We start from the raw sequence: 57,671 nt of genomic DNA on the forward strand, positions 1-57,671 counted from the left end.
TATGCAAAGCGAATGCATTGGAAACCGAATTTTAATGAAACAGGATGAATTGATTAGCTGCTTGCCCGCACACAACTTACCGCATACCCTTGAACGATAACCGAAAAATAACTAAAATATCTAGTTATTGTAGAAAAACGAAGCAGGAGATTGGCGTCATGGAAGACATATTGCACACGATAGAATTGGAAAAAGCATATAATCCTAAGGATTTTGAAGATAGGATCTATGCGGATTGGGAGAAGCAGGGCTGTTTTAAGCCGGTAAAAAAGACTGACGGTACCGGCAGATATGTCGTCGCCATTCCTCCCCCCAATGTAACCGGAGTTCTCCACATGGGACACGGTTTAAACAACGTGCTGCAGGATGTCGTTGTCCGCTACCACCGCATGAAGGGGGATGAAACGCTCTGGATACCCGGTACCGACCATGCCGGTATCGCAACGCAAAATGTGGTTGAACGCCAGCTAAAGGCAGAAGGCAAAACACGGCACGACCTCGGACGGGAAGCCTTTCTTAAACGCACGTGGGAGGTCAAAGAAAAGCACCACTCGATTATCACCAATCAGCTGCGTAAAATCGGCGCTTCCGTCGATTGGTCACGGGAGCGGTTTACGATGGATGAAGGGCTTTCCCATGCCGTCCGCACCGTATTCGTCACCCTCTATGAACGCGGACTTATCTACCGCGGCAACTATCTGGTTAACTGGTGTCCTTCCTGCGGTACTGCGCTTGCGGACGATGAGGTCGACCATGAGGAGACCAAAGGGGGGATGTACCATATTTTATACCCCCTCGCCGATGAAAACGGGGCTCCCTCTGCGTCGGAATATATCGAAATAGCGACAACCCGTCCCGAAACGCTTTTGGGCGATACCGCGGTTGCCGTACATCCTGACGATCCCCGCTATACTCATTTAATAGGAAAGAAGCTCGTGCTGCCGCTGACCGGTCGCTGTATTCCGATTGTTGCAGACAGCTATGTCGATAAGGAATTCGGGACGGGCGCTGTAAAAATAACTCCTGCCCACGACCCCAACGACTGGGAAGTCGGCAAGCGGCACAATCTCGAAGTTATCAATATATTAAACTCCGACGGTACGCTCAATGCGGCGGTACCCGAAAAATACCGCGGCATGACGGTGAAAGCCGCCCGTGAAGCGGTTATCGCCGATTTGGAGGCGATGGGCTTATTTAAAGAGAAAGAAAACATTAAACATGCCGTAGGGCACTGCTACCGCTGTCACAGCGTCGTAGAGCCGTATCTTTCGGAGCAATGGTTTGTCAAAATGAAGCCGCTTGCAGATAAAGCGCTTGCCGCGTGGAAAAAAGGCGAACTCGTGTTCTATCCGCAAAAATGGGAAAATACCTACAGTCATTGGATGGAAAATATCCGCGATTGGTGTATTTCGCGGCAGCTGTGGTGGGGGCACCGGATACCGGTGTGGTATTGTAAAGACTGCGGTAAGATGACCGTTTCGGTAGAAGATGTAACCGAATGTCCTCACTGTAAGAGCATCGCCCTCAAGCAGGATAGCGATGTGCTCGACACGTGGTTTTCAAGCTGGCTGTGGCCGTTCTCGACGCTCGGCTGGCCTGAAAAAACCGAGGATTTGCAGCGCTATTACCCGACCTCCGCCGTCATCACCGGCCACGATATTATCTTCTTCTGGGTTGCCCGTATGATTATGGCGGCGCTGGAGTTTACCGATGCCGTTCCCTTCCGTGATATTTACCTGCACGGTCTTGTACGTGATAAGCAGGGGCGCAAGATGTCCAAATCGCTCGGTAACGGTATCGATCCGCTGAATATTATCGACGAGTACGGCGCCGACGCCCTTAAATTTACGCTTACCTTTATGTGTACGCAGGGGCAGGACATCCTTATCGACAACGAATCCTTTAAACTCGGCTCCCGCTTTGCAAATAAAATCTGGAATGCTTCGCGTTATATCTTAGGAAATCTCGAAGGGCGGCGCATTGTTCCCGTTTCCGCATCGGAATTAACCGAGCTTGACCGATGGATTTATCATACCCTCAACGAAACGGTCCAAAATGTGCGGGCAGCCTTTGAAGGATACCGCTATAACGAGATAGGGCAGGGCGTGTATGAATTTTTTTGGAATAACTTTTGCGACTGGTATGTCGAAGGGACAAAACTTTCCTATAGGAGCGGAGATGATGCGGAAAAAGACCGCATAACTTCGGTACTGCTTGCCGTTTTGGAAGAATCGCTCCGGCTGCTGCATCCTGTGCTTCCCTTCGTTACCGAAGAAATCTACCGCAAACTCCCCGAACACTGTGCTGCCGGAGCTTCACACCGTGCAGAGGCGCTGATAACCGTCGATTATCCCATCTATTGCGAAGAGCGTATCGATACGGCTGCTGCCGCGCGCTTTACTGCGCTGCAAAATATCGTACGGCTTATCCGTGCGCTCAGAGCAGAATGCGGTATCGATCCTCAGCTCAAGTTGCATATCGCGCTCTATATCGAAGCAGGTTCTCCCGCGGCCGCCGCGTTTGAGAATATCGATTTAATTAAGCTATTGGCGGGACTCGCGGATATCGCGTTTATCGAAACCCCTGCCGCTAAGCCTGCAAATTCCATCGGGACGGTAGGAGCCGGCTTTGAAGCCTTTATCATTACCGGAACCGAGGTAGACCGCAGTCAATTGGCTGCGCGCTTTACCAAAGAACTCGAAAAAGAAAAACAGGCAGTGTCCCGTTTAACGGCAAAGCTTTCGAATGCAAATTTTACGGATCATGCACCGGCTGAGGTTGTCGAAGGGGAAAGAGAAAAGCTGCGCCAAGCGGAACGGCTGATTGAAAAGTTCACGCTCTATTTGCAAGACCTCGTATAACGAAAAAAGGATAAGAAGATGGAACAACACGAAGTAGCACTATTAAAAGGGATGTATCTTGCCCCTTATATTCATTTGGCGACCAGTTTACGGGGAAAAGCACGCCATGCAGGCGGTAATATGTTTCGACATCAAATCGATACAATGGGTACGCTTATCGATTATGGCTATATCGACAGCATTTTGCTGAAAGCCTCAATCGTTCATGATGTATTGGAAGATGTGCCGGATTTTAATGTGAATGAATTGTTATCGATCGATTCGGAATCTTCCGCCGTCTATGAATTGGTTATGGAAGTTACCCGTCGTCCGGGGCAGTCAAAACCTGAATATTTGGAGCATATTATCAGGCATGGATCACAACGGGCAAAGGTTCTCAAGTGTGCCGACCGAATCAGTAATATGATCAGTTTGGGCTTTGTAAACGATCCTGAATTTATTAAACGGTATTGTAATGAAACTGAAGTGTATGTATTTCCGATTGCGCTGGAAGTAAATTTTGATATGTATAATGAATTGCTGTATCTGGTGCAGTCCCGTCTGCAATACCTTGCTGATTTTGAATTTCTGCATCAACACCGCAAAGACTCTGCTTCTGTTTAATAGATAGGAGGCTGCCGTTTTCAGCAGCCCCTTTTTTTATTTCGATCACTTATTCGTCGAAGTCGTCTTCAAAACCGTCATCATCGTCATAGGTATCATCAAAATCGTCATCGTCAAAATCATCATCGAAGTCGTCGTCAAAATCGTCATCGAAATCATCATCAAAGTCGTCGTCGCTAAAATCATCGTCAAAATCATCATTGCCGAAATCATCGTCAAAGTCGTCATCGAAATCATCGTCGTCATCAAAAGGAGCGGCCGATAAAAAACGATTTCCGAAAAAGAAAGAAACTTTGTTACTCATAGTGAACCATCCATTGTATTTTGGAATATCTTATAAAATCGTCTTAGAGGAAAGACGCTACCGTTGGGTAAACGGCAAATGCATAATAATAAGAGTATACTACTCTGTCAACCGGTTTTAGATTCAATGTATATTAGCTTAACCGTGCAAGACATCGCCGGTATTTATCCGGATTAACCCTAAAAGCTACAATAGGATCGCCGCCCTCTTGGGTTGCCTTGCCGATTGCAGCCATGGCTTCTTCGATCATGCGGGGAGCAGGAATAAGCCGCCCTGCCCGTGTCGTAAGCCCGATGCCGAGTGATTTCTTAGCGGAATCATCCAAGAGCGCATTAATTTCGTCATAGAGACTACTTGCAATTTGCATTGCCTGATCCAACGGTGCATAAAAGATAATAATACCGAGAATATCTTTATTAAAAACAAACACCTTATGGATGCGGTCGAGTGTTGAACGCAGCATATGAACAATTTGCTGATTATGAGGTATATCGGTTGCATGAATGAGCAGAAGTGTTAAGTCCTCTTCGGCTACAGCTGTTTCGGTAATTGCCGTTGTCAATTCTTCGATGAGTGTAGCTTGTTCAAGCGAATGACTGCTGCTGCGTGATGCACCTGAAAGCGGTGTGTTCTCGAAGGTAGTAACGGGCGGTTTTTTTGCGGATTCTTGTGTTTCGGTTGAGGTTTTCAATATTTGTGTATGATTTTCAAAGAAACCGTAATTCCTCGCGTCAAAACCCTGTTTACTATCCGCTTGCGGAGTCTCTGCCGTTTGTAAAATGTCCGTTTCAGCGCCATTTGAGGATACCGGACGTTCCGTATCCTTATCTGTGTTGCTTTGCCGATCTGCTGTGCTGTTTTCAAGCTGGGTATGTTGTGAGCCTGCTTGATATTCGGGGGCGCTTTGTTGGGGCTGTTCATCATCGTAGATATGGAGACGGTTGAGCGATTCAAGCTGTTCGTTTAACGGTAAAGACGAGACCGTCGTAGATATTTGCGCCTTATTTTTTTCCGTTGCAGGTTGTTCATGAGTATTCGGCATCTTTGCACGGATACTTAAACCTTCTGTTTGCAAGGAGGCTGAATTGTCCGGTTCGGCACAAGTTTCCGCCTGTGGTATGCTTGGCGGCTCATTAGTTGCTGTAGCAGTGGCATACTCGCCTGACTGAGCGGTATTCGAATCGGTTATATCCGTTTCGGAAGTGCGTATAGCACTTTTAAGCTCCGGTTTTTTTTCTGCTGCGGATTTGATATCCATATATGAAAAGATCAACACCAAGACGGTCATTAATACAATCAGCAGTAATAGAAAGAATACTATTTGACCGCGGTTAAAGACCGTTTCAATCGGAAGCATTTGGAGCGCCGCATGGACGGTCACGGTATTACCCGTTTCTTTAACCGGAATATGCGTTTGAGCAGCAGTAAAAAAGAGCGGCAGGTTTTTTACTTCGACTACATATTGTTCATTATATGAAAAAATATCGGTGTTTTTCGGCCAGGTAAATACGATACCGGCACTATCTCTAATGAGAACCGCTTGTACATATTTGCTGTAGTTACGGCATAACTGTTCAAGCTGTACTTGCAGACGGGCAGGATTACCTTCTTGAGCGGATTCCGACAAGATCTCGCCGGTATGCTGAGCAAATATCTTAAAGTTCTTCAATGCTTCCGTTTTTCCCGCAGCAGAATCGCTGTGAAGGGTAAAAACAAACCATAACAAACTTCCAATAATAACAAGCAATGCGCATGCGGCATAGACTGACATCAATATTTTTTTCATCATAAATCAGTATACTCCGAAATGAATTCCGATACAAGTTCCATATCGGTCAAATTTCCTTTTCTATGAGCTTTACACCATGCAAGTGCAGGGAGCAGCGGCATGACGGCATTCCGGCCGTTTTGTTGTAAGGTTTTACTAAAAGATGCAAGAAATGCCGTGTACGGGAATTGTTGAAAATCAGTGGGTTGCCAGCGGGTGGCACTGTGTTTTTCCGCTTCAAAAGCCGCCCGGTAAGAATCCAAAAGTGCCGTTCGATAGGTGATGCCTTGCGTTGTCTGCTCGTTGTAGGTTTCGGTACGGAACATGAGGCGGATGAACGAGTGTTCTTGAGGGCTGATACGTGCTGCACTGCCGGCATATTGCGCCGAAAGATAGGTACCGCGGCTATATGCCTTGCCGCCGGTATAGGCAAAGTCCATTCCGCTGCATTCGATATGCCGGTAACCGAGTGCCTGTGCCGCATGGTAGGCTGCGACGGCAACAGTGCCGGAACCCGTAGCAAGCGGCGGAAAAGGGGAGAAAAGCGCGGCTGTTTGGACAAGCGGGTGCCCGCCTGCCGTAAAAAAGAAAGCGTTGCCGTTTTTGTAAAAGCGGCGCGCTCCGGCGGGTTGTGCCGAAAGGTCGAAGATGCCTGTCGTTTCTTTAGGTATGACACCGATGGTATGCTGATATGAGATATGCTGCGGGTCAAGTGCGATGAAGAATTCCGGTGTAATACCGCTTGTGCATACGGCGGGAAAGGCTGTATCGGTACAAAAGACCGTGTACTGCTGCCGCTTTTTTTTCAACAATGATAAGCCTGCTTCCAAGCTTGGGCCTGCGCCCAATATGAGCGCTGTCCGGGCGGTATCAGTGTGAGGATATGCCGGTTTGACGGAACCTGCAAGGCGCAAATTGAAAAAGATATTGCGCAGCCAGATTTTTCCAAAATGTGCTTGAACCGAAAAATCCGCCTTGATTTTTTTGAGTGCATGTTCGATCTTTTCCGGTAAATCTTTTACTTGAGCTTTATAGTATTCGCTCCATGTCCTTAGGATGTGATAGCCGAAGGTGCCGTGTACGGCCGGCAAATAGGCTGCTGTAAGTGCGGTCTCAAAAGCGCTGCTTGTGCAGGGCGGCAAGAGAAAGACCCTGCTATCGGCTAACAGCTCCGTATAGTCGATGAGTGAGAGCAGCTGCTTGAAGGATTCGTAATCCGATTCCGTAATTGCGCAAAATGATTGCGGATATGTATCTAAAAACACTTTGATGTGGATACCGTTGCCCAGTCCGCAAAAAAGCATAAAACCGGCTGCTGAAGTAAGGGCGCGTTCTGCCTCACGTACCGGATTATACAGGGACTGCAGCGCCTGTCCCGATGCAAAAAGCGGCACCGGCTCCCCTGTTTTTGCGGGTACGACGCCTTTATAGGCAGCTCCTACTTGAGAGCGTTGGATATTTTCTGCGAGTTCCGGTTGTTTAGGGCGTATTGCAGTGAGGTTCATCTCTAAAACCGTCATGCTTCTATCCTTTTGATGAGCGCATCGAGTATGCGGCTTACCTGTTCCGACAAGTTTGTGTGCGCTTTGGTATCCGCAGGATTTTTTATCACATTACAGTAAGCAGTATAGCTGCATAAGGCGCACATCTGTTTTTCGAGGGTTGCCGTATCTTCCGCGAGCTGCGCCGGTTCCGCTGCAATTAACGCAGGTATTTCGGTACGCAGTGTGTTTAGTAGGGAATGCACTATCCGTGTGCGCTCCTGAGCGGATGGTGCAGGGTAGGATGTTACGGAAATCCGTGCCTTACCCCGTACTCCCGCTGTCAGGTCAACCGGTTTGATATTTGGAAGCGGCGCTCCACCCGTACCCGCGCGGGCCAGTCTCCGTGCAGATTCCGGCGGCAGCTGCAAAAACCATTGCCGATAGGTTTCAAGCGATTGCGCTGCAAAGTTTTGGACGGCGAGTGCATCAGCAAGCGGATGTACTCTGTTCGTTTCGGCAAACAAGCGTGCGATACTTGCATGGGGCTGTGCATGGCTGAAACCTTTTGCAACTGCCAAATCGACGCCGGCAAGTATGATGTTCCGGTTGCTATGCCGTAAAAGTAGTTCGCAGGCTGTGCCTGTTACAGTGCCGTTCTCTCTGGCGGTAAGCGGCTGTAGGTTTGCTGCCGTAAAGAGCGCTGATTCCAGCGGAGAATTGTATGAAAGCGGAACACAGGGATGCGTTTTGAGTATCGATGCGGGAATTGCCGCTTCGAGCGGAAAGGCAATCGGAACACTTGCAGGCAGCCGGTCAAAATGAGGTAATGCCCAATAGCCGGCGTCAGTACTGATGCAGAGGTCTATCGGGATATCCCGCGCCGTCAGCGCTGCACAAGCCGATGATACGGCAAGGATAGAGTAGGGGGCAGCCTGTGCTGCAGTGAGCTGTTCTAAGCTTGGGCCTGCCCCGGCTAAGATAAAATCCTGTGTTCCGAATTGCAGCGCTGCAGGCTGCTCAAGCCCGATAAAGTTATTGATCGTGTTTTGAAGCCACTTATTTCCAAAGAATGAACGGGTATGCATGATGCTCGTCAGCATATCGATTGTATTCCGAATATTTTTCCAGACTGTATCCGCCGCATCGGGAAAAGCTTTATCGGCAGCCTTCCAGCTGATAAAGCGGGTTCCTGCCAATTTTTCATCGGGTATATGTGAAAGTAAGAAAAAAGGCAAATTGCCGCTTCCCGGCCGCCAAACGGCGTCCCAGAGGGTATCGGAATCGGCAAAAGCTGTTTCGTTATACCGCACTGCAATACATTTTGTAGAGGGAAACTTTGCTTTCAGTACCGATGCAAGGTAGGATTCTCCCGGCTCGGTTATGACAATAATCGACGGATTGCCTTCAATAGCGGAAGCAAACTGTTCGGCTTCTTTGTGAGGGTTGTATTTTGAATGGAGACGAAAAGGAGGCATGAAAGCAATTAGCCGCTATGCAGGGGGGCATAGCGGCGCTAGGAAGTTTCTGTTATTAGGAAATGCCTAATTCTTCAAAAAGATGTTTATAAGTTTCAAAATATTCAGATTTGGCAAACTCTTCAATCTTCTTTTCGGGCAAGGCTTCCAACAGTTGATCCATGTAGGAAAGAACCGATTTAATCTCATTTTTCAGTTCCAACGGAATAGAAATGGTTTCCCGCTTTCTGCTCGCAGCTTGCAACAATGTTTCCTGTTTCGGTTCTTCGGGAACGCTTTCGGTTTCCGGTTCCGATTCAAGCTCTGGAATTGCATCTTCAGCGGCGGTGTCCAATGCTTCGAACGTATCTTCATGGGCTCCGGATTGAGCTTCTTCGCCTTCCGATTCAATAGCAGGAACTTCTGCGATAAACGGTTCTTCGATAATTTCTTCTTTTATCGAATCTTCGCCGGCAGCTGAATCATCGTCAAACGGGTTCGGGAAATCTTCGTCATTTTGAAGTTCATGAATTGTGCGTTCTTCTTTCATTTCTTTAGAAGACTGTATTTCATTGTCAACCGCTTCCATGTCTTCAGAGGGAACTTCAATTTCCTGTTCCGTGGGAATATCGAAGGATTCTATATTGATATCTTCAAAATCGGCATCGTCATCCACAGACTCAGCGTCTTCAATATCTTCAAGTTCGGCTATTTCTTGATGATCTTCCGTATCTCCGTCAATAAGCCCCATATCTTCATCCGTAACTTCCGATTGATCGTCAAGGTAACTGAGATCTTCGGGCAGCGATGTAATGGGTGTGGGGTCTACATTAAAGACGGGATCGGATGCAAGGAGTTTTTCCCCTTCCGCCTCAGGTTTGTAATCGTTATTTGTCTCTTCCGAAGCCGGTTCCGCTATACTGTCTTCAAAAGCGTGATCGGCAGAGGCTGTTTCTTGTATTTCCGGATCAATATCTTTTGTAAGTACGGGCGGCACTTCATAGGTTTCGGTTGTTTCTGCCGGAGCTTCCTCATCGGCAGATGCCCGCTCTCCATCCTCGGCGTTCCGCTCTTCAGTGAAATCCGCAGTAATAAGGATATTATTTAGCTCATCCCCGGTGAGGGCAATCGTTTCGTCCGTGTCATCATCGCTGAAAAAGCCCGAACTTTCCGTATCGGCAGCTTTGTTTTCCGTATGTGCAGCAGCGTCTTTTACCGGTGCTTCGGAGGTTACTTTCGCTTGAGCCGTCATACCGGCTTTTAAGCTATTCAGCTCTGCTTTCAGATCGCTGATTTCGTGAGCAATTTGCATCAGTAATTCGGTTGCTTTATCTTGTTCAGCGGCGGTGCGTTGGAAAGGTACGGCTGTTGTATCCATAGTTTCTTTTGAATCCTTTTCCAAAGCAGGTTTCACCGGTTCTGCTTCAGGTTCGGTAACCTGCTGTGTTGAAAGTAAATCTTCTTTAACAGCTTCAACATCGTCAAAGAAAGCCGGCTCTTCCGTATGGGGAGATTTGTCGTCTGTCTCCGTACCGAAAATCGAAATATCGGCATTATCTTCTACAATCTGTGAGGATAGTGCCGAAAGCGGCTGCTCTTTGGCTCCTTCATCATCAGCTGTAACGTCAATGTCTAAAACGGTCTCTTCTTTTTGTTCGCTGTGTCCGGCTTCTTGCGTTTCGGAAGCGTCGTCTGCGAAGATATCGTTAAAATCATCGACTGTCTCAAAACCGTCGTCTGATCCGGAGCTTTCAGCCGGCGCTGCGTCTTCAAAATCTTCAAGAGAAATTTCACTGAAGTTTTCGAGCCCTGCCGGAAGTTCATTGGTGTTAGAATGTTGTTCGGTATCGTCGGTAATTTCGGTAAAATCAAGATCTATCGGTTCTTCTTCAACAAATGCTTCGGAGCTTTCTTTGGGCGCCGTTTCTGCAGAGGAGTCATCCGACAAAAAGTCATCCAAATCCAACGACTCAAAACTGTTTTCATCAAGCGCAATATCGGAAGTATCACTATCGCTATATGAAGGTGCAGGCGTTTCCAGCGGTATTTCGGTTGAAGTATTTATATCACTCAACTCGTCAAGTTCTGGTATTTCAGTATCTGCAGCCATATCCGAAAAAGAGAAATCATCATCAAAATTTATGCTATCTTGATCCGGTTCTATGTCGGAAGTACTTACAAATTGAGAATCGTCTGAATCGAGCGGTTCATTACTATCTTTCTTTTTCTTAAGCCATACACCATACATATCCAATTTTTCCGTGCTTTTACTGTCTATAGAAAAATTAGGATCATATAAATCATCGGTTTTGTTAAAATTATCCATAAACTTTCTCCACAAAGGGCTGTGTCATTATATCATGTATCGGCATACCCTGTATATAACATAAGTAACATAAACGGAAGTCTTGCCGAGAGTTTCTAAAAAATCCGGCATTCACAGGTGCTCCCCTACCGATTCAGTCGGTATCTTCAACTTTCTATTGTACCTTATTTCGAATAAAATTCAAGAAAATATTTATTTTGCCGTTATTAAAATCGAGTATGAAATTTTATTTGAAAGTTATTACGCCGATCTTCGTATTTGCGTTTGTTTATAGCTTTTTGAGTATGTGCTTTGGAGCACGCGGTTTTTTTGCATGTCAGCAGTTGAGAAGGCAGCACGAAGCTCTTGTGCAGCACGTACAGCTTCTATCCGATATTGGGGAAGATCTGAATATTCGTATCGCGAATTTGTCTTCCGATCCTCAGACCATCGCTGTGTATGCGCATGAATTGGGCTATGTTCAAAAAAACGAACGGCTTATCAAATTGATGAACTTTTCCGGGACGGCGGAGCGCACCGAGGATGTCGGTGTCGTGTATCTGATAGAGGCTCCGCGCTATCTGCCTGATGCCGTATGCAAAACGATTGCCGTTTCCATGAGCATTATCATGATTATGTGTCAGATGATTGTGAGCAAAAAGAATGCGTATTCAAAAAAAAGCGTCTAATTCGGCGGATGTCGCCGCTGCGGAACTCAAGCGTGGAAATATCGTGGTTATTCCAACCGATACGATTTACGGATTTTCCGGGTTGATCGGTAAGACTGCCGAGGCAATTGCCCGTATTAAAGGAAGAGCTGAAGATAAACCGTTTATCGCCCTCATCGCCGAACCGGCGGATATTTACCGCTATACCGATCTAAAAATTCCCGAACATATTTTGAACCTGTGGCCTGCACCGCTTACGCTTATCGTGCCGTTAAAAGGGCAGGGGACTCAAGCCTTTCGCTGTCCCGCGGATGATTGGCTGCGCAGTGTCGTTGCTGCAGCGGGAGATGCAGTGTATTCGACGAGTGTTAACCGTTCGGGAACCCCGCCCCTCACCGATATAGAGGCGATTTGCCGCGAATTTGAGGATTCCGTTTCGTTAATTGTCGATGACGGTAATCTTGAGGGGCTTCCTTCTACTCTTGTGGATTTGACTTCCGGCACTCCCCGCGTGCTCCGCCAAGGTTCTGTTGTTATCGATTAAGCAAAGAGAAGATGGGCTATCCGTGCGGATGAGCTTTGTGGTACAGCTCTTGGAGCTGGGCTGCCGTGATGTGGGTGTAGCGTTGGGTGGTTGCGATATTGCTGTGTCCCAGCAGTTCCTGCACAACCCGTATGTCTGCTCCGCGCGTGATGAACATCGAGGCAAAGCTGTGCCGGAAAGCGTGCGGCGTCAGCTTTTTATAGTTCGGGAGAAGGGCTGTGTATCGGTTGATGATGTACCGGATGCCCTGCGTTGTAAGCGCGCCGCCGCGGCAGTTTAAAAAAAGCGCGTCTTCGGCAATCGCGGTTTTTAAGCCGTCCTGTTCTTTTAGGTATGCAATCAGTTCTGCCCGCTCCGTCAAATACCGCTGTACCGCTTCCTGTGCAAAGTCCGCAAAGAACACCTTGCGTTCTTTGCTTCCTTTTCCTTGTACGATTGCCCAGCTGCAATCTCCCTTTAAATCCGTTATTTTGAGTCCTTGCAGCTCCGCCGCGCGGCAGCCGGTAGAGTAGAGCGACGAAAAGATCGCTGCATCACGGGCGTACCATAGAATGCCCGCTTCTTTGGGAAATTCGCAGAAGCGTTCCGCTTCGTCGGGGAAGAGGAAGCGGGGCAGCTTATCCGGCTGTTTGAGGTTGCGGACAACTGCGGCGGGGTTCGTGGTACAGAGCCCTTTCTGTAGGGCATAGCGGTACAATCCTCGTATGCAGGAGAGAGTACGGTTAATGCTTGCCGGTGCAAAATGCCGGTTACCGAGCTCTGCAACAAAAATACGTATCTGTGTTTTCGTAACTTCGGTAAAGGACAGCTCATTGTCCGCAAGCCAATCGGAAAAAATCTTGAGGTCGCTCCGGTATGCCTCAATTGTCTTTTCCGAAAAGTGCCGCACGCCTGCGCTGTAGGCGAGGTAGTCTTCAAAGACCGTATTCATCGGCTAGTCGATATCCCGGTCTTCAATGCCTTCGACAACGCTATGAAGATAATCGCAATCGGGATTTACACAGGCTTTGTAGCTTCCGTTCTTTTTATCGTATTTTTCAACCATGAACCAGCCGCATTTAGGGCACGCTGCGTTGATGGGCTTAAAATGAGAGATAAAATTGCACGTTGGAAAGTTGGTGCAGCCGAAGAATTCTTTGCCCCGCCCTTTTGCCCGCCGGGATACGATGTCGCCGCCGCATCCGGGTCGCGGGCATTTAGCCAATGGAATGGATTTGGTATTGCGGCATTCGGGGAAACCCTCGCACGCTAAGAAAAAACCGAAACGGCCGAGCTTTTTCATCATTCTTTTGCCGCATTTTTCGCATATGAAGTTTGTCGGCTCATCGAGGCTGCCTTTCAAACTGCCTAAATGCGCCATCACCGAATCCACCTGTGTGATGAATGGGGTATAAAAGGAGCCGATAATCTTTGACCAGTCGGCATTGTGTTCTTCTATTTCGTCCAACTTTTGTTCCATACCGGCGGTAAAGTTGACGTCGATTACGTCGTTGAAGTTTGCGACTAACAGATCGTTAATTATTCTGCCGAGCTGAGTGGGAACAAGCTGTTTATTGGAGCGGTTAACGTAATAACGGTCGAGCAGTACCGAAATAATCGGCGCATACGTCGAGGGGCGCCCGATGCCTTTTTGTTCCAGCATTTTAACGATACTTGCGTCGGTATAGCGGGCAGGTCCCTGTGTAAAATGCTGTTCGGGCGTCAGGCTGTCTACCGTCAGGGTGTCGCCGGTTTTTAACGCCGGTAACGTCTTGCTCTTTTCTTCTTTTGAAAGGAGGAGATTCAGCACCGAATAGAAACCTTTTTCAGTTACTTTGGTGGAAGCCGTTCTAAAAACGGCATCTCCTGCAGAAATTTCATAGCTGAGCGTTTCAGTCTTTGCACCGGTCATCTGGCTTGCAGTAAAACGTTCCCAGATAAGAGCGTAGAGACGTAATTGGTCGCGGTTGAGGTAGTCTTTCAGATAATCGGGCGTATAATTAGCGTAAGTCGGGCGGATACCTTCGTGGGCATCCTGCGCTTTTGCTCCGACGCTGTAGAAATTGGGTTTTTCCGGCAAGTAGGCGGGATATTGCTCGCCGATCCATTTGCGTACTTCCGTAAGAGCAACATCGGAGATACGTACCGAGTCGGTACGCATATAGGTGATTAAACCGACGCGGCTTGAGCCGACGGCGATACCTTCGTACAACTGTTGAGCAATCTGCATTGTCTTACGGGAGGTAAAGCCGAGCCTATTTGCTGCCGTTTGCTGCATCGTGGAGGTTGTAAACGGCGGTTTCGGATTGATGGTCTTTTGCGTGCTTTTGACATCGGTAACCGTTGCCTCTTTTCCGCTCAATACATCGATAATCGCCTGTACCTCCCGCTCGTTCTTCAGCGCCGGTTTTTCTCCGTTATATAATGCGAGTTGGGCGTTAAAGGCTGTTTTCCCCTTTTTAAAAGCTCCTTCCAGTGTCCAAAATTCTTCGGGGATAAAACTTTCTACCTCCGCTTCCCGTTCGCAGATGAGGCGCAGCGCGACCGACTGTACCCGCCCCGCGGAAAGCCCGTTCTTTACTTTCTGCCAAAGCAGCGGAGAAAGGTTGTAGCCGACAAGCCGGTCGAGTACGCGGCGGGCTTTTTGCGCATTCACCTTTGCCTCATCGATATCCATAGGATTCTGCACGGCGGTTTTAATCGCCTGCGGCGTGATTTCGTTAAAGACAATACGGTTGATCGGCACATCTTCGCATTTTTCCCGTATCGCATTGCACAGATGATAGGCGATTGCCTCCCCTTCGCGGTCATTATCACTTGCGAGAAAGACGTGTTGAGCATTTTTTGCATCTTGCTGCAGCTCTTTTAAGAGTTTAGCTCTGCCGCGCACGGTGATATATTCGGGCTGAAAGCCGTGTTCGATATCGATTGCGATACGGGACTTCGGCAGATCGATCAGGTGCCCCATCGAAGCCTTAACCGTATAGCCGCTGCCTAAATACTTTTCGATTGTTTTTGCTTTTGCCGGAGACTCTACGATAATTAAGTTTGTTTTTTTCGTTTTTGCTGCGGTTTTCTTCGCCATATTATGGTGCTCCTTTCTCAAACAAAGGTAGTTGTATGTGCTGCTCTCTCTGTAAATACTGCAAGGTCGGATGTGCCCATTCTCGTAAAAGGTCGCCGGCATGTTCTACCGGAATCGCTCCGTCCTCAGCAAGTTTTTTGCAGCCGGTATTCTGTACGGAATCCTGCATTCCGGCGTATATGCATACGTCGCGTCCTTGCTCAAGGGCAAAGTCTGCCGTAATGAGCGCTCCCGATTTTGCCGGTGCTTCGACGACAACGGTTGCGCGGGCTAACCCCGAAATAATCCGGTTACGCTGCGGAAAGCGGTAGGCGAGCGGCAGTTCCCCGGGCGCATATTCGCTGAGGATGCACCCGCCCGTTTCCAGTATCCGGCCTGCGAGCCGTGCATTGCTCTGCGGGTATAGCCGGTCAAGTCCGCAGGCGAGTACAGCCGTCGTGAGGCCGCCGCCTTCCAAGGCTCCCCGGTGCGCAAAGGTGTCGATACCGCGTGCCAGCCCCGAAATAACGGGGATGCCGGCGTGCCCGCATTCGGTGCCCAGCTGCAGTGCCGCCTTAATGCCGTTTCCTGTCGGGCGGCGTGTGCCGACAATCGCCGCTGCGGGCGTATCGGTCTGCGGTAAGACGCCGCGGTAGTACAGCAAAAAAGGCGCATCGGGAATTTCCCGCAGCAGGGGAGGGAAGTCGGCGTCATCGTAAAACGTCATGTTGATTCGGCAATACTTCATCAGCGCTTCAGCTTTTTCCACTGCCTGCGGCAGCTGTTCGGGCTTATAACTGCGTGTGCGGAGTGTCCGCTGTATCAGCCTGCTCAGCGTATCTATTGAACTTACTGTAAGTGCTTGCAAAGTGTCAAGCGTGCGGGCAAGTAAAAGGCGCTCGCTGCCCTTTAGAAAAGAGCAATAAGAGAGCGCAATGTAGAGTTTCCGCTTTTCAGAATCGGTTTTTGTATTCATTATTATAGTTTTTGTAGAATTCTATTGCCGAGCAGTTGTTGACCGTTAGCGCCGTGCATTTTCTACGAAAGCTTTGTTCCGTTCGGCATCGGCGCGTTGTTCGGCGCTTCCGCTCGTTTTGATAATACGGTCGTAGGCGGCTATTGCCTTTTCGTATTGACCGGTCATGTAATAGGCGCGTCCAAGGATGAATAAGGAATCCAGCGGCTTTTTTTCGCGGGCGGCGACCGGTTCCATGATCGTAATGGCATCCTCCGGCCGGTTCAATTCAAAAACATAGAGTACGGACAGTGCGTATACCGCCCGTGTATAGGTTGGATCAAGCTCTACGGCGCGTTTATAGGCTGAGACCGACAGGTCGAAATATGCTTGCCGTTCGCCGAGGCTCATATTGGGGTAATCGAGGGTGCTTTTTGCGATAATAGCGGCACATACGCCGATTTGATAAAACACATGCTGATTTTCGGGGAAGTATTCCAATGCGCTGCGGAAGGATTCAATCGCTTTTTTGTACATCTTTTTATCCATGTACCGGCGGCCGAGTATTTTGTACCAAATGCCGACCCGCTGTTCCATAGTTAGGATTTCGTTGATCTTTCCCTGATACTTTTGTATAGCAGATTCCAATTCTTGTATAGAAGACGGATTTTTGACGCCCATCTCCATATCCTGCATCCGCCGAATAAAGGCATTGTCCTTACAGGCAGTAAAAAGGAAAAGAATTGAACACAACAGCCCCGCATACGGAACTTTTTTTGATTTCATGTACACCTTCTCTTATTCAGCGCCGCCACAGATGGCGGTGGTTATATTTCATGAGTGATGACAAGGGTGTTCATCACTCATGAAGTATTCTTATATATCTTTGTATGATTGTCAATATTACGGCAGCGGACTTTAGGCTGCGGATAAATGAGCCTTTTTTTTGGAATTCCGGGGCATAAAGGAAATTTGTATCTTTTGCTTAACTTTTTCTGTAAAATATTGCGGTTCTTTTTCCTTTTTACTATAATGGATCCTCAAAATAGGGAACCACTGGTTAATCCGAACGCGAATTAATCAACGCGCCCTTAATATACCCTTTCGGGTATAAAGGAGTTGTTTATGTCTGCTAAGGAAATACCGATTGAAGAAATCGCGCTGCAAATTGTCCTTTCCGTCGGAATTATCATTATCGCTGCAAAGTACCTTGGTCTGCTTGCTAAAAAAATCAATATTCCGCAGGTTGCAGGGGAAATTGTTGCAGGACTTTTCTTACGCTATCTGCCTTTTTTCCGTAATTTCGGCGGTGCCGAACCGAATATTATCTACGCCGAAACCAATCAGTTTATCGGGTATATGTCAGAAATCGGCGTTATTCTGATTATGTTCTCCGCCGGTCTGGGGACTAATTTGAAATCACTTGTTAAGTCCGGCGTAAAATCAACCGTGATTGCTGCCTGCGGTGTTGTAGTACCATTGGTGTTAGGCACGGTTATGGCGTTGGGCTTTTGGGGCTTTGACGGTTTCGGGTCTCCCGTATTTTATCAAGCGCTATTCATCGGTACTATTTTAACGGCAACTTCGGTCAGTATTACCGTTGTTGCATTGAAAGAGCTGGGCAAGATAAATTCGGAAGTCGGGCAAACAATTATCAGCGCTGCAATTATCGATGATGTCTTCGGTATTATTGTATTAACGGTTGTGCTCGGCGCAAGCTCCGGTAAGGGAGATTACCTCGGACTTATGATAAAAACGGCAGCATTCTTTGGCGCTTCATTGGTCGTGGGGTACCTGATTTACCGAATTTTTAAATGGTATGATAACCGGCATCCGCATACCCACCGTATTTCGATTTACGGGTTGGGGGTTGCGTTGATTTTTTCCTATTGTACGGAACGCTTCTTCGGTATCGCTGATATCACCGGTGCGTATGTCGCAGGGGTTGTATTTTGCAATTTACATGATGCCTCTTATATGGAGAAAAAAATAGATATCAATTCATATATGTTTTTTAGTCCTCTCTTTTTTACTGCTATCGGACTTAAAACGGATTTAAGCGGACTGAATATGAGCTTAATATGGTTTTCGATCGCCTTTGTGCTTGTCGGTTGTATTGCAAAAATAATCGGCTGCGGCGGTTCGGCTTTGGCTTTGGGCTTTAAGCGACAGGAATCGCTCCAGATAGGGCTGGGAATGATGGTGCGCGGTGAGGTAGCCCTTATCGTAGCTCAAAAGGGACTTGCCGTCGGCATGGTTCAGGCTGAATATTTTGCACCGGTCATTTTGCTGATTATTGTTTCTTCCATGATTGTGCCTATTTTGCTTGGAAAAGCATTTTCGGAAAAGAATCTGCCTCCGGCAGGAACAGCCGCCGTATAGCCGGAGCTCCGAATAGTATATGGATACGGCATTTTTCGATTCAAAAGCAGAGCAATGGGATGCACACCGCACGCGGGTGTTGAGGGCGGAAGAGATATATAGAAAAATTATCGCTGAGATATGCCCTCAGCCTTACAGCAAGGTGCTTGATTTCGGTTGCGGGACAGGCTTGCTCGGATTTCATTTTGTTGATTGTGCAGTTGAAGTAACGTTTGCCGACATCTCCGCCGGTATGCTCGAACAGGTGTGCAAAAAAGCTGCAACGCTTGGGAGCGGCAGTGTAAAGACCATCGATTTAACGGAGCATACCGTTACGGAAGCATACGATATTATTGTTTCACTGTTGGCGCTCCATCATGTTGACGATATAGAAAAAACGGTTTGCGGCTTGGCTTCACATGTTGCCGAGGGCGGATATCTCTGCCTTTCAGATCTCGATCTTGAAGACGGGAGTTTCCATTACCCCAATACGGCGCCTCATAACGGAATAGACCGTGGTGCGGTTATGAATGCGGCTCGTAAGAGCGGTATGCACGTTATTTGTAACAAAACCGTATATACTGAGCAAAAGATTATCGACGGCGCCGTAAAAACATATCCTATTTTTTTAATCATTGGGATGCGGGACATTAACCGAAGATAGGCTATAGGGCGCGGCTGCTTATCGGCTTTCGTTCACAAAGACACGGGGAACACGCTTGTGGATACCGCAGGTGATTTCGTAGGGAATAGTGCCTGCAATATCTGCGAGCGTTTGTGCGCTGTTGTCCTGCGGGTTGGGGCCGAATATGCACACCTCATCCCACCGTTGTACCCACGGGTGCGCGCCGAGGTCAACCATGCATTGATCCATACATATTCTGCCGATAATCGGGAAAAATTCGTTGCCGATGCGTACTTTTAGTCCGGGCGAAAGCGCGCGGCGTAAACCGTCCGCATATCCGATCGGGAGGGTTGCAATATAGGTATCCTGAGGAGCTGTCCAGTTGCGCCCGTAGGAAACGCAGGTGCCCGCGCGTATCTGTTTTATCAGCACTACCTGCGTTACCAGTTCCATAACGGGTTTTACGTCGATAGCTGTTGCCGTATCCTGTATGGGCAGGTAGCCGTAGGCGAGGAGCCCCGGGCGCACCATATCGAACCGGGCTTCGGGCATCATCTGCACCGCGCCTGAGTTGGCGGCATGAACGAGCGGGATGTGTATGCCCGTCTGTCTGATTGCTTCGACGGCATTGCTAAAACGTTCCAGCTGGTCTTTTGTAAAAGCGCGGTCGGATTCCGAATCGGAATCCGCAACGGCAAAGTGGGTTGCAACGCCTTGCAACCGTAAATTTTTTGCCCGCACAATTTGGGTCGCCAGTTTTACCGCTTCCGACGGTTTGCAGCCTATCCTGCTCATACCGGTATCTATTTTAAGATGTACCGCAACGGTTTTCTTTTGCGCATCGGCCGCGCGATTGAGTTCATTGATGAATTCCTCATCGATAACAAGCGGTTCCAGTTTATAGTCTATAATAGAATCTATTTCTTCCAAAATCGGCAGACTGAGCGAAATGATGGGGGCGACAATGCCAGCCTCTCGAAGCTCTATACCTTCCTGTACGGAAGCGACGGCAAGGTATGAAACTCCTGCTCTGATGGCTGCAATCGCTGTCCGTATGGCTCCGTGTCCGTAGGCATCAGCTTTAACCGGTAAACATATCTTTGTTTCCGGGGCAAGGGTTTGTTTGATTTGGGTAATGTTATGTTTCAGATTATCCAGATGGATAATCGCTTTTGTTGCACGCATGGGCGGCATTGTACTGCAAACGGCAAAGAATTGCAATTTATATTTTTGTCAACTGTGCTTAACCCTTGACATTATTTTTATGAGTGATATACTAACGGCATATTTGTAAGTTTTAGCTAATTAGTTGAGGGCTTTATGTATATTACACAGAATAAAAAACATGCCTTTGCCGCGATTTTGTTCGCTTTATCGTTCATATTTATTCCGGTTAGCGGACTGTATGCCGCAAACGACGAAGAGGTGCTGGATTCGTGGACAGGAATTGTAAAAAAGATGGAAGTGCACCTCAATAATGCCTACGATCTTTATACTCAAGGGAAATCCAAAGAGGCGTATGACGAAGTGAACGTCGCGTACTTTAGATTTTATGAATCTAAAGGGATGGAAAAGATAACGATGGGGTACCTTTCCGGTGCGCGTAAGACAACGGTAGAAAATGCGTTTTATGAATATCGTCGAAATGTCTACAGCGATAAAGACAACGAGATGGTAAAAGCGCATAAAGATAAGCTTATTGCAATGCTTTACCATGATGCAGCCGAGCTTGACGGCACGTTGGACGAAAGCGGCAGCGAGACTGCAAATACCGCTCAATCGGCAGTTGTTGCAACGTTTATTTCCTGTTTTGTATTGGTACTCCGCGAAGGCTTGGAAGCAATCCTTGTTATCGCCGCTATTATCGCCTATCTTGTAAAAACGGGAAAAAAGAAATATATCATGTCGGTATATGTCGGTGCGTTGGGCGGTATCTTGGTTAGTATTCTGCTGGCCTTTTTGTTCGGCGCTGTTGCCGGTGCTCAGAGCGGCATCGCTCAGGAAGTTTTTGAAGGCATCGGTATGTTTGTCGCAGTTATCGTGTTGTTCTATGTCAGTAACTGGATGCTTTCAAAGTCCGAAACCGAAGCATGGGAGCGGTACATTCATAAGAAGGTTGAAGCATCGGTTTCTACCGGAAATAAATGGGTCTTAATTTTCGCGGCCTTTATTGCAGTTGCGCGTGAAGGCGCCGAGCTTATTCTCTTTTTCCAGGGCGTTCCCGTTCATGGAACGAGCGGCCGGAATGCAATGATCTTGGCGATTGTGCTGTCAGCGGTTGTTTTGATTGCGGTGTTCCTAGTATTTAGGTTCTTAACCGTGCGGTTGCCGTTAAAGCCTTTCTTCTTGGTTACCAGTATATTGATGTATGCGATGTGCTTTTCGTTTACCGGAAAAGGTGTGTCGGAACTGCAAGCTGCCGGTGTTGTCAATAAGACCGTTATTCCGTGGATGAGTTTTGAAATGGACTTTCTCGGTATTTATGCAACGTATGAAAGTCTCATCCCGCAGATTATCGTGCTTGCGGTGATTATCACAATGTCTGTTGTGTATGCAAAAAAGAATAAACAACAGCGTGCTCAAATTGAAGCTGAAAAGGCGAGGATTGGGCAAAAGTAAAAAAATATAGGGCGATCTCAAAAGCAAAGTTTTTGAGATCGCCGATGGCAACTGCTTTTGGGCTGCCGGATTGTGGAAAATAACCGGTGTCCTACAAGGCTGTAATGAATGTGAAACAAAAAGAAAATAAAGATATATTATTTAGGAGGATAGTTTCAAAATGAAGAAAACAGTATCTTTTCTTTTTGCACTGATTGCAATCGCTTTTGTGCTTGCATCATGTGACAAACCTGCGCAAAAGCAGGAAATGGCAAAACCTGCCGCAGAGCAAAAAGCTGCGGCTCCCGCACCGACTGCAGAAGAGGCAGCAGGTTTCGATGAGTTCCCAATCGGGGACGAACAGGATGTTGGTCCGCTCCACATCGGTGGCGTTTACTTCCAGCCGGTTGACATGGAACCTGCCGGAAACAGCCTTTCCAAGAACGAAGCTGACTGCCACATCGAAGCGGATATCCACGCAAATGATGAGGGTAAAGCGCTCGGTTACGGCGTAGGCGACTTTGTTCCGTATCTTCATGTTAAGGCTTATGTTCAAAAGCAAGGCTCGAGCAAAGTGCAGGAAGTTGCATTTATGCCGATGAATGCCGATGACGGCCCCCACTACGGTGCAAACATGAAGTTCGAAGAAGGTCTCGGCAAATACAATGTCAAATTCGAAATCAAAGCTCCGGGTAACGATTACCTGTTGCACGTTGACAAAGAAACCGGTGTTACCGGCCGTTTCTGGACGGAACCGCTCGTTGTCGAATGGAAAGATTTTGAATGGAAAGGACCTCAGTGGTAAACAGTATGCAGTTTTAAGGCGGTGCCGGTTCATTTAAACAGTTAATCGGTATGCCTTACAATCAACCTGTTTGGAAACTTCCGTTTCGGAACAGGTTGCTTTGGAAACTGCTTTGCCGCACTAAGCGGTAACCGTTATTCTTTCTCTTTGCAAGATACTCCTATTAAGAGGTATATTTTGGGAAGGAGTGGCGGTTACCGCCGGTTTTTTCTTGGAGGTGTATCATCTTAAAATTTTATATAAGAGTTTTTGAAGCAGGTATCGCCTTTGCATTGGTGTTAGCCGTTGTATTTGCTTCATTTAAAACTCAAGAGTCCGAGAGAACGGAAGAATCCGAAAAAAAAAACGGCTTGTCGTTTTAGCAAGTATCCTGCTGGGGTTTGCCGGCAGTATTGTCTCAGCAATTCTTAGATCAATTCCCAACTATATAAATAGAACACGTTTCGCTTTTTGGTGCATGGTTCCTGTTACCATCGCACTTCTCTTTTTACTCATCCTGCTTTTTATTTCACCCAATCTTAAACGAAAGATAGCGCATATATATGAAAATCTTTTTAGTGCGGCAATTTTCTTGTATGCAGCCTCGATGCTGTTTTACTATCTTCCCGTTATCATCATGCTGGCAACCACATTGGTTAATTACGGCGAGAGCGCAGTAAGTACGATTGTCTTATTCAGACTGATAGGCTATGTACTCGGTATTGTGTGTATGCTGTGCGCCGGTTTAGCGATCTATAAAACGTTGATTAAATTATCGGCCATAGAACTCAAGGTATCGGTTGCCGGAGCGCTTTGCATTTTCGGTGTTACGCAAGTAGTTGTTATTTTACAGCGCCTCTATTCGTTGGGGATTATTCCTCGCAACGACTTTATCTTTGCATTCATTGCCGCGGTCGTAAACCATGGAAATTTCTTTACCTTTGCAATTATCCTATTCATTATGATTCCGCCGATTATCCTCTGGCGGAAGAACCGGACAATTACGGAAACATATCACAACAATGCAGAACTGCGGAAACTGAAAGCGCAAAAGCGCAACGCACGCCGGTGGGCGAAATTTTCGCTGGTCTTGCTGATCGGTTCGGTTTTATCTCTGTCTGTGTTGCGGCACTATGTCGACCGAGAAGTTCCGCTTTCGCCGCCGGAAAATTATACGATTGCCGACGGTATGGCGATGATTCCTATTTCGGAATTGGAAGATGATAAGCTGCACCGGTATGCGTATACTTCGGAGCAGGGGATTGAAGTCCGGTTTATTGCCATTAAAAAGAGCGAAGGCTCTTATGGCGTAGGACTTGATGCGTGCGATATCTGCGGTCCTACCGGATATTTTGAACGGAACGGGGAGGTTATCTGTAAACTCTGCGATGTCGTGATGAACAAGGGAACTATCGGCTTCCCGGGCGGATGTAACCCTGTGCCGGTTGCGTATATCATCCACGATGAAAAGATCAAGATAAAGATAGCCGATCTTGAAGCGGAAGCGCACCGCTTTAAATAGGAATATCCAGATGGAGGTTCGATAGCAATTATGTTTTGGAGAATGATAGCCGGTTCCCTCTTCCGTCAGAAAGGGAAGATGGCGATGATTGCGTTTACCATTGCGCTAGGTGCGAGTCTTTCAAGCGCAATGCTCAATACGATGCTCGGAGTAGGGGATAAGGTAAATCAGGAGCTGAAAACCTACGGAGCGAATATCAATGTCGTGCATAAAGAGGCCTCGCTTCTCGATGATATTTACGGAGTAGAGTCGGGGAGTACCAAAAAGTATTTACGCGAGGATGAGCTGTATAAAATTAAGACTATATTTTGGGCGTACAATGTTGTTGACTATGCTCCGTTTTTAAACGTGTCCGTTGAATATAAGGGCCAAAATAAGCCCGTCCGTCTGACCGGTACATGGTTCGATTATAAAATAGACTTGCACACCGGACAGGAAGTTATTACCGGTATCCGGCGGATGCGAACGTGGTGGGAAGTAACCGGTGCATGGGCTTCCGATACCGATGATTCCAGCTGTATGATCGGCAGCCTTTTTGCGGGGCGTAATGCCATTCATGTCGGTGATGTAATCGAAGTAACAGGCCCTGCCGGAACCGCATCGTTGACTGTTTCCGGTATATTCAATTCGGGCAGCAACGAGGATGAGTACATCTTTACGACTATTCATACGGCGCAGCGCCTGTTAGGAAAAACCGATGTATGTGAAAGTATCGAGGTAAGCGCCCTTACGACGCCCGATAACGACCTCGCACGAAAGGCCGCGCGGAACCCTTTGAGTTTAACCATCAAAGAGATGGAGGTATGGTACTGCACCGCGTATGTCAGCAGTATCTGCTATCAGATTCAGGAAGTGATTACCGATGCCGTTGCAAAACCGGTGCGGCAGGTTGCCGAATCCGAAGGGGCGATTTTAAATAAGACCACGCTGCTGATGCTCTTAATCACAATTTTGAGCTTGCTCGCTTCCGCATTGGGGATTTCCAACCTTGTAACGGCAAGCGTGATGGACAGACGCGCGGAAATCGGTTTAAAGAAAGCGATCGGTGCGAGTAATACAGCGGTTACCGTATCGGTACTGACGGAGATTATGATTATCGGATTAATCGGCGGAACAATCGGCTACTTTGCAGGTTTGGGTCTGACGCAGATTATCGGACGGAGTGTATTCGGTTCGGCTATTCCTCCCGCACCGATGGTGATTCCGATTGTCGTGCTTATCATCTTCCTTATTACCCTGCTCGGCAGTCTGCCTTCGGTACGGTATTTGCTTAAACTCAACCCTACGGAGGTGCTGCATGGAAAATAAAATGCACGCCGAAAGCGGAAAGAGCGGATACGGGAGTGAACTATTATGACAAGAAATAGAATGTATTTAAAGATGATTACAAGTTCGCTGATACGTCGCCGGTCGCGGATGCTTGTCGCGTTGTTGGCAATCGCAATCGGTTCTACGGTGCTGTCGGGCTTACTGACTATTTACTATGATATTCCGCGTCAGATGGGGACGGTATTCCGCTCATACGGCGCAAATGTGATATTCCTTCCGGCGGAAAGCGAATCCAAGATTACGCAGGAGCAAATCGACGCTATTAAGCAGGTAATCGATTCTGAGAAGCTGGTCGGGTTTGCGCCGTATATTTATCAGTCGGCGAAGGTGAACGAACAGCCGTACATGATTGCCGCGACAGATTTGGAAAATGCGAAAAGCAATAGCCCCTATTGGCTTATCCGCGGGGACTGGCCGCATAATAAAAAGGAAGTGCTGATAGGGCACGAAATAAGTCGCAATATCGAATTGTCGGTCGGCGATACCTTTATTGTCAATACGCCGAAACCGAACGGCGATGTTACCGTCAACGAATGTACGGTGTCGGGCATCGTTACCACCGGCGGTGTGGAAGAAGAATTTATCTTTATGAGTCTTGAAGATATCAAAGGTATTATCGGCTACGATGATCAGTTTGATGTTATCGAATGCAGCATCGACGGCAATCAGGAATACCTTAAATCGATAGCCGACACGGTGTCCAAGCAGGTGAACGGTATTACGCCGCGGCTTGTGAAGCGTGTAACGGAATCTCAGGATGTGGTTTTGAGCAAGCTGCAGGCACTCGTGTGGATTGTTACCATCATTGTGTTGTTCTTAACGATGATCTGCGTAACGACGACGATGATGGCGGTTGTCGCAGAACGCAGAAAAGAAATCGGACTTAAAAAAGCGCTCGGCGCTTCGAACAGCAGCGTTGTGAAAGACTTTATGGGTGAAGCGGTGATGCTCGGTTTGATCGGCGGTATCTTGGGCGTGGTATTAGGCTATGTGTTTGCGGATAACGTGAGTATCAGTGTATTCGCCCGCGAGGTTTCGTTTCCGGTGCAGCTTGCGCCGTTTACGGTAATCGCCTCGATTATCATCACGATTGTTTCCTGTTTATTCCCGGTACGCGCCACGGTAGACATCGACCCCGCTTTGGTTTTACGCGGGGAGTAGAAAAGGAGGATTATATGGATATTTTAACATTGAGCGGAATTTCAAAGATTTACGGCGATTTGAAAGCCTTAGACAACATAAACTTAAACGTAGAAGAAGGCGAGTGGCTGTCGATTATGGGGCCGTCCGGTTCCGGTAAAACGACGCTGATGAACATCATCGGCTGTATGGATAAGCCGTCGCTCGGCAAGATTGAGCTTGCGGGGCAGGATATTTCAAAATTATCCTCGAAGGAATTAACGGTCGTACGGCGGGATACCATCGGCTTGGTCTTTCAGCAATTCCACCTCGTCAACTATCTTACCGCGCTTGAAAACGTGATGATGGCGCAGTATTACCACAGTATGCCCGATGAAGAAGAGGCGATGGAAGCGCTTGCGAGCGTCGGCTTAAAGGAGCGGGCAAAGCACTTACCCAATCAGCTTTCGGGCGGAGAGCAGCAGCGTGTGTGTATTGCCCGCGCGCTCATCAATCACCCTAAGCTCCTGCTTGCGGACGAACCGACCGGCAACCTCGATGAAAAAAACGAGCGGTTGGTTATGGAAATTTTTGAAAAGCTGCACAATACCGGCAGTACCATTATCGTCGTTACCCATGACCCGGAGGTTGCCGATCAGGCGGAACGGATGGTTGTACTTGAACACGGAAAAATCGCGCGCATCGAAAAGATGAGCAGAACGCGGCCGATGCTGCAAAAATAAGATATGCAGGGAAAAACACATCAGAGGTTTTTTAACAACAAGAGCCTGATGTGTTTTTCCTTTTTTCTAACATAAATTAGACGAAGGTTTAAAGAAAATTTCATACAAGAAGGAGTAAAGAATGAAAAAAATATCTTTGTGTATCTTCACAATTACATTGGCACTTGCGGCGTTTTGCTTCGCAGGGTGTAGTAAAAATGAAGGGACTGCGCAGCAGGCCGGACAATCGGCACAAGCTGTACAACCTACGGTACGGTATAAGGATGGCGTTTACAAAGCGGTTTCCGGTATTACGGACGATTGGGGCGGAAATGCCGAGGTAACGATAACCGTTAAAGACGGTAAAATTACCGACTGTGAATTCCTATCCTACGAGAAGGACGGAACGCTGAAAGGCGAGGACTACGGCAAAACCGACGGAGTGATTAAGAATGCCGGTTTATACAAAATTGCGCAGAACGCAATTAAGAATGCCGAAAAGTATGGTCCGAAACTGGTTGAAACGCAGCAGCTTGATAAAGTGGATGCGATTGCCGGTGCGACTGTATCTTATGAACTGTTTGAGAACGTAGTCGGTATTGCGCTTAAACAGGCAAGGGCAGAGTAGTAACGATGGCAGCTTCCGAACCGGTCAAAAAATTAACGGTTATCGAACTTGCGAAACAGAACCTTAAACGCAAGCCGTTTAGGACGGTGAGTTTGATTGTGCTGACCGCGGTGCTGGCGTTCAGTCTTTTTGCAGGCAGCTTTTTGGTCAAGAGTCTGAACGGCGGAATGCAGTCTCTGTCGAACCGGCTGGGTGCAGACATCATTGTAGTGCCGCAGGGGTATGATTCAAAAATCGAAAGCGCACTGCTGCGGGGTGAGCCGAACAGCTTTTACTTTAAGTCCGAGGTCGTAGACCGCCTTAAAAAAATTGAAGGGGTTGACCTTGCTTCTCCGCAGCTTTTTATCGCAACCCTTTCCGCCGGATGCTGTTCGTTTCCGTTGCAGGTAATCGGCATTGACTTTGATTCCGATTTTAATATCAAGCCGTGGCTCGAAAGACAAATTCGGTTACCGCTTACCGATAACCAGATTGTTGTGGGCAGTAACATCGTCGGGGATACGCATTCCGAGGTTAAGTTCTTTAATCAGCCTTTTGTGATTACGGGGCGGCTCGCGAAAACCGGTATGGGCTTCGACAATTCCGTATTTATGACGATTGAAAATGCAAAGCGGCTTGCAAAAGAATATGAGCGAATTATGGAACATCCGGTTGCGCACGACGAGGATCTTATTTCCAGCGTTATGGTACGGCTAAAGCCGAACGCCGATGTAAAAGCCGTTTCGCAGCGCATACTCAAAGAGTTTGAAGGCGAACAGATATATCCTCTTATTTCCAAACGGATGATGACCAATATTTCCGCAAGTATCGCAAACCTCAATGTGTATATTTATGTGCTGCTTGCGCTGCTCTGGCTGTTGTCATTCATTGTACTTGCGGTATCGTTTTCTTCGATATTCCATGAGCGGAAAGAAGAATTCGGAATGCTGCGGATTATCGGCGGTACAAAGAAAAAACTTGCGCAGCTTGCTTCTGCCGAAGCGTTTATCATCAGTGCATCAGGTGCGGGAATTGGAACGGTACTGTCCTGCTTAATTGTGCTCTTGTTTAATCAAGCAATTATCGCCGGTCTTAAAATGCCCTTTCTTACGCCGCCGGTTTTGTGGATACTGTTGTGCGCCCTTTTGACCTTATCGGTTATTTCGGTTATCGGCCCGCTTGCCGCACTCAAAACAATTCACGGATTTACCAAGCAAGAGCCTGCGTTACAGCTGCAAGGATAGGGATTATCTATCCGTTCCAACATTCCGCAACTGCCGGTTTTGATAATCTGCCACAATTCCGTGCAGTTGCAATTTTGCAGGAAAACACTGTCATGGCTGATGATAATGAGTGCGCATGATATTTTTGCAAGGGCAGTTTCGAGAAGTCTGGCGGAAAGAATATCCAAGTGATTGGTCGGTTCGTCCAAAATAAGAACTTTGAGCGGTTTTGACATTGCAAGTGCAATCATGAGCTTGCGAAGTTCGCCGGGACTGATCCGCTTGCTGTCAGTAAAGGTAAGCAGCGTTTTGGGATTCGATCCCATGCGGTACACCGTAGAAAGAATTTCACTTCGCAGTTCTTTATCGAGCGAGAAGAAATGTGCTAACACTGCTTGTTCTTCTGCTTTCGGAATTTCCTGCGGCAGATAAAATGAAAGACTTTCTCCATCGCTTTTCTTTTGCAGATCAGCTTCCCGTATCCGGTTTAATATTGTATGTGCAAGCAATGTCTTTCCTGTTCCGTTGGCTCCCGTCAGTGCAATGCGGGACTGCTTTTGCACCGTCAATTCGGGAATCTGCAAGGTATAACTGCCATCTTCTCCTGCACTGATGATTTGCGGCGGCAGGTGTATGAGTACCTTTGGAATGAACACTGATGTGTCTGCTTGCGCCGGTGAAAACCCTTCCTTACGGTTCAGCGGTTTTGCTTGAGTATCGCGGCGTTTTTCGGCTTGTTCACGGCGGCTGTCAAAACATTTTTTTACGATGCCCGGCGTACGGTCTTTACCGGTAACAATGGCAAGGCGGATTTTTTGTGCTGCATCGTGGTCTTTGCTGCCGTACACATTCCTCAGGCGGTTCTTAGAATGTTCTGCCTCGCGCTGCCACATATCGGAAAGCGCTTTTGCTTTTGAAACCCCTGCATCAGCTTTATGCCATTCCGAAAGGCAGGAAGCTCGCTCTGTGTCCCAAAGTTCAAGTGCTGTACTTACATTCGCAGCATAGAGCTTACCTCTGATTGAATCGGCTCCGTCTGCGAACGCTGCCGATTCCCGATATAAGTAGAAGGTAGCGGTACACAATGAATCGGCAAAGGCGCGGTCATGACTGACAATGAGTCCTGTGCCGGTAAACAGTTTTAAGGCATTTATAATGAGCTCTTTTGAAACGGCATCCAAGTGATTGGTCGGTTCGTCAAGCAGCAGAACCGAAGGACGCTCCGCTAAAGCACAGGCAATTTGCAGCCGCTTCTTTTCTCCGCCCGAAAGTGTTTCCCAGCGTTCGAGCTGTTTTGCCGTAATATTAAGCAGCGAGAAAAAGCGACGCACTTCGTTATCCGCATCCCAGAACAATGTATACGCAGTATCGGGCAGTTCCGTACTGTTTTGCGCACAGTATACTGCCGATTCGCATTTAATTATCCCTGAAAGCGGCGGAAGCATCCCTGCGATTAATTTGAGTAATGTCGTTTTTCCGCAGCCGTTTGCACCGGTAATACATGTCCAATGGGATGCTCCTCCAAGCGTTGCGGAGAATCCGTCGAATAATATCTCCGCAGAATCCGGATATGAAAAAGAAATATCTTGTAGTGTTATCATGTATGCTGTATTCCTTCATTCAATGAGTAATTATCGTATTATAAATTATTTCTCGCCCTTCTCCGATACGGCTTTTGCCACATCGTCTATCAATTTTGAAAAATCAATTGCATTTTTCGGGCTGATGACCGGCTTACCGGTTTCTGTTTCGATTTCTTTTCGTGTACGTCCTGCAATGTTGCCGCCCCGTTGTGCTATTTTTTTGTTTCATTTTCGGCGCCGGTAATTCATCATACATTGCATTAAACAAGCCCGTTATAAATGCTTTGTCATCGACTTCGTCTACTAAAAGCATTTCTTTTGCGCCTTGATACGGCAATTCGTAGGAAGCGTTCGGCATATACGCAATTGCCGACGGAACCGCTTTTACCAGTAAGCGGTCATCGTAGATACCGCCCACAATTTTATCTCGATAGTAAATGATAAATTCGCCCATCATTGCGCGATAGCGTATGTCTTGCAATTCCGATAACTGTTCCAAAATAAAATCTAAATATGTTTTACTCGATGCCATAATTACTAAAGTCTACTGTTTTTAGCTGTTATTTGTCTATACGGTTGTTAGATAAAGGCTTTCAGAATACAATAATGGAAGATATCATTACGGAAATAGGAAAAGAATGAGCCATTAGGTATGTATTTTTCTCCCAAGCCGTTTCTCCAATCTCCACTGAGGTGGGACTCCATCGTCTCCCCAATATTCATCCATCGCAATGATTTTATCATCTTTTAATTTTATAAACGATACCACATGAAAAGAACTTGTTCTATCGACACTGTATACGTTGACAGCGGTGATAATTAAATCATCGGTTTGTTCTATCCTTTCGATTGTTCCATCCCATGTTCCCGGATACTCGCAATTTGCTTGTATGTATTCTTCAACCGTGAAATGCTCATTGGTACAATGCCAGTTGATATATGCGGAATCGGAAAAGTAAGTACGTAATTGTTCGGTATCTTGTTTTAATACTGCGTTCAAAAAATCTTGTATGTTCATAACCAGCCTCAAAGTTAGATATTCAATTCCATTTCAATACATTCCCATGCGCAATCCGGCATCATATAGGTTATAACTTTTTCTGTTGGTTGAAAACCGGTGGCTTCATAACAATGCCGTGCACGCTCATTATTCGTAAACACTCCCAATGTTATTTTTGAAGCATACAAAACGGTCTTTGCATATTCTATTGCAAGCTCTACCATTTTCTTTCCGCTTCCCTTTCCCCTGCTTTCAGGCGAAAGTATAATAAACCCGAATCGCACGAGCGTTTTATCGTCTTTATTTGGATATCGGATAAACAAATGACCGATTACGCTGCATCCGTCAATGGCACAAAGAGGAATGATAGGCTGTGTACCGTTCATCGAACCATAGTATTCATTTAACTCATTGCCATTCAGTGGAAATCGCCCTATTCTGTCGGCAGACCATTGATAAAGTTGCTTTGTATCTTTAATCCAGCTGCAAATCATTTTGGAATCTTGCGCTTCATATTTTCTTAATACCATGATCACCTCAATAATATTTTTGTATAAACGACACAACGGATTCTTCAAGCTGTGTAATACCCGGCTGTTCAATCGGAAAATGCCCCGCGTTTTTAAGCGTGCATAGTTGTTTTTGACTCCGTATGCGATCAAAAAAGAGGTGGCTTATCCATTCGGGTGTCCAGCGATCTTTTTCAGGATGACAAAGCAAAAGCGGAATTTCAAATGCTTCAGGCTCTACGGCAGGAATGCTTTCCATCATCGAACATAACAAACCAAGATGCACGGAAGATCCTGAGCCTCGTTTATCATGCAGCAACAAAGAAAGCACCCTGTCGTTGTTGACAATTGCATTCATATTCGTTACCGCCTTTACCGGAATTTTTAAGCGCCTCATCTGATTCGGTATAAAACGTAAAAGCGGCAAAGCGATACGCGCCTGCAATTTATTTTTTGCCGAATAGTTACGCACCGGCTTTAAGCGATTATCTAACAGGGTGGTAACGATGATGCCGGAAACATCATGAGCTAAGCAAGCGATGTTGTATGCGAGCATGCCTCCTGCACTCAAACCCAGCACAAAAAGCTTTTTGGAGTGCAGCAATTCCTGTTGTACAATGTGCACACCGGTGTCGATCCATGTTTTATAAGACGGTATGCCCTCGTATTCGGTATAGCCGTACCCCGGCAAATCCGGACAGACAACCTTATAGCCGCGCTTTGCCAAAGGAGCTGCAATAAACGACAGGAGCCGACCGTTCCCGCCGACACCGTGGAACAGCACGAGCGTAACACCGTTGTTGCTATGTTCGTTGTATACATCGAGATGGATGTTCGTCCTGTCGAATGTACTGAACATTTCGGAAGGAGCGCATGAAATGCTTATCCTGTTGCGTTCGGGCAAAAACGCTTGAAGTTTTTGCCATGTTTCATCGTTTGTATACACACCATTCTCCTTGATTCCACAGCTCCGTATTTCAAGCTTTTTTATTTTCAAAAAAGTCCAATCAATGCCCGTCGAGGTTTTCGATTTTTCACTTGTTTTCTCTCGAATTCTTTAGTGATTGCATAAGTTCAAAAAAATATTTAGTCTCTTTTGTTGTGTAGAGTTTATACCAATTTATCAAAGTATCTTCGCTGAATACATTCAACAATTTTAAAACTTCAAATGTAAATTCAAGCGGAGCAATTCCTGTTGCCGTAATTAAATTACCGTCCGTTACTGCCGGTGTATTTTCATATAAATGTTCACCCTTGTAATTTTTGCACACTTGTTTTAAGAATGCCTTATCGTTACTCGTATGTCTTTTATTATCAAGGGCGCCGACATTTGCCAAACCGAAAGTTGCACCGCATATTGCGGCAACCTTTATACCCTGCTCAATATACGTTTTCGCTTTTAAGAGAATCGGTTCATGTTCTTTTTTAAACCAATTATCGGAACCCGGTAAAATCAATATATCGCTGCCTGAAATCTCCATATCATCTACACGGCAATCAGGTATAATCGATAGCCCGCCCATAGTTTGCCGCGGTTCCAGAATATTCGCTGTTTTGACAATTTCAATCGGTTGATTTTTATTTTTAAAATAACGCTTGCTGTTCAATTCCGCTAATAAGAAACTCAGTTCCCAATCTGCCAATTCGTCGATAATGTAAACAAAAACTTTCATTCAAATATCTCCTTAATAGTATATGTTAATTCTTACTACTTCTTACTTCACCGCGTGTGTTGCAATGTATGACGGGATATGCAATTCGTGCAAACGTCCTTCTCCGTTCGTGTCTTCGTATATATCGGTGAGCGTGAAACCTGCGCGCAGCTGTCCGCCGATTTGTTCGCTTATTGTATGAGAAAATTGCCAACCGCCGTCTGTTTCTTCAAGCTGTTTGCGGTGCGCTTCGTACACGAGCGGATTAAACGGAAGTGCGTTGATAATTTTCTCTTCTTTTTGATCAACAATATAATTGATCCCTGTATCAAGTCCGCATAGTAACACGCCGCCTTTTTTGAGTATACGGAAACATTCCAAAAACACCGGTTCAACTTTTTCGATATAGCAGTTGCTTACCGGATGGAAAATAATATCGAAGGATGCATCGGCAAAGGGCAGCGGTTTTGACATATCTGCACGTATAATGTTAATTCGGTAACCTTCTCGTTCGGCAACAATTCGCTCAGATTCAAGCTGTTTTTCAGAGTAGTCAAGTACCGTGCATTCCGCTCCGGCTGCGGTAAAAATCGGCATTTGCTGACCGCCTCCCGACGCAAGTCCTAACAGCTTTTTCCCTTTTAAATCACCGAACCATTCACGCGGTACCGCTTTTGTCGGCGTCAATACTACAGACCATTGTCCGTTTTGTGCATTGATATAGGTTTCGTGATCAACGGGCTTACCCCATTCCCAGCCTTCAGTAATCCAACGGTCGATCACCGCCGCATTTGCGTCCTGATAATTTTGCTGTGTGTTCATAATATACTCCCTTCATGTTCTCCAATCTCCACTGAGGCGGAACTCCGTCATTGCTTCTCATAAACAAAACATTTCACTATGTCTAAATTTTTTATGTGCATCGGTTTTTGAACGGGATAACGCTGTGCAAGTATGCTCGGCATTGTCCTCATCTGAAATCCGTGACTTACAATCACCGCATTTTTGTTTTCCATTAAAGACATCAATGCTTCGATTTCATGCTCGACCATCTGCTTTGTTCTTTCCTGCCGCGGATTGTTGTAAAACCACTGCACCCGTCCCCAGAATAGCCATCGCCATAGCGAAAGCGGCTTATCAGAATCTCGATACGGATAAATCGGTATTTCCGAAAGCTCCGGCAACCGTATCGGTGTTTTATCAGGAAAGAGCAGTGCCGCCGTGTCAATGCTTCTTTTTAACGTACTCGTATAAAGTTCAAAATGCTCCGGTAATTCATCTCTGATAGACCGAAGCTGTGAAGCGTTGATCTGTTCTATCGGTGCTTCATCATACTCAGCTTGCGCCTGAGCAAAGCCCTCTGCCGTATATTTCTGTTCCCAATTAAAAAGCACGTGTGCATGCCGTATCAAAATAAGCATTATGGTGTGTACCTCATGTGTTTCCGCTACAGTGTGCTTTGTGTGTAGTGAGGATCAATCTTTGTGCAGCACTACCGGAGATAGTCAGTGTAACAGAATAAGCTCTGTTATAATCTATTAGAACGAGATAATGATAGTATGAAAAAGAGAGTAAAGAGTCAATAATGGATAATAGGACATCTCTAAAAACGATTCGCCGTATTTTATATGGGAAAAAGGAACAAATCGCCCAACCGGTACCGCATGCCGTTTAATCAGTATGCTTGAAAATAAAACATTTGAAACACTACCTTTTGTAAAAAGGATAGCAACTGCGTAATCAACACTTCGGTGCATCTTGCGATAGGTTGTACAATACGCAGTAAACTATCGCAAAAAAGCTTAAGGAAAACCTCGAAAAAACTAAGCAATTTTTTAGAGACTGCTAGTAAAACCAGCTTTTTCATTGATAGTAAAAAAACGGTGAGTTTTACCTGACAAAGAAAAGCGATCTTTTAATGGGTTGCGTACTCATTATTTCGGTTTTTTCTGTTCTCGGTATTTATCTTTCTTAAGTTCTCTTTTTTCTTCACGAATACCTATTTTTTTCTTTGCAAGATATTCTTTTTGTGCTTCTTTATATTGCTCCAATGATTTTGGTTTAGTATTTTTTTTCAGAACATCTTTAATACGGATTTTCTCATATGCAACTGTTTTATACAATGGAACATACGCAAAATCATTTAACATCCATTGTATAAGCTGCGGACTTGACGGTTCAGCACCAAACACATATCGACCGGAATAAAATACCCCGTGCTCCTGTTTCTGAATAAATGCACACCAGAATTGTCCGTCAAAATACACTGTTGTAATTGTAAAGTCGTCCATATTTACCTCTGGGCATAGAAACCCTGTGGTAAAACTGGACATCAAAAAATTGATGGTTACTGAATATGATTCCTCATATCAACCGGACTACCATTACCGGTTCGTGTTTTTGTTTTATGTTCTTTGAATAATATTGTTTATTACATTAATTGTCAAGAATCCTTTTGGTTAGATTTTTGCGTGAGTAAATACGGAATACGTGTGCGGCAACGAAGTAGATGCGTCCCTTCCTGCTCAGTCTTTTGAAAAGAGACGATGCAGATACCTTGTCAGCATACTATGTTCATCCTTGTACATTCTTCAACCGTGAAATGCTCATTGGTACAATGCCAATTGATATATGCGGAATCGGAAAAGTAAGTGCGTAAGCGTTCCTTAAAATGCAACAGTTGAGAGAATGTCAATTCTCGAAGACTGTTGCATTGGTGCGCGAAAAGCGCACACGTCAATAAGCGATGTTTGCCGGTAGGCAAACTCGGCAGTGTTTTTCAGCCGCGATATCTTAGCGGCTGAAAATAAACATTCGGCATCCTGTTTTAATACTGCATTCAAAAAATCTTGTATGTTCATAGTTTTACCTTTCCTGTAGTGTTTTGTTTATAAAGGAAATAATTAAAGAAAAACAAAAAAGATAATTTCTACAACGAACATACAGCAGAGATTATTTTATTTGAAAGTGCGAAGAAATATTTGAAAGAACATTTAGGAGAAAGCAAGTCCTTAAATATATCCAAATGGAAATCGGAAGTAATAGCATTGAAGAAAGAAAAAGATACCCTATATTCTCAAATTATAGATATACGAAAAGAGGTTGAACAAGCTGAAAGTGTAAGAAGCTGTATAGAGAAATTACAACAAGAAAACAGAGAAATAACACAGGCAAAGAAACAAGAATTAGACCTTTAAAACTAATTGAAAATATGGTATAATACTACAAACAGCGAGTAAAACAAATTAGAATTTATAGAGGTGTATATAAATGAAAATATGTATTTTAGGCTTAGGTGTGATAGGTACAACTTATGGATATGTATTTCAAAAAGCAGGACATCAGATTGAGCATTTAGTTAGGGAGAATAAAAAACAAAATGTTCCAACAAAGCTGAATATAACTATATTAGACGGACGTTATGATAATAAGGGAGAAGAAAAAACAGATACATACACTGTAAATCTTGCAAAACCGGATACAAGTTATGACTTTATTCTTTTGAGTGTTTCACGCGGAAAAATAAAAGATGCTATAGCAACACTTTCGCAAAACAACATTACGGGAAGTTTGATATTATTCTGTAACTTTTGGAACAGTCGCAAAGAGATTGAAGAAATAGTAGGTAATTTTAAATACATTATAGGATTTCCTACTGCTGGTGGAAGTATGATACAGCAAGAGTTGAACTGTGTTCTATTTGGCCATATAATGCCTGAAAGCAAGGAAAAGGCAAGCATTCCAAACTATAGAGATTTGATAGAACTTCTTAAATCTACAGACCTAAAAACAGAAGTTCCTTATGATATGGTGGAATGGATATGGATTCACATGGCAATAAATGCAGGTGTTACTTCTACTGCTGCACGAGCAGGAAAAATTGATGACCCAAAACAGCTTGCGATTAATCTTATGAGAGATTCCCACGCATTATCTATAGCAGTGAAATCGATAAGAGAAACTGTTAAAGTAGTAAAAGCTAGAGGGGTCAATTTGAAATTATATAAAAATGAACTTCTTCCTTACAAAATACCTTCTGCTGTCGCAGGTATGATAATGAAACGAATGTTTGCAGGAAATGAGCTCACAAGCAGAATTATGACGTTACATAATGATGTAAAAGACATTATGTATGGATGTAAAAGTATTTATGAGGCTGGGAAGCAAGAAAATCTGGATTTACCCTTATTTTATTCAAATATGGATAAAATCTTTAATAGATAAATTCGTAGATAAATTCAGCTTCATAAATTCCAGTTTGTTTAATTGAATACAACAATTTGAGAAACAGTAAATCAAAATAGGTTTACTGTTTTTTGTTGCTCAATTTTCAAAAAATCGTCCATAAACATAAAAAGGTACTTGACAAAGCGCTCTCTGCCGTAATGTTCATTGTGTTGATGTCTTTATGGACACTCTGACAGCCTATCGTTTTGTCCATGTCTTTTACGCGAAATAAAAGCACATAAAAATAGTTGCCGTCCGAATCAGCCGTTGCCGTTTTTCCGATTCCCGCGTCCCCAAAAGCAGGGGCGGTGTCAACTTTTAAATTTAAGCTAAATTTCCTACGAAACACCCTGCGGTCAGTGATGAAGGTAATTTCAGGACTAATGTTACCGATACCCCACTCGTGCGTTTGTAAAAAAGCCGATTTGTATTTAAGTTCCAGTTTATCGTTTGTGATTTGCGTTAAAGTGTAGTCTTTCAACTCGCCATACTCAGGCTGCGGCGAAAGCCCGGGGAATGTGATAACCTTTCCTGCATCGGGAGAAGGGGAGTTAGGCATAACGAGCTGAAAATTTTTCGGATTACGCAGGTTAATCGTAACCGTTACATCGCTTGTTGATGGTATACACAGAACACCGTCTTTATTTGTTGGGTACGGCTTTTGAAGTTGATCAATGCTATAGCTCACCGGAGCAATCTCTGCCGCCCAATACCTCAAATATGTATCTATATCCGAGGTAAACTGCTCACAAGAGGTACATAAAAAAGTGAAAAATATTCCGGTTAAAATAGCAAAAACTTTACGCATACGTTCCTCCGTTTTGAGGATAGGGGATTATTAAAACCGATAATAAAAAACAGCTGTATTATGGGCTTGAGTATCTGCTATTTTTATAGAAATAACAAGGGCATCGCTAAAAGCTCAAGCTGCCCCGGCATTCCCTAATATCCAATTGTGTAAATCAATTAAAATGAGTATAGTCCTTTCATGCTTGAATTTTTAGCGCTTTGCGCAGTCGGCGCGGAGCCGATCCTTTCAAATGAATTAAAACTGTTAGACTTTAAGCCGGTTAACCGATTGCCGGGACGTGTTTTTTTTACCTCTACACTGAAGGAGCCTGAAGTTGTAAGCATCATGCGTGCAAACTTTTACCTCCGCACTGCGGACAGGCTCTATCTCGTCCTGAAAGAATTTGCCGCTGATAACTTCGATACGTTGTATGACACCGTTGCCGCAGTAGATTGGCAGCGTTTTTTTTCCAAAGATTCCAAGATAACGGTAGACAAAGTCAGAACCTTTAAGAGTAAACTCGCTTCCGAACATGCAGTGCAGCGGGCTGTTCATAAGGCGGTATGCACCGCGCTCTGTTCCGCATGGAAGATGGATGTATTACCGGAAACGGGGAGGGAGTACAGTATACGCATATATATAGAACATAACCGCGTGTATCTGCTGCTTGACCTTTCGGGAGAGCCGCTGCACCGGCGGGGATACCGCTTAAGCGGAGGCGCTGCGCCGATGAGGGAAACGCTGGCGGCTGTTCTGTTGCAGTGTATGCAATGGAAGCGGAAGCTGCCGCTGCACGATGCTTTTTGCGGTTCGGGTACCATCCCGATTGAAGCGGCGTGGTATGCCTATAATATCCCGCCCGGAATCGGCCGCAGCTTTGCCTTTGAAACCTTTACCTGTTATTCGTCTAAAAAAGACCGGCAGCTTATTGAAGAAGAGCGTCGGCGCGGTGCGCTCAATATCCGCACGGATTGCTTGGTGCGGGTGAGCGGTTCCGACAACGATCCTGAGGCGGTGCGGCTTGCGCAAACCAATGCGGAGCGTGCCTGTATGCTTGCAGGTAAAGCGCTGCAGCGGATTGGAAAAGATAACCGTATCCCGCGCCCCGAATTTATCCAAGCTGATTTTAGCGAACTTGCCGCGCCGTATCCCGAAGGAGTGCTTCTTTCCAATCCGCCTTACGGAGACCGCCTCGGCGATGAACAGGAAGCAACCGCGCTCTACGAAAAAATAACGTCCATTGCTTCTTCAAGCTGTGCGATACCCGGCTGTTCAATCGGAAAATGCCCCGCGTTTTTAAGTGTGCACAGTTTTTTTGGACTCCGTATGCGATCAAAAAAGAGGCGGCTTATCCATTCGGGTGTCCAGCAATCTTTTTCAGGATGACAAAGTAAAAGCGGAATTTCAAATGCTTCAGGCTCTACGGCAGGAATGCTTTCCATCATCGAACATAACAAACCAAGATGCACGGAAGATCCTGCTCCCCTTTTATCCTGCAGCAACAAAGAAAGTACCCGGTCGTTGTTGACGATTGCTTTCATATTCGTTATCGCCTTTACCGGAATTTTTAAGTGTCTTATCTGCTTCGGTATAAAACGTAAAAGAGGCAAAGTGATACGCCCCTGCAATTTGTTTTTTGCCGAATAGTTATGCACCGGCTTTAAGCGATTATCTAACAGGGTGGTAACGATGATGCCGGAAACACCATGAGCTAAGCAAGCGATGTTGTATGCGAGCATGCCGCCTGCACTCAACCCCAGCACAAAAAGCTTTTTCGAGTGTAGCAATTCCTGTCGTACGATGTGAACGCCTGTCTCGATCCATGTTTTATAAGACGGTATGCCCTCGTATTCGGTATAGCCGTACCCCGGCAAATCCGGACAAACAATCTTATAGCCGCGCTTTGCCAAAGGAGCTGCAATAAACGACAGGAGTCGGCCGTTCCCGCCGACACCGTGGAACAGCACGAGCGTAACACCGTTGTTGCTATGTTCGTTGTACATGTCGAGATGGATGTTCGTTCTGTCGAATGTGCTGAACATTTCGGAAGGAGCGCATGAAATGCTTATCCTGTTGCGTTCAGACAAAAACATTTGAGGTTTTTGCCATGTTTCATCGTTTGTATACATGCAGCGCTCCTTCATTCGTGTGGAGACTTTACTACCTACAATCTTTTTTATGCAGATAGACAAATAGAACAATTATAAACGACACGGATTGGGCAATTGCAATTCTTAAAAATATCAATTCATCACACCCCGTAGAAGAAACAATATGAAAAATATTAATGATTGTATTATTTACAAAGTGATCACCCATTGCCATATAAATAGAGCCGGTCAATTTTGTTAATAAAGCAAATTTAAATCCGATAAATCCGGAAGCAGTAACCAACAGAATAATATTTACATACATACCTTCAATACTGCTGCTGCCGTCAAAATAGTTTCTTACAGGTCCGATAAAATGCCATAATCCAAACAAAACAGAAGTAATAAGCACAGATATAAAAAATGTATGATTTTTCTCAAGCATTTTTGTAAACAGGCCTCTGAATATCCCTTCTTCCATAATCACATTAATGATATTCCCGATAATACAAATTACAAAAAAGAGTAGTGAAGTTTGATTTCCTATATTTTTATCTACAGAATAAGAACTGACATATAATTGTAATGATTGAAAATTTTTATTTGAAACAGCTATAACAATCTCTATACTATAAGCTAATACATATATACAAATTCCAAACAGCAATCCCATCAATGTATATTTTACAGCTCTATTTTTATTAAATCCGATATCTTGCGTTTTAAAGTTATATAATCTAGCTGCTATGAATAAAACAACTATCCCCAAAAGTTTGTGTAAAAATGCCTCTCCCCAAAATGTTTGATCCGTACGAATAATAAAATACTCTATAAATCGGAATATAAAGCACAATATATAAATCACGAGAACGGCAAATAAGGGTTTATTGATTTTCGTCATTTCTTATTTTCTCCCATGATTTCTTCATCTTCATTCTTATCGGCAATGACAGTTAATCTGCCTTTCCATGATGATAGTGTTAATCTCTTTTTCAAAGTGTTCCTCCCCTATGGCTGATTCATCTAGCTATACAGGATACTATCCTCGTGCCCTGCTCAACAAACCGGTAAGCGTTTCCTCAATAAGCTCCTTCCCTGCAAAATACGTTCCTTGAATGGCAGAACTGCTTCCGCCGCCGCGGCCGTTGAGCTGTTGGTTTAATGTTTTTATGTGCGGTTTTAAATCGATGGCATTGCTGACGATGACGTAATTGTATGCTGCCGGTTGCACTTCTTCCGACTCAACTGCAACCGCTGATAATGCTGCACAGGTGTGCATTTTTCCTGTTGCTAAAAGTAGATTGCAGAAAGAGCGTAGATATTCGATACTGAGATTATCTTCAAAATAAATAGGCACTTTTGTTATGTCTACTACCGACTCCGCTTTCTGTTTCAGATATTTTTCGGTCATCTCGTGCAGCTGCTGCTGTAATTTCCCTTTTTCAGCATTCAATTTTTCCACTGCATCCTGCACTTCGGAGGGCTTCGCAGATAAACAGCGGGAAATAGCCCGTACTTGTGCCATTTCTTGTTCGTATGCAAGAACCGCCTTTCTGCCGCAGAGCACTTCCAAACGGACTCCCTTTTTTCGGTTCGTAAAGTTGAGGATTTTAATCAAACCGATCTCGCCGGTGGCAGTTACATGTGTGCCGCAGCAGGCGCAGGCATCAAGTCCCGGAATGGTGATAATGCGTACGATACCCGAAAGTTCTTTCTTGCTGCGGTATTGCATTGTTTTACGTTCTTCATCGTTCGGAAAGCTTTCTTGTATTGGAAGATTTGCACGGACAATTTCATTGGCACGCTGTTCCGCATCGAGTACCTGCTCGTCGGTCAACGGACCGCTAAAGTCGATGGTGATAAAACTTTCGCCCATGTGGAAACCGACGTTTTCATATCCGTAGGTTTGCGCGAGGATGCCGGTAAGGATATGCTCGCCCGAATGTCCTTGCATATTGTCGCAACGGTTTACCCAGTCCAATACGCCGTGAACTTTTGTTCCGGCAACAAGTTCTCCATCGGCAATATGCACGATACGTTCACCTGCAAATTGCGTATCCGATATTCGGATAGTTCGCTCAGGCTGTCCTTCCACAATAAGGTTGCCTCTATCGCCGGGTTGTCCGCCCCCTTCGGGATAAAATGCCGTATCCGACAGTTCTATCTCATACCCTCTCTCGGTTTTTAAACAAGCAGTTACCGTTGCATCGAATTCTCTGATATACGGTTTCTGGTAGTACAGTGCGTTAAAGTTTTCCATAAATGTTCCTTGTGTCGAATAAGTTCATTATACTCCGATACGGCAATAAATCCAATCATCTTTTATCTGTCGAATATAAGGTAAACGCTTAAAACTATCTGATGCGGTTACCTTCCGTTTGCACAAAATTTTGCATAAAATTTTGTGCTATTTTTTTTAAGAAGGATAAACGCATCAGGTAGAGTAGATAAAAAGCGCAGAAGCAATGGGGTTGTGAGACCATTTGAACCGCGAAGAGGTTCAACTCTGGTTGAACAACCCCATTGCTTCTGCGGGGTTACTAAAAAACGGCATGATGCGTTTATCCTGATATCGAATATGTATTGTCATCCCTGCTAAACTCAGATATAGTAACTGTATTATTGTAGACAAGAAGGCTCTAAAAACTAACTCAGTTGTTAGATATGTCTGGTATGCGGAGGTATTTCTCTTTATGCGGGAAAAGAAAAGTTTTTCTATTCGTAAGAAGCTGCTTATCATTTTCGGAACGTTGATTACGGTAGCCGGTGTTATACAAGGTTCGTTGGCGCGATATACTGCGCAACAAGCCCTTACTGCGCGGGTCAATGCGCATCTTATCGACAAAGTAAACGATATAGCCTTGTTTATTACGAGCGATATTAAAGGGGACTTCAGTTTCTTAAGCGGTTTTATGCGTAATCCGGCAATAAAGGATCCTTCAGTGTCTTTTACGGAAAAAACGCGAATTGTACGTGACGATATCGGATATGCCGACGCTCTCAGTTTTTTTAATATATGCGATACTAAGGGAAACAGCTATTATGCCGACGGTACGGTTAGCTTTGTCGGGGATACGGACTGGTATAAGAGCGCGGTGAGTGGAGTTTCTTTTATCACCGAACCTCATATTTCAACGCTCACTAAAAAACTGGAAGTTATTTTGGCTGTTCCGATGTTAGATAGCGAGGATAATGTTATCGCTGTTTTGGGTGCAGGACTGGGAGGAACTGTTATTTGCGATACCATATCGGAAATCAAAATCGGTAAAACGGGAAATTGCCATATTTTAGGAATGGACGGAACAACTATTGCCCATAAGGATACATCAATTGTTGAAGCGCAACAAAATACAATGGAACTGGCAAAGACTGACCGCTCCTTCGCATCCATCGCAGAGTTTCAGCGGCAAGCGGTTTCGGATTCTTCCGACGGTATCGGTTATTATACTTACAACGGTAAAAAGCATATTGCAGCCTATACGAAAATGCCGGATACGAAGTGGACAATTATTATTGCTGCTCCGGCGGAAGAGTTTCTCGGCGCAATTACGGATTTTCGTAAAATGATCATTATCATCGGTATTATTATCCTTGCGGTAACACTGACAATTATATTTTTTATTGCGGCAAAGATGGTCGCTCCCGTTCAGACAGCGGTTAATGCACTGAAAGATATTTCGCAAGGGGAGGGCGATTTGACCGTGCAGCTTCCTCTTATCGGTAATGATGAGGTAACGCGGCTATCGGAATATTTTAATGAGACGATTAAAAAGATTAGAACCGCTATACAATCTATCGATAGCAATGCCGGAATAATGCGATCGATTGGTGATGAACTGGCTCAGAATATGACCGAGACAGCTCAAGCTGTCCATAAGATAAATGAAAATATCGACGGTGTAAAACAGCAAGCATTGACGCAGACTGCAAGTGTCGGAGAAACGGCTGCAACGGTTGAAGAAATTATCAAAACGATACGTCAATTAAATACCCGCATAGAAAGCCAGTCGGCAAGTGTGTCCGTTTCTTCTTCCGCTATAGAAGAGATGGTCGCCAATATCGCATCGATTACCGATACGCTTGAAAAGACGGACGGGGTTATTAAAACACTCGCAGAAGCGACTGCGGACGGACGAGAGATTATCGTGAATACCGGCAGTGTTACTCAAAAAATTGCCGAGGAGTCCGGCAGCTTAATGGAAGCTTCAAGTGTCATTCAACACATCGCATCTCAAACGAACTTACTTGCAATGAATGCCGCTATTGAAGCAGCTCATGCCGGTGAGGCTGGAAAGGGGTTTGCGGTTGTTGCCGACGAAATCCGTAAACTTGCAGAAGATTCTGCTGCGCAGGGTAAGACAATTACCGCGACGCTTAAAACTTTGAGTGCTGAAATCGAAGGGCTTTCTACGTCTTCAAAAGTTGCCGGCGAAAAATTTGCTACTATTTTTATGCTTTCCGATCAGGTAAAAAATATGAGCACCCGTTTAACCGAGTCGATGAGGGAACAGGAAAACGGGAGCCGCGAGGTACTGGAAGCAATTAAGAATATTAGTGAGGTAACCGTTGAAATAGAAGACGGTTCAGGCGATATGCTGAAAGGCGGAGAAGGGGTCGCACACGAAATGAAAAAACTCGACGGGCTTACTAACACAATCGCAGCAAGTATGAAAGAAATGGCGGCGGCGGCAGTGCAAATCAATAATGCAATTCAAGGTGTAAAAGAAATCACCAATAAGAACAAACGAAGTATCGAAAATTTGGCACAGGAAGTATCTAAGTTTAAAATATAAGAGATGAGTTTTGCTCACCGGTTTTTCTCTTGAGTAATTATGCGGCATAATTACTCAAGAGGCGTTTTTGTGTGCTCTATTTTCCAAGCCGCTTTTTTATTTCCGCAATTAAAGTATTCAGTTCAACGCCGGTGCGTTCGCTCGCAATTTTAATCGTCGCCTTCGGCAGCATGATCCGTGCGAGCGGCGTTTTCAGCATTTTAAACTTGGGGCTGATTTCTTCCATTTTATCTTTTAACGCAGGATAATCTTCAAAGATATCTTTTAAAAGCGTATCGGCGGTAATATCCGCTGCGGAAAGTTTTTTATCCCGCTGCGGAGATTCGGAACTCTGTGTATGTGGCGTACCGGCTGCACTTTTCGCATCGGCGGTATTGGCGTTATGAGATGTAGTCGAGCCTTCTTGGATAACGGTTTGGCCGTTTATCTCGCCGCCTTTTTTCCACGTCAGCAGCGTTTGCGAATCGGTTAGGCTGCGGATATGCGTGCAGTCCTGCATCATTTCGAGGATGCCGCGGAATTTACCGTGTTCGTCACGGACTGCCGTATACAGAATGTAGATAAAGATGCCGGGTTTATTGATCCAAAATTCTGCAGAGTCCTGTTCGCCCGAGCGGAACTTTTCGATAATCTCTTCGACAATATGCACACTTGCCCGCGGGTGACAGTTCTTAACATTCCGCCCGATGACGTTTTTGCTGCGCGGAAACACACGATGCTCCGTATCGGAATAAAAGCAAACGATTTCGTTTTCGTCTACATACGAAAGATCGACGGGTAGGTGTCGGTAAATCAAATTAATCTGTTCGAGTGTCAGCTTTCCTGTTGTTACATCAAAAACGGAACTGGTTTCACTGCCGACATTTAAACCGTGCTTGCGTAATACTGCGGCTAAATCATCCGTTAAAGAAGAAACAGTGCCGGTAGCGCCCTGCGTTTGCGTATCGTGTGCCGTTTGTGCGGAATTGTTTTTAGCTGTTAAACTATGTGCTCCGCTGTCGTTTATCCACGCAAAGCCGATTTCTTTGTCTCCCGACTTCATCTCTTCAAATTCTTTTTCATTGATCATCGCAAGCGAAGTAGGATACAAAATTGCTTCTTCTTTTTGCAGTAAGTCGCGTACATCGGCAACAATCGAAGATTGCACCGCAATAAATTGATCGTCGGCATCATCTTCCAGCAGCTTTCGCGCATCACGGATTTCATCACGGATAAAATTGTCCAACGTCCACATTGTTGTCGTAGGCCGGTCAAAGCCTTTTTTTTCCAAAATGGAATAGAGCTGATTTTGTTTGCGTGATAGGTGTATTCTGAACTGATCCAGCCGGTCATATATGCCGAGCCACTGATTTTTGATAAGCGGATATTGAACAAGGTCTTCAATTTCCAATAGGATCTTTTTGAGCGCATCGTTTTCGCGGTAATAGCACATGATAGGATGATCGTTGGGTAAGTCGGGACGACTCGTATCCATAATGTCCTCAAAAAGCTCAAGCATTTTCTGAATGTCTTCTTTTTGACATTCATTTTCGTCAAACTCTTTAAGCTCCTGTTCTGCGAGGGCAATCTCGTACGGTTTTAAGGAACCGACTTTTTCTTTTAATATCCGTTTGGCATCCGCTAAACCGATTTTGCCTGCATTATAGTCATTCTTCAGCTGAAGAACCGTTTTTATCTTTGCATCATTTACTGAATCTAAATGGCGTTTCATTTCCATAGGTATCCTCCGTATAAAGACTGTAGTTTCTTATTCCTGGAAGCGATAAGAGGTGTCTGTTAGTCTTTATTTACAATAAAGATAAAGAAATACCTGCCTTGCGTCAAGTCAATCTCTTTTGCAAGCCGCACGGAATAGATATAATTGCTTTATGGAAAAACACGATGAACTGCTAAAGCGAGCGCACACTGTGCTTAAAACGACATTCGGTTACAATGAGTTCCGCCCGATGCAGCAAGAGGTAATTGCCTCCGTTTTGTCGGGGCGCGATACGCTTGCCGTTATGCCGACCGGCGGCGGAAAATCGTTGTGCTATCAGATCCCCGCGCTTTTGTTCGGCGGCATTACGCTTGTTGTTTCTCCGCTGATTTCACTCATGCAAGATCAAGTTGCTTCCCTTGTCGAAAACGGTGTGAGCGCCGTTTTTTTGAATAGCTCGCTTGAATGGGGCGACTATCTTGATGCAGTGCAGCGTATTAAGTCCGGAAGTGTCAAACTGGTATACCTTTCTCCGGAAGCGCTTGCGGCGGATCGCACGCAGTCTATACTGCATGATGCAAGCCTGCCGGTCAGCTGCATTACCATTGACGAAGCTCATTGTATCAGCGAGTGGGGGCACGACTTCCGTCCCGACTACTTGGCAATTTCGAATATCCGTGCGCAATTTAAGGATGCGGTTTTTCTTGCGCTTACGGCAACTGCGACGGCACAGGTGCAAGAAGATATTACGGTAAATCTCCGTATGAAAACGCCGGATGTTTTTGTCGCCGGTTTTAACCGCGCAAATATTTTTCTTGAGATACGTCCTAAGCGGAATGCGCTGCACGAGGTCATCGCCTGCCTTGAACAACACAGCGGTGAAAGCGGAATCATTTATTGTTTTTCGCGCAAGCAAGTTGATAAGCTGACCGAACAGCTGAATGATGTCGGCTACTCGGCGCTCAATTATCATGCAGGTCTTTCCGACGAAGAGCGGAGAAATCATCAACAGCAATTTATCCGCGATAAAGTGCGGATTATGGTTGCGACGGTTGCATTCGGTATGGGAATTGATAAACCGAACGTCCGCTTTGTTATCCATTATGATTTACCCAAGTCGCTCGAAGAGTATTATCAGGAGATTGGACGGGCTGGACGCGATGGGCTTGCGTCTCACGCCCTACTTTTATACAGCGCAGGCGATGCACATAAAATTCGTTCGTTTTTTGAAGAGGCCGCGGACAGCACCAACTCCGAACGGCTCTTGCAGGCAATGCTCAGGTTTGCGTCCGCTCGGACATGCCGCCGTCATTTTCTGTTGTCGTATTTCGGAGAGCGGTTTGTTCCGGCGGCAGCCAACGAGAAAGCCGAAAGCCCTGATGCAAAACCGGAAGACATCGGCGGTGAAAACGAAAGCGTTGCCGGACAAATATGTCCTTTTCCATGCTGCGATGTGTGTGCCGCGCCTCCGTCTCCGCTGACAGATGTTACAATCCCGGCTCAAAAGTTTATGAGCTGCATATACCGTACGCAATCGCGGTTCGGGCTTTCGTATATTGTCGATGTATTGCTCGGCTCAAAGCAAAAGCGGATTATTGAAAACGGACATGATAAAGTTTCAACATGGGGAATCGGGCGGGAGCTTTCAAAAGAGGATTGGTTTGCGCTGTCCGATGCGCTCATCTATGCGGGACTTGTCGAAAAAACCGGTGATTACAATGTGCTCATTATAACCGAGAACGGTAAACGGACGCTTGCATCCCGCGCAAAAATCGAACTCCCGATCGAGCTTGTTGGGCAGAGCGGGGTGAATCAAGCAGAATCTAAAAAGACCGGTATTGATTCTAAAAAGAATGATGCTGCACATAAACGAGGTGAATATAAGCGAGGTGAATTTTTGCGCACGTTGAATGAAGATGACGCAGCGTTGTATGAAGCGATAAAAGACTGGCGCAGACACGCTGCCGAGGAAGAAAACGTTCCGCCTTACGTTATATTCGGAGATAGAACAATCGAAGACCTCATCCTTAAGAAGCCGCGCACGGTACGTGAACTGCTGAACGTATTCGGTATCGGCGAAATAAAAGCGGAAAAATTCGGCTCGGCGCTTTTACGCCTTGTGGAAAATACGGGGATGTAACCGCATCACGATGTGTGATGCCATCTCCCGACAAGGCGCACCGTAATCGGGATGGTGCAGATAAGCCCGATGCTTCCGGCGACTGCGCGCAGTACTTCGGAGGCTAAAAGTTCGAGGTTGATAATTTCGGTAAAGCCGTTGGAGAATAGAATAAACAGCAGCAGTACCGGAATGGAGGTACTGACATACGCCAAAATCAGTGTGTTCGACATTGAGCCGATAATGTCTCGGCCGATATTCATGCCGGATTTTATCAGTTGCTTTTTTGATATGTCAGGGCTTACGGAAATAATCTCCCACATTGCCGATGAGATGGACATTGCCACATCCATCACCGCGCCGAGTGCACCAATCATAATACCTGCAAACAACAAACCTTGATAGTCAATCCTACGGTGCTGCGGTATAAAGGCAAGCATTTGCGCGTCCTCGTTTCCAAGCCCTGTCAGCATGAGTACCTTACCGGCAATAAATGCGAATATCCCTGCGATGATAACACCGCCGATTGTACCTATGATAGCCGTATATGTTTTTTTATTGCTGCCGCTGATGATCAGCAGCGTGATAACCGTTGCTGAACTGCATACGGCGAGCGCCAATAAGATCGGGTTAAAACCCCGTATAATGCACGGGAGAAAAATACCGAAAATAAGACCTACGGTAATACCGAGCGTAATCAGTGCTTTAAGGCCATTTTTTTTGCCGACGATAATAAGCGCTGCCGCAAAGATTACGATGAGTGCATAGACTTTTGTGTCCCGTGCACGCTCATAGATTTTTAAGTTTATTATCTTTCCGGTTTCTTCATCTTCGTCCACCTGCAGTATCATTTTTTCATGGACACGGAAGATAAGCCGGTACGGAATTGCCAGTTCAATAGTGTTGCGGACGGTATACACTTCGCCCTTATGCTTGCCGGTTAAAATTTCTATTTTTAAATGCTGATACCGGAAGTCGGATTCAATCGGAACATCCGGCCTGCTTTCCGCAAGGTCATCATATACGATTTCAATGACGCGCGCTTTTACCACCTGATTCTTCGGCAAATTAAGTTGTGTGTCGTAATATTCCGCCAATCCTTTATCTTTTGAATCGGTGTCTGCCTCTGCAAATACGGGGATTTGCGATGTAAGCATATTTGTAAGGATAAAAAAAAAGAAAATAAAAGACCGTTTGATTTTTTGCTGCATGACGAATACCAAAAAGAAAAACAAGCAATGTATGCGAACATACATTGCTTGTTTCATTGTGTATAAGGACTCCCTTTTATTTTTTACTGATATCTTTGATGTAATCCGGAGCTTTCGGCGTAATTGTTTTTGCCGCTTTAATTTCGTCGATTAAAGCATCACGAATCGGAACGTATGTTTCGACGACGTTCGTTGCCTTCGAGAAATCGTATTTATCGCCGCCGGTAAACATAAAGTCGTTGACAACAACCTTATATGTTTTGTTCATATCGAGCGGAGTTCCATCGGCTAATGCGATAGAAGTTACTCTGCTTTCAAAAGGTTTGGTGCCGTCGTATTCAACCTTTAATCCTGCAAACTGTCCGTCTGTGATATTCGGGTTCATAATACCGTGATCAATTGCCTTTTTGATTTCCGAACCGGGAAGATCGAACACTACCAAGTAGTTGTCGAACGGCATAATTTCGTACAGATCGCCGACGGTAATATTTCCCGCTGCAAGCGTTCTGCGTAATCCGCCGCCGTTTTGGATGGCGATATCCGCTTTACCTACTTTCCGCTGAGCTTCGGAAGCCCATACGCCGAGCAAGGTGTTGCTGCCTTTTTCACTTCTTTCGTGGGTAAATTCACCGGCAGCGGTGCCGATTACTTTGCCTAAGATCGGTTTTAAGTCAGCTTCGTATTTTGCATGTACAGCCTTGCCTACTTCATCCTCGACGATAGTGTCTTTACGCTTCCAAATTTCATCCAGTGCAGGCGTAATCGAAGCGATTTTTTTATTTTCATCAAATGTGATACTGAGTTTTCCGACTGCGCGGCCATAGCAGTATGCCTGCATAATCGGCATACCGTCTGCAACTCCTTGTACCGGCCGGTGGCTGTGAGCTGATAATATCGCGTTTAAACCCTTAATTTTAGCAAGGGCAACTGCATTTCCGGTAATTTCTTCACCTTTCTGATCGGAATCGATGTGCGTCAATGCGATGATGACATCCGGTTTCCCTTCTTTTGCTTTTCCGGCTAACAGATAGTCAACCCATTGCTGTCCGGCTTTAACGGGATCAGTAAAGTCCAAGCCGCTGACATGTTCCGCTTTTGTTAAAGTGACCGTGTCGGGATGTGCTAAACCAATAAATGCAACCTTATAACCGCCTTTAGTGATAATCATGTACGGTTTTGCCCACGAGACAGGCTTCTTGGTGTTTTTATCAACGATATTTGCCGCCAAGAAGGTGAAGCCGCCGTCTTTTTGCCATTGGGTCATGTGTTTTACACCCCAGTCGAATTCATGGTTTCCGACTGCACATACCGATACACCCATCGCCTTCATCATTGCGGAAACCGGCGCACCGTAGGTCAAATTGGAAATCGCAGTACCTTGGTAGTTATCACCGCCCGCTACAACAATCGTGTTCGGGTTTTCCCTTTGTGCCGTGTGTACATAGCCGAGCATCTTTGCCATACCGGCATTTCTACCTTTGCCGGGACGGGTATCTTCCGCGACGTTACCGTGGAAGTCGTTAAATAATAGAACGTCTACTTGATTGGCAGGCGCTTTCGCTTCAATGGCACTGTATTGCTTTGATACAGCTGCCGGAGCGGATTCGGTTGTTTTACACGACGGGAACAGCATAAATGCAGCCGCCAGAACAACGAACAGTGTTTTAAAAACTTTTTTCTGTGTCATTTGCATACTCCTTATGTTCTTTAGTGTAAAACGGATAGAAAAAAAATGCAAGGAAAAAAGAGAGAAAAAGTTATAAGGAAAAACCTCTATAAACTATGGCGTAGATAAAAAGATATGGCGTTATTGTATACAGACTGGATTTCTTATGTTAATTAAGAATGATATGCTGTATAATACCGCATATATAGGAATAACATGAAAATAAATGAAGTGCTTAAAAATTTACAGCTCAATTGGCAAACAGAGCTGCAAAAAGATGAATGGTTTTTTGCAAAAGCACGGGATAAAATAGATACTGCATTTACTGCAGAAGATGCTTTTAGCGCTATAATGGAAGTTGTGTTTTTTATACAGTCTGAAACAAACCCCTATTTATGTACCGAATGTGTTGAGCTTTTGTATTCACTTATACGAAAAAGTGATACCACAGAAATTCCTCAAGGCTTCCTTCAAAACCTTCATGTTTTGAAGGAAAAACTCGCAAAAGATACGTACTCATTAAATATCTTACAAGAAATTGAAGCTCACTATAGAATATGAAGGTCGTTTTCGGCCAAAGAAGCTGATCCCCCAACGTTACAGATTGCGGCTGCGAGCGATGGAAAATCTTTTCCATTAATTGGTAAAGAGGGCGTTGATTTGTTTGCTGTATAACGACGTAATCTTATAGCGCATGATATCTTGCTTTGCCGAAAGTTCCACACCTGCTTCAAAAGGTTTAGCAAGGAGCGCAAAACGATTAATCCGTTCAAACAGCTTAAAACCATTTTCATGGTTTATCAACGAAGCAATTTGCCGTTCAAAAAGTTTTTTGATCTCCGGCTTTTCCAGCAGTTCCGAAAGCGAATCTGCGGCTAATCCTTGTTCTGCTGCATAGCTTTTTACTTCCGCTTCATCCGCAACGATGAGTGCGCCTAAAAAGCGCTGATCCTGCCCGAGAACTACGGCTTGCGCAATGAATGGCGATTCTTGCAGCTTCATTTCAATCGGTACCGGCTCGATGTTTTCTCCGCCGCGCAGTACAATCGTATCCTTTTTTCTGCCGCGTAGGATAAGTTCGCCGTCAAGCGTTTTAAATCCGAGGTCGCCGCTGTCGAACCAACCGTCTTTATCGATGACCGCATCGGTTAAATCCTGCCGTTTGTAATACCCCTTCATAACACTGGTGCCGCGGATCATTACCGTACCGAGTTGGCCTACCGGCAATTCTTTCCCGTTGTCATCGACAATCTTTACCGTTGTACACGACAGCGGCTTCCCGATAGTGCCGAATACGGGGCGTCCGAGTGGGCGAACCGACACAACCGGTGCCGTTTCGGTTAAACCGTAGCCTTCGGTAACGCTTACACCGATAGCCCAGAAGAAAGCATCGATATTCGGCGGTAGCGCTCCTCCGCCGGAAACACCTTGGCGGAATCCGGTGCCGAGTTTGGTACGGATCTTTTTAAACACAAGCGCATTGCCCAGCGCATAGAGCGGCAGGGAGAAAAGATAGGGTATAAAGGAAATAATAGGACGGATAACCTTCGTATAAGGCACAAAGTGCGGATTTTGCCCTGTTACATTCCGCGCATGGTGTGCATGGAACAAGCCTACTGCAACGAAAAAGTTGAACAGTTTTTGTTTAATACCGCCAGCCTGCTTCATTGCTTTAAAAACACCGGTGTAGACTGACTCCCATATACGCGGTACCGACGGGAACAGTGCCGGATTGGTTTTTGCGATATCTGCAAGCAGGATGCTTCCCACCGGTTTGGAGTATACCATTCCCGCAGCAGAAGCCAAAATAACGTATTCGCAGAGCCGCTCAAAGCTATGCCATACCGGTAGAACCACAATGGCCTTTTCGCCGGGATAGAGGATAACTCTCGTTTTAAGATCATCCAGCTGCACGGCAAAGTTTTTATGCGTCAGCATAACGCCCTTAGGTTCGCCTGTCGTACCGGAGGTAAAAATGATCGTAGCAACTTCCGTATCGCTGCCTTTTTCCAGCTCCCGTTCAACCGCTTCGGGGTGTTCTTTCCGATATGCCATACCCCGTTCGATAATCTCATCATAGCTGTACATTGCAAAGCGGAAAATGTCACCCTTTGTTTTGAGCTCTTCATCTTGAATATCAAAAGGATCAAAAACAATGAGCGTTTTGAGCAGCGGGAACTGTTGCTGATTTTTTAAGATTTTTATGAATTGATCCCGATTTTCTATGACAGCAGCCGTACATTCAGCGAAAGATAAAATGCGTACTAAATCCTGTTCGGTTGCATCACAGCCGCGCGGAACATCAGCAGCTCCGATCGTCATAATCCCCATACTGGCATGGTACCATTCTTTCCGGTTATCTGCGATAAGGCCGACTCTATCGCCCCGCGTGATGCCGAGGGATAACAGCCCGCCTGCGAAACTCAATACCCGATCAAAAACATCGGTGTAGGAGAGCGGATTAAAATCGCCTTGCTCATTCTTTGAATATTGAGCGGCAATGTTCGGATGCTTTTTTGCAATTTGTTGCAACAATTGCGGCATTGTGATGTCGTTCATGCCGAAACGCTAGCACAAAAGAAAAAATCAGTCAAGTAAAAGGTAACCTCATCAGACGGTCTTCGGATATTCCCGCAAAATAAAGAGGATGTTCAAGACGTATGATTGACGGCAAAGAGGTTTCCTCTTACAATGAAAAGAAAAGGAGCTAACGTATGGATGATTGTATTTTTTGTAAGATTACTAAAGGTGAAATTCCGTGCATGAAAATTTATGAAGATGAATATACGATTGTCTTTATGGATATTGCAAAAGATGTTGACGGTCACATGCTGGTTGTCCCCAAAAAACATGTTACGAATATCTTGGATGCGGATGAAGCAACGCTCCATCATGTAATGGATACGGTAAAAAAGATCGCCAACCATTGCGTAACTGACTGCGGATATGAAGGTATCAATATGCTGAATGCAAATAACCAATGTGCAGGCCAGACTGTTTTTCATTTGCATATACACCTTATTCCGCGGAAATCAGGTGACGCCGTTCCGAGTTTCCCGAAATTCGGCGGAGCTGTACACCCGCTCGAAGAAACGTATAAAAAACTCAAGATGTAAAGCGCACCGCTGCCGGATCGGAGATGTTTTGGAGATATTTGGGGCGGTTGACAAAACTCACAATATATGAATAATGCTTCAAGCATGAGTGCCGATGCAATTAGTCTTTGTGCATATGCGAAGATTAATATTCATCTAAAGGTTCTGGCAAAAAGAGAAGATGGGTTTCATAACCTTGAAAGTATTTTTCAGCGTATTTCAATAGCGGATTATCTTTCCATAACACAATCAAGCGATTCGCACAGTTGTACGGTTGAATCTCCTTTGTTGCCATTGCCTGCTGATAACACATTGACTAAAGCATGGAAAGTGTTTAAAGACGCGGCGGGAATCAATGCGGGCATAAGAGTTCGGTTGATAAAAAATCTTCCTGCAGGAAGCGGTTTGGGTGCAGGGTCATCCGATGCGGCTGCCTTACTGAAGGTTGTAAATGAGCTTTTTGCGATGCCGTTAACCGATTCTGAGTTGATAGATCTTGCTTTACAAGTCGGTAGCGATGTGCCGTTCTTTCTTAGGGAGGCGGCAGGAATCGTGTCGGGACGAGGAGAGGTTTTTGAGCCGATACAATCCCGTACTGACTGTTTCGGTATCTTGATTTGGCCGGATGTGCAGAGTTCAACGAAAGAAGCTTATTCGCTTTTGGATAAACAAAAGGGAATGCTATCCGGCGAATATGAAGCCTGGGGATATGAAAAACTGATAAAACAGTATCATGATCCGCTTGGGAAATGGTGCTTTGTAAATGATTTTCAACCGGTGCTTGAGCAGCGCTACCCCGTTATCGGTCGTGTGCGTAACGAGCTCTGCGAACAAGGTGCGGAATTTGCACAGATGAGCGGTTCCGGTTCCGCTGTTTTCGGGTTGTTTAGCTCTGAAAATCTTATGGCTTCTGCATTCAAAGTCTTGGCAAAAAGATGGAGCTGGTGTAAACCGTTTCTTTTACTTGCCTAACAAGACTTTACGGTGTATAATGGCTCTACCGTAAGGAGGGGCATAGTATGACGATCACTGATGTCCAGATCCGGAAGACCGTAGCTGAAGGCAAATTAAAGGCTTATGCAACCGTTACCTTTGATGACTGCTTCGTACTGCATAATGTGAAGCTTATTGAAGGCGAAAAAGGTGTTTTTGTTGCAATGCCGAGCCGTAGAACTAAGACCGGCGCGTACAAGGATATTGCTCATCCGATAACACCTGAATTCCGATCGGTACTGCAAGAAAAGATACTTTCCGCATACGAGGCTTGTGCAGAAAGCTAGAACCGATGGTATGCAGATCGGTTTATAACAATAGGAAAATTACCATGCATGAATGCATGGTTTTTTATAATGGGACGTCGGCAAGTGGTAAGCCAACGGCTTTTGGTGCCGTCATTCCGTAGGTTCGAATCCTACCGTCCCAGTCTGAAGGAGATACGGATTATTTTGTTGCAAAATAATCCGTGTTGACTTTATATGAATGTAAATATAAAAAAGGGGCTTTTCATACAGAAGGAGCCTCTTGTTTGCTTTATATGCAAAGGAGTTCCTGATTATGGAAGAGAGAGTTTTGACAGCCTGCCGCCGAACAGATTTTGGAAAAGCTGCTACTGCAAAATGCCGTAGGGCTAATCGTTTGCCTGCCGTTATTTATGATAATGCGGGGCATTCGACAGCTATTGATGTTCCCTATCGCGATTTTGAAAAATTATTCAAAACAGTTACCGAAAGTACGCTTATTACCGTTAAAGTTGACGACAAAGACGAGTTTGAAGTTTTTATCAAAGATTATCAATATGATATCGTAAACGATAAAGTTTTCCACGCAGATTTCTACGCTGTTGAACGCGGTCAGTTGTTACGGACTAAAATTCAGATTCGGCTTTCCGGATCTCCTGAAGCATGCCGTCAAGGCGCCGTTTTGGAAACCGGTATTGCAGAACTTGAGGTTGAATGTTTACCGCGTAACTTGCCTGAGCGCATCGTAGTCAATGTTGAAAAACTCGGTGCTAACGAAGCAATTCACGTTCGGGATATTAAAGTTCCCGAAGGTGTTAAGGTTTTGACTGATGCTGATTTAGCGGTTGCAATGGTTAAATTTGCCAGAGAAGAAGCCCCCGCTGTTACGGATGAAGCTGCAGCTGATGCAGCTCCGGCTGCAGGCGCTGCTCCGGAAGCAAAAGTCTAACCTTCTTATCAAAGTGCAGGTCTTACACCTGCACTTTTTTTCTGTTCTGTTCTTGTCTTTTCCTCAAAAACGCTTTATTGTTCTCAGTGTATGTATTCTCATCCGCTCGTCGATGCCGTATTTAACAATCTTAAACCATTTTTAACACATATTCCGTGTCGCTTTCTTCTTGCG

52 protein-coding genes, 1 tRNA gene and 1 pseudogene (1 of these 54 running past the window's edge) are annotated in these 57,671 nt (G+C 45.4%); 26 read left to right on the top strand and 28 right to left on the bottom strand.

The window, feature by feature from the left end:
- Positions 1–158: 158 nt before the first annotated feature.
- The gene (locus E4N66_RS04575) at positions 159–2,861 is read left to right on the top strand and encodes a valine--tRNA ligase (RefSeq protein ID WP_253729128.1); all 2,703 of its coding nucleotides are present in this window, start codon (positions 159–161) and stop codon (positions 2,859–2,861) included.
- An 18-nt stretch (positions 2,862–2,879) separates the two neighbouring features.
- Positions 2,880–3,464 carry a hypothetical protein gene (locus E4N66_RS04580; protein ID WP_044015738.1) on the top strand — a complete coding sequence of 195 codons (585 nt, stop codon included), beginning with the start codon at positions 2,880–2,882 and terminating at the stop codon, positions 3,462–3,464.
- Between the two features lie 49 nt (positions 3,465–3,513).
- Here the strand turns inward: E4N66_RS04580 and E4N66_RS04585 are convergent, their stop codons facing one another.
- The 5 genes from E4N66_RS04585 to E4N66_RS04605 all read right to left on the bottom strand — a co-directional run bounded on the left by E4N66_RS04585 (position 3,514) and on the right by E4N66_RS04605 (position 10,800).
- The gene (locus E4N66_RS04585; protein ID WP_044015740.1) at positions 3,514–3,768 is read right to left on the bottom strand and encodes a hypothetical protein; all 255 of its coding nucleotides are present in this window, start codon (positions 3,766–3,768) and stop codon (positions 3,514–3,516) included.
- A 133-nt stretch (positions 3,769–3,901) separates the two neighbouring features.
- Entirely contained in the window at positions 3,902–5,557 is a 1,656-nt protein-coding gene (locus tag E4N66_RS04590) for a diguanylate cyclase (RefSeq protein ID WP_253729129.1), read from the bottom strand.
- Positions 5,554–7,056: a motility associated factor glycosyltransferase family protein gene (locus tag E4N66_RS04595; protein WP_253729130.1), complete on the bottom strand. Its 1,503-nt coding sequence runs from the start codon at positions 7,054–7,056 to the stop codon at positions 5,554–5,556. Before E4N66_RS04595 ends, E4N66_RS04590 begins: the two co-directional genes overlap by 4 nt.
- Positions 7,053–8,495, bottom strand: coding sequence for a 6-hydroxymethylpterin diphosphokinase MptE-like protein (locus E4N66_RS04600; RefSeq protein WP_253729131.1), 1,443 nt, complete (start codon positions 8,493–8,495; stop codon positions 7,053–7,055). Before E4N66_RS04600 ends, E4N66_RS04595 begins: the two co-directional genes overlap by 4 nt.
- Before the next feature lie 55 nt (positions 8,496–8,550).
- Entirely contained in the window at positions 8,551–10,800 is a 2,250-nt protein-coding gene (locus E4N66_RS04605) for a putative sodium/potassium/calcium exchanger (protein ID WP_253729132.1), read from the bottom strand.
- A gap of 218 nt (positions 10,801–11,018) precedes the next feature.
- On the opposite strand from E4N66_RS04605, the gene E4N66_RS04610 reads away from it, so the two are divergent.
- Both E4N66_RS04610 and E4N66_RS04615 read left to right on the top strand, forming a co-directional pair.
- Positions 11,019–11,468: a septum formation initiator family protein gene (locus E4N66_RS04610; RefSeq protein WP_253729133.1), complete on the top strand. Its 450-nt coding sequence runs from the start codon at positions 11,019–11,021 to the stop codon at positions 11,466–11,468.
- A complete protein-coding gene (locus E4N66_RS04615; protein WP_253729134.1) occupies positions 11,443–11,991 on the top strand; it encodes an L-threonylcarbamoyladenylate synthase in 549 nt (182 codons plus the stop codon). The genes E4N66_RS04610 and E4N66_RS04615 overlap by 26 nt, the downstream gene beginning before the upstream one ends.
- 16 nt (positions 11,992–12,007) lie before the next feature.
- Here the strand turns inward: E4N66_RS04615 and E4N66_RS04620 are convergent, their stop codons facing one another.
- The 4 genes from E4N66_RS04620 to E4N66_RS04635 are packed head-to-tail and all read right to left on the bottom strand — an operon-like array spanning position 12,008 to position 16,775.
- The gene (locus E4N66_RS04620) at positions 12,008–12,922 is read right to left on the bottom strand and encodes a tyrosine-type recombinase/integrase (RefSeq protein WP_253729135.1); all 915 of its coding nucleotides are present in this window, start codon (positions 12,920–12,922) and stop codon (positions 12,008–12,010) included.
- A gap of 3 nt (positions 12,923–12,925) precedes the next feature.
- The gene (gene topA / locus E4N66_RS04625) at positions 12,926–15,055 is read right to left on the bottom strand and encodes a type I DNA topoisomerase (protein WP_253729136.1); all 2,130 of its coding nucleotides are present in this window, start codon (positions 15,053–15,055) and stop codon (positions 12,926–12,928) included.
- 1 nt (position 15,056) lies between these two features.
- A complete protein-coding gene (dprA, locus tag E4N66_RS04630; RefSeq protein WP_253729137.1) occupies positions 15,057–16,010 on the bottom strand; it encodes a DNA-processing protein DprA in 954 nt (317 codons plus the stop codon).
- Between the two features lie 45 nt (positions 16,011–16,055).
- The gene (locus tag E4N66_RS04635; protein WP_253729138.1) at positions 16,056–16,775 is read right to left on the bottom strand and encodes a tetratricopeptide repeat protein; all 720 of its coding nucleotides are present in this window, start codon (positions 16,773–16,775) and stop codon (positions 16,056–16,058) included.
- A 339-nt stretch (positions 16,776–17,114) separates the two neighbouring features.
- On the opposite strand from E4N66_RS04635, the gene E4N66_RS04640 reads away from it, so the two are divergent.
- Together E4N66_RS04640 and E4N66_RS04645 are read left to right on the top strand one after the other, a co-directional pair.
- Positions 17,115–18,371, top strand: coding sequence for a cation:proton antiporter (locus E4N66_RS04640; protein WP_253729139.1), 1,257 nt, complete (start codon positions 17,115–17,117; stop codon positions 18,369–18,371).
- Positions 18,372–18,390: 19 nt separating this feature from the next.
- The gene (locus tag E4N66_RS04645) at positions 18,391–19,014 is read left to right on the top strand and encodes a class I SAM-dependent DNA methyltransferase (protein ID WP_253729140.1); all 624 of its coding nucleotides are present in this window, start codon (positions 18,391–18,393) and stop codon (positions 19,012–19,014) included.
- 18 nt (positions 19,015–19,032) lie between these two features.
- Here E4N66_RS04645 and alr read toward each other — a convergent pair whose 3' ends face one another.
- The gene (gene alr / locus E4N66_RS04650; protein ID WP_253729141.1) at positions 19,033–20,160 is read right to left on the bottom strand and encodes an alanine racemase; all 1,128 of its coding nucleotides are present in this window, start codon (positions 20,158–20,160) and stop codon (positions 19,033–19,035) included.
- A gap of 135 nt (positions 20,161–20,295) precedes the next feature.
- Here alr and E4N66_RS04655 point away from each other — a divergent pair, with 135 nt between their 5' ends.
- The 8 genes from E4N66_RS04655 (at position 20,296) to E4N66_RS04690 (ending at position 28,900) form a co-directional block, all read left to right on the top strand.
- Positions 20,296–21,594, top strand: coding sequence for an FTR1 family iron permease (locus E4N66_RS04655; protein ID WP_044015767.1), 1,299 nt, complete (start codon positions 20,296–20,298; stop codon positions 21,592–21,594).
- Between the two features lie 160 nt (positions 21,595–21,754).
- Complete coding sequence (locus E4N66_RS04660; RefSeq protein WP_253729142.1) at positions 21,755–22,378, top strand: iron transporter; 624 nt, start codon at positions 21,755–21,757, stop codon at positions 22,376–22,378.
- A 457-nt stretch (positions 22,379–22,835) separates the two neighbouring features.
- A complete protein-coding gene (locus tag E4N66_RS04665) occupies positions 22,836–23,879 on the top strand; it encodes a Fe-S-containing protein (protein ID WP_232502157.1) in 1,044 nt (347 codons plus the stop codon).
- 30 nt (positions 23,880–23,909) lie between these two features.
- The gene (locus E4N66_RS04670) at positions 23,910–25,187 is read left to right on the top strand and encodes an ABC transporter permease (RefSeq protein WP_253672612.1); all 1,278 of its coding nucleotides are present in this window, start codon (positions 23,910–23,912) and stop codon (positions 25,185–25,187) included.
- Between the two features lie 45 nt (positions 25,188–25,232).
- Positions 25,233–26,369, top strand: coding sequence for an ABC transporter permease (locus E4N66_RS04675; protein ID WP_253729143.1), 1,137 nt, complete (start codon positions 25,233–25,235; stop codon positions 26,367–26,369).
- Between the two features lie 14 nt (positions 26,370–26,383).
- A complete protein-coding gene (locus tag E4N66_RS04680; protein WP_253729144.1) occupies positions 26,384–27,070 on the top strand; it encodes an ABC transporter ATP-binding protein in 687 nt (228 codons plus the stop codon).
- A gap of 121 nt (positions 27,071–27,191) precedes the next feature.
- Entirely contained in the window at positions 27,192–27,677 is a 486-nt protein-coding gene (locus E4N66_RS04685; RefSeq protein WP_253729145.1) for an FMN-binding protein, read from the top strand.
- 5 nt (positions 27,678–27,682) lie between these two features.
- Complete coding sequence (locus E4N66_RS04690; RefSeq protein WP_253729146.1) at positions 27,683–28,900, top strand: ABC transporter permease; 1,218 nt, start codon at positions 27,683–27,685, stop codon at positions 28,898–28,900.
- Here the strand turns inward: E4N66_RS04690 and E4N66_RS04695 are convergent.
- The 10 genes from E4N66_RS04695 to E4N66_RS04740 all read right to left on the bottom strand — a co-directional run bounded on the left by E4N66_RS04695 (position 28,855) and on the right by E4N66_RS04740 (position 36,484).
- Positions 28,855–30,480, bottom strand: a complete 1,626-nt coding sequence (locus E4N66_RS04695) for an ATP-binding cassette domain-containing protein (RefSeq protein ID WP_253729147.1) — start codon at positions 30,478–30,480, stop codon at positions 28,855–28,857. The genes E4N66_RS04690 and E4N66_RS04695 overlap by 46 nt on opposite strands.
- A 133-nt stretch (positions 30,481–30,613) precedes the next feature.
- A complete protein-coding gene (locus E4N66_RS04700) occupies positions 30,614–30,994 on the bottom strand; it encodes a TfoX/Sxy family protein (protein WP_052185533.1) in 381 nt (126 codons plus the stop codon).
- Positions 30,995–31,108: 114 nt separating this feature from the next.
- Entirely contained in the window at positions 31,109–31,480 is a 372-nt protein-coding gene (locus tag E4N66_RS04705; protein ID WP_253729148.1) for a nuclear transport factor 2-like protein, read from the bottom strand.
- Between the two features lie 14 nt (positions 31,481–31,494).
- Positions 31,495–31,992, bottom strand: a complete 498-nt coding sequence (locus E4N66_RS04710; protein WP_253729149.1) for a GNAT family N-acetyltransferase — start codon at positions 31,990–31,992, stop codon at positions 31,495–31,497.
- Positions 31,993–31,999: 7 nt separating this feature from the next.
- Complete coding sequence (locus E4N66_RS04715) at positions 32,000–32,917, bottom strand: alpha/beta hydrolase (protein WP_253729150.1); 918 nt, start codon at positions 32,915–32,917, stop codon at positions 32,000–32,002.
- 88 nt (positions 32,918–33,005) lie between these two features.
- A complete protein-coding gene (locus E4N66_RS04720) occupies positions 33,006–33,644 on the bottom strand; it encodes a type 1 glutamine amidotransferase family protein (protein WP_253729151.1) in 639 nt (212 codons plus the stop codon).
- Positions 33,645–33,686: 42 nt separating this feature from the next.
- A complete protein-coding gene (locus tag E4N66_RS04725) occupies positions 33,687–34,445 on the bottom strand; it encodes a class I SAM-dependent methyltransferase (protein ID WP_253729152.1) in 759 nt (252 codons plus the stop codon).
- A gap of 47 nt (positions 34,446–34,492) precedes the next feature.
- The gene (locus E4N66_RS04730) at positions 34,493–35,044 is read right to left on the bottom strand and encodes a histidine phosphatase family protein (RefSeq protein WP_253729153.1); all 552 of its coding nucleotides are present in this window, start codon (positions 35,042–35,044) and stop codon (positions 34,493–34,495) included.
- A gap of 513 nt (positions 35,045–35,557) precedes the next feature.
- Positions 35,558–35,956: a DUF2992 family protein gene (locus E4N66_RS04735; protein WP_253729154.1), complete on the bottom strand. Its 399-nt coding sequence runs from the start codon at positions 35,954–35,956 to the stop codon at positions 35,558–35,560.
- 333 nt (positions 35,957–36,289) lie between these two features.
- The gene (locus tag E4N66_RS04740) at positions 36,290–36,484 is read right to left on the bottom strand and encodes a hypothetical protein (RefSeq protein ID WP_253729155.1); all 195 of its coding nucleotides are present in this window, start codon (positions 36,482–36,484) and stop codon (positions 36,290–36,292) included.
- A gap of 120 nt (positions 36,485–36,604) precedes the next feature.
- Here E4N66_RS04740 and E4N66_RS04745 point away from each other — a divergent pair, with 120 nt between their 5' ends.
- The gene (locus E4N66_RS04745; protein WP_253729156.1) at positions 36,605–36,820 is read left to right on the top strand and encodes a hypothetical protein; all 216 of its coding nucleotides are present in this window, start codon (positions 36,605–36,607) and stop codon (positions 36,818–36,820) included.
- A gap of 73 nt (positions 36,821–36,893) precedes the next feature.
- A complete protein-coding gene (locus E4N66_RS04750) occupies positions 36,894–37,847 on the top strand; it encodes a ketopantoate reductase family protein (protein ID WP_253729157.1) in 954 nt (317 codons plus the stop codon).
- A 106-nt stretch (positions 37,848–37,953) separates the two neighbouring features.
- Here the strand turns inward: E4N66_RS04750 and E4N66_RS04755 are convergent, their stop codons facing one another.
- Positions 37,954–38,658: a hypothetical protein gene (locus E4N66_RS04755; protein ID WP_253729158.1), complete on the bottom strand. Its 705-nt coding sequence runs from the start codon at positions 38,656–38,658 to the stop codon at positions 37,954–37,956.
- Between the two features lie 180 nt (positions 38,659–38,838).
- Here E4N66_RS04755 and E4N66_RS04760 point away from each other — a divergent pair, with 180 nt between their 5' ends.
- Entirely contained in the window at positions 38,839–40,026 is a 1,188-nt protein-coding gene (locus E4N66_RS04760) for a THUMP domain-containing class I SAM-dependent RNA methyltransferase (protein WP_253729159.1), read from the top strand.
- Here the strand turns inward: E4N66_RS04760 and E4N66_RS04765 are convergent.
- The 3 genes and pseudogenes from E4N66_RS04765 to E4N66_RS04775 form a co-directional block, all read right to left on the bottom strand.
- Positions 39,966–40,784, bottom strand: a pseudogene (locus E4N66_RS04765) (alpha/beta hydrolase); the annotation flags it as partial. The gene E4N66_RS04760 and the pseudogene E4N66_RS04765 overlap by 61 nt on opposite strands.
- 16 nt (positions 40,785–40,800) lie before the next feature.
- Positions 40,801–41,631, bottom strand: a complete 831-nt coding sequence (locus E4N66_RS04770; protein WP_253729160.1) for a CPBP family intramembrane glutamic endopeptidase — start codon at positions 41,629–41,631, stop codon at positions 40,801–40,803.
- 138 nt (positions 41,632–41,769) lie between these two features.
- Positions 41,770–42,990: an alanyl-tRNA editing protein gene (locus tag E4N66_RS04775; protein WP_253729161.1), complete on the bottom strand. Its 1,221-nt coding sequence runs from the start codon at positions 42,988–42,990 to the stop codon at positions 41,770–41,772.
- 433 nt (positions 42,991–43,423) lie between these two features.
- Between E4N66_RS04775 and E4N66_RS04780 the strand changes: the two genes are divergently transcribed.
- Positions 43,424–45,523 carry a methyl-accepting chemotaxis protein gene (locus tag E4N66_RS04780; protein WP_253729162.1) on the top strand — a complete coding sequence of 700 codons (2,100 nt, stop codon included), beginning with the start codon at positions 43,424–43,426 and terminating at the stop codon, positions 45,521–45,523.
- A gap of 76 nt (positions 45,524–45,599) precedes the next feature.
- Here E4N66_RS04780 and E4N66_RS04785 read toward each other — a convergent pair whose 3' ends face one another.
- Entirely contained in the window at positions 45,600–47,240 is a 1,641-nt protein-coding gene (locus E4N66_RS04785) for a PAS domain-containing protein (protein ID WP_253729163.1), read from the bottom strand.
- Positions 47,241–47,391: 151 nt separating this feature from the next.
- Here E4N66_RS04785 and E4N66_RS04790 point away from each other — a divergent pair, with 151 nt between their 5' ends.
- Positions 47,392–49,359: a RecQ family ATP-dependent DNA helicase gene (locus tag E4N66_RS04790; RefSeq protein ID WP_253729164.1), complete on the top strand. Its 1,968-nt coding sequence runs from the start codon at positions 47,392–47,394 to the stop codon at positions 49,357–49,359.
- 5 nt (positions 49,360–49,364) lie between these two features.
- Here the strand turns inward: E4N66_RS04790 and E4N66_RS04795 are convergent, their stop codons facing one another.
- Both E4N66_RS04795 and E4N66_RS04800 read right to left on the bottom strand, forming a co-directional pair.
- On the bottom strand, positions 49,365–50,495 hold the full coding sequence (locus tag E4N66_RS04795) for a YibE/F family protein (protein ID WP_371922459.1): 1,131 nt from the start codon (positions 50,493–50,495) through the stop codon (positions 49,365–49,367).
- Positions 50,496–50,625: 130 nt separating this feature from the next.
- Positions 50,626–52,236, bottom strand: a complete 1,611-nt coding sequence (locus E4N66_RS04800) for a 5'-nucleotidase C-terminal domain-containing protein (protein WP_253729166.1) — start codon at positions 52,234–52,236, stop codon at positions 50,626–50,628.
- A 195-nt stretch (positions 52,237–52,431) separates the two neighbouring features.
- Here E4N66_RS04800 and E4N66_RS04805 point away from each other — a divergent pair, with 195 nt between their 5' ends.
- A complete protein-coding gene (locus E4N66_RS04805) occupies positions 52,432–52,776 on the top strand; it encodes a hypothetical protein (RefSeq protein ID WP_253729167.1) in 345 nt (114 codons plus the stop codon).
- Between the two features lie 75 nt (positions 52,777–52,851).
- Here the strand turns inward: E4N66_RS04805 and E4N66_RS04810 are convergent, their stop codons facing one another.
- Complete coding sequence (locus tag E4N66_RS04810) at positions 52,852–54,774, bottom strand: AMP-dependent synthetase/ligase (protein ID WP_253729168.1); 1,923 nt, start codon at positions 54,772–54,774, stop codon at positions 52,852–52,854.
- Between the two features lie 155 nt (positions 54,775–54,929).
- On the opposite strand from E4N66_RS04810, the gene E4N66_RS04815 reads away from it, so the two are divergent.
- From E4N66_RS04815 to tilS, 6 genes are all read left to right on the top strand, one after another.
- Complete coding sequence (locus tag E4N66_RS04815) at positions 54,930–55,331, top strand: HIT family protein (protein WP_253729169.1); 402 nt, start codon at positions 54,930–54,932, stop codon at positions 55,329–55,331.
- A gap of 66 nt (positions 55,332–55,397) precedes the next feature.
- Positions 55,398–56,282 carry a 4-(cytidine 5'-diphospho)-2-C-methyl-D-erythritol kinase gene (ispE, locus tag E4N66_RS04820; RefSeq protein WP_253729170.1) on the top strand — a complete coding sequence of 295 codons (885 nt, stop codon included), beginning with the start codon at positions 55,398–55,400 and terminating at the stop codon, positions 56,280–56,282.
- Positions 56,283–56,329: 47 nt separating this feature from the next.
- Positions 56,330–56,590 (top strand): septation regulator SpoVG, encoded by a 261-nt coding sequence (gene spoVG / locus E4N66_RS04825; RefSeq protein ID WP_016523359.1) that lies wholly within the window; start codon positions 56,330–56,332, stop codon positions 56,588–56,590.
- A 70-nt stretch (positions 56,591–56,660) separates the two neighbouring features.
- A tRNA-Gln gene (locus tag E4N66_RS04830) sits at positions 56,661–56,733 on the top strand.
- A 131-nt stretch (positions 56,734–56,864) separates the two neighbouring features.
- Entirely contained in the window at positions 56,865–57,497 is a 633-nt protein-coding gene (locus tag E4N66_RS04835) for a 50S ribosomal protein L25 (RefSeq protein ID WP_253729171.1), read from the top strand.
- 90 nt (positions 57,498–57,587) lie between these two features.
- Positions 57,588–57,671, top strand: the beginning of a protein-coding gene (tilS, locus tag E4N66_RS04840; protein ID WP_253729172.1) for a tRNA lysidine(34) synthetase TilS. 1,482 nt of this gene lie beyond the right edge of the window; the window shows 84 of its 1,566 coding nt (coding positions 1–84); its start codon is at positions 57,588–57,590; its stop codon lies beyond the right edge, outside the window.

The sequence above is a fragment of the Treponema sp. OMZ 857 genome (genome assembly GCF_024181085.1).
Taxonomy (GTDB): domain Bacteria; phylum Spirochaetota; class Spirochaetia; order Treponematales; family Treponemataceae; genus Treponema.

What these genes read in the sequence shown, in the direction of transcription:
- E4N66_RS04575 (WP_253729128.1), top strand. Translation starts at nt 159, where the DNA reads ATGGAAGACATATTGCACACGATAGAATTGGAAAAAGCATATAATCCT.
- E4N66_RS04580 (WP_044015738.1), top strand. Translation starts at nt 2,880, where the DNA reads ATGGAACAACACGAAGTAGCACTATTAAAAGGGATGTATCTTGCCCCT.
- E4N66_RS04585 (WP_044015740.1), bottom strand. Translation starts at nt 3,768, where the DNA reads ATGAGTAACAAAGTTTCTTTCTTTTTCGGAAATCGTTTTTTATCGGCC.
- E4N66_RS04590 (WP_253729129.1), bottom strand. Translation starts at nt 5,557, where the DNA reads ATGATGAAAAAAATATTGATGTCAGTCTATGCCGCATGCGCATTGCTT.
- E4N66_RS04595 (WP_253729130.1), bottom strand. Translation starts at nt 7,056, where the DNA reads ATGACGGTTTTAGAGATGAACCTCACTGCAATACGCCCTAAACAACCG.
- E4N66_RS04600 (WP_253729131.1), bottom strand. Translation starts at nt 8,495, where the DNA reads ATGCCTCCTTTTCGTCTCCATTCAAAATACAACCCTCACAAAGAAGCC.
- E4N66_RS04605 (WP_253729132.1), bottom strand. Translation starts at nt 10,800, where the DNA reads ATGGATAATTTTAACAAAACCGATGATTTATATGATCCTAATTTTTCT.
- E4N66_RS04610 (WP_253729133.1), top strand. Translation starts at nt 11,019, where the DNA reads ATGAAATTTTATTTGAAAGTTATTACGCCGATCTTCGTATTTGCGTTT.
- E4N66_RS04615 (WP_253729134.1), top strand. Translation starts at nt 11,443, where the DNA reads ATGCGTATTCAAAAAAAAGCGTCTAATTCGGCGGATGTCGCCGCTGCG.
- E4N66_RS04620 (WP_253729135.1), bottom strand. Translation starts at nt 12,922, where the DNA reads ATGAATACGGTCTTTGAAGACTACCTCGCCTACAGCGCAGGCGTGCGG.
- topA (WP_253729136.1), bottom strand. Translation starts at nt 15,055, where the DNA reads ATGGCGAAGAAAACCGCAGCAAAAACGAAAAAAACAAACTTAATTATC.
- dprA (WP_253729137.1), bottom strand. Translation starts at nt 16,010, where the DNA reads ATGAATACAAAAACCGATTCTGAAAAGCGGAAACTCTACATTGCGCTC.
- E4N66_RS04635 (WP_253729138.1), bottom strand. Translation starts at nt 16,775, where the DNA reads ATGAAATCAAAAAAAGTTCCGTATGCGGGGCTGTTGTGTTCAATTCTT.
- E4N66_RS04640 (WP_253729139.1), top strand. Translation starts at nt 17,115, where the DNA reads ATGTCTGCTAAGGAAATACCGATTGAAGAAATCGCGCTGCAAATTGTC.
- E4N66_RS04645 (WP_253729140.1), top strand. Translation starts at nt 18,391, where the DNA reads ATGGATACGGCATTTTTCGATTCAAAAGCAGAGCAATGGGATGCACAC.
- alr (WP_253729141.1), bottom strand. Translation starts at nt 20,160, where the DNA reads ATGCGTGCAACAAAAGCGATTATCCATCTGGATAATCTGAAACATAAC.
- E4N66_RS04655 (WP_044015767.1), top strand. Translation starts at nt 20,296, where the DNA reads ATGTATATTACACAGAATAAAAAACATGCCTTTGCCGCGATTTTGTTC.
- E4N66_RS04660 (WP_253729142.1), top strand. Translation starts at nt 21,755, where the DNA reads ATGAAGAAAACAGTATCTTTTCTTTTTGCACTGATTGCAATCGCTTTT.
- E4N66_RS04665 (WP_232502157.1), top strand. Translation starts at nt 22,836, where the DNA reads ATGGTTCCTGTTACCATCGCACTTCTCTTTTTACTCATCCTGCTTTTT.
- E4N66_RS04670 (WP_253672612.1), top strand. Translation starts at nt 23,910, where the DNA reads ATGTTTTGGAGAATGATAGCCGGTTCCCTCTTCCGTCAGAAAGGGAAG.
- E4N66_RS04675 (WP_253729143.1), top strand. Translation starts at nt 25,233, where the DNA reads ATGACAAGAAATAGAATGTATTTAAAGATGATTACAAGTTCGCTGATA.
- E4N66_RS04680 (WP_253729144.1), top strand. Translation starts at nt 26,384, where the DNA reads ATGGATATTTTAACATTGAGCGGAATTTCAAAGATTTACGGCGATTTG.
- E4N66_RS04685 (WP_253729145.1), top strand. Translation starts at nt 27,192, where the DNA reads ATGAAAAAAATATCTTTGTGTATCTTCACAATTACATTGGCACTTGCG.
- E4N66_RS04690 (WP_253729146.1), top strand. Translation starts at nt 27,683, where the DNA reads ATGGCAGCTTCCGAACCGGTCAAAAAATTAACGGTTATCGAACTTGCG.
- E4N66_RS04695 (WP_253729147.1), bottom strand. Translation starts at nt 30,480, where the DNA reads ATGATAACACTACAAGATATTTCTTTTTCATATCCGGATTCTGCGGAG.
- E4N66_RS04700 (WP_052185533.1), bottom strand. Translation starts at nt 30,994, where the DNA reads ATGGCATCGAGTAAAACATATTTAGATTTTATTTTGGAACAGTTATCG.
- E4N66_RS04705 (WP_253729148.1), bottom strand. Translation starts at nt 31,480, where the DNA reads ATGAACATACAAGATTTTTTGAACGCAGTATTAAAACAAGATACCGAA.
- E4N66_RS04710 (WP_253729149.1), bottom strand. Translation starts at nt 31,992, where the DNA reads ATGGTATTAAGAAAATATGAAGCGCAAGATTCCAAAATGATTTGCAGC.
- E4N66_RS04720 (WP_253729151.1), bottom strand. Translation starts at nt 33,644, where the DNA reads ATGAAAGTTTTTGTTTACATTATCGACGAATTGGCAGATTGGGAACTG.
- E4N66_RS04725 (WP_253729152.1), bottom strand. Translation starts at nt 34,445, where the DNA reads ATGAACACACAGCAAAATTATCAGGACGCAAATGCGGCGGTGATCGAC.
- E4N66_RS04730 (WP_253729153.1), bottom strand. Translation starts at nt 35,044, where the DNA reads ATGCTTATTTTGATACGGCATGCACACGTGCTTTTTAATTGGGAACAG.
- E4N66_RS04735 (WP_253729154.1), bottom strand. Translation starts at nt 35,956, where the DNA reads ATGTCCAGTTTTACCACAGGGTTTCTATGCCCAGAGGTAAATATGGAC.
- E4N66_RS04740 (WP_253729155.1), bottom strand. Translation starts at nt 36,484, where the DNA reads ATGAACATACAAGATTTTTTGAATGCAGTATTAAAACAGGATGCCGAA.
- E4N66_RS04750 (WP_253729157.1), top strand. Translation starts at nt 36,894, where the DNA reads ATGAAAATATGTATTTTAGGCTTAGGTGTGATAGGTACAACTTATGGA.
- E4N66_RS04755 (WP_253729158.1), bottom strand. Translation starts at nt 38,658, where the DNA reads ATGCGTAAAGTTTTTGCTATTTTAACCGGAATATTTTTCACTTTTTTA.
- E4N66_RS04760 (WP_253729159.1), top strand. Translation starts at nt 38,839, where the DNA reads ATGCTTGAATTTTTAGCGCTTTGCGCAGTCGGCGCGGAGCCGATCCTT.
- E4N66_RS04770 (WP_253729160.1), bottom strand. Translation starts at nt 41,631, where the DNA reads ATGACGAAAATCAATAAACCCTTATTTGCCGTTCTCGTGATTTATATA.
- E4N66_RS04775 (WP_253729161.1), bottom strand. Translation starts at nt 42,990, where the DNA reads ATGGAAAACTTTAACGCACTGTACTACCAGAAACCGTATATCAGAGAA.
- E4N66_RS04780 (WP_253729162.1), top strand. Translation starts at nt 43,424, where the DNA reads ATGCGGGAAAAGAAAAGTTTTTCTATTCGTAAGAAGCTGCTTATCATT.
- E4N66_RS04785 (WP_253729163.1), bottom strand. Translation starts at nt 47,240, where the DNA reads ATGGAAATGAAACGCCATTTAGATTCAGTAAATGATGCAAAGATAAAA.
- E4N66_RS04790 (WP_253729164.1), top strand. Translation starts at nt 47,392, where the DNA reads ATGGAAAAACACGATGAACTGCTAAAGCGAGCGCACACTGTGCTTAAA.
- E4N66_RS04795 (WP_371922459.1), bottom strand. Translation starts at nt 50,495, where the DNA reads ATGCTTACATCGCAAATCCCCGTATTTGCAGAGGCAGACACCGATTCA.
- E4N66_RS04800 (WP_253729166.1), bottom strand. Translation starts at nt 52,236, where the DNA reads ATGACACAGAAAAAAGTTTTTAAAACACTGTTCGTTGTTCTGGCGGCT.
- E4N66_RS04805 (WP_253729167.1), top strand. Translation starts at nt 52,432, where the DNA reads ATGAAAATAAATGAAGTGCTTAAAAATTTACAGCTCAATTGGCAAACA.
- E4N66_RS04810 (WP_253729168.1), bottom strand. Translation starts at nt 54,774, where the DNA reads ATGAACGACATCACAATGCCGCAATTGTTGCAACAAATTGCAAAAAAG.
- E4N66_RS04815 (WP_253729169.1), top strand. Translation starts at nt 54,930, where the DNA reads ATGGATGATTGTATTTTTTGTAAGATTACTAAAGGTGAAATTCCGTGC.
- ispE (WP_253729170.1), top strand. Translation starts at nt 55,398, where the DNA reads ATGAATAATGCTTCAAGCATGAGTGCCGATGCAATTAGTCTTTGTGCA.
- spoVG (WP_016523359.1), top strand. Translation starts at nt 56,330, where the DNA reads ATGACGATCACTGATGTCCAGATCCGGAAGACCGTAGCTGAAGGCAAA.
- E4N66_RS04835 (WP_253729171.1), top strand. Translation starts at nt 56,865, where the DNA reads ATGGAAGAGAGAGTTTTGACAGCCTGCCGCCGAACAGATTTTGGAAAA.